This is a genomic window from Sphingopyxis sp. BE235, assembly GCF_031457175.1.
Classification (GTDB): Bacteria; Pseudomonadota; Alphaproteobacteria; order Sphingomonadales; family Sphingomonadaceae; genus Sphingopyxis.
On the sequence record NZ_JAVDWC010000001.1, the window covers coordinates 1092056 to 1148299 of the forward strand.

A 56244-nucleotide genomic window follows, 5' to 3' on the forward strand; every position below is an offset into this window, starting at 1 on the left:
GTTCGAGGCTTTTCGTCACCATTTTTCTCCCCAGGGACGGAGGTCGAGTTCGTGGGTCCACGCGCTTTTGGGTTGCTTGTGGAGCATCACATAGTTGGCGGCGATGGCGGCCGGATTGAGGATCAGATCCTGCGCTTTCGCATTGTCGAAATCGGGGTGGCGGCCCTTGATGAAGTCGGTGTCGATCGCGCCATCGATGATCGTGTGCGCGACATGTACGCCCTGCGGCCCGAGCTCGCGTGCCATCGACTGTGCGAGCATCCGGAGTGCGCCCTTCGCGCCCGAGAAGGCGGAAAAGCCCGATCCGCCGCGCAAGGATGCGGTCGCGCCGGTGAAGATGATCGTGCCGCGGCCGCGCGGGCTCATGTGTTTCGCGGCTTCGCGGCCCATCAGGAACCCGCCGAGGCACGCCATTTCCCAGACCTTGGTGTATACGCGCACCGTCGTCTCGCCGATCGGGAAATTGACGTTCGCGCCGATGTTGAACACCGCGACTTCGACGGGGCCGACCTCGGCCTCGACCCGATCGAACAGCGCGATCATCGCCTCCTCTTCGCGGGCGTCACCGGCGAAGGCGCGCGCCTGATGCCCTTCGTCGCGGATCGACTGCGCGAGCGCTTCGAGCGCGTCGGCATTACGTTCGCGGCGGTTGACGCAGGCGGTGAGCCCCTCGGCGGCAAAGGCACGGGCGATGGCGCCGCCGGTGGCGTCTCCGGCCCCGATGATGACGGCTGCGGGATTGGGCATGAGCGACTCTCCTCTTGCGCGACATAGTAACTATGATAATCATAGTGACAAGTAGATTCTCCCCTCGTCATCCCCGCGAAAGCGGGGACCCAGTTTGGGCAAGCGAGGGTGCCACTGGGTCCCCGCTTTCGCGGGGATGACGAGAAGGAGTGAGGCCGTTTATGCCCAAACGCGCTGACTTATCGGACACATTCTGCCCCGTCGGCCGTTCCGCCGAGCTTCTCGGCGACCGCGCGGTGTTATTGATTCTACGCGAGCTACTCTTCGGGCGGCGTCGGTTCGAACTCATCGCCGCGAACACCGGGCTCGGGCCGCAACTTGTATCGGCGCGACTCAAGATGCTTGTGGCGGAAGGGGTCGCCGAGCGTCGCGCATACAGCGAGCGACCGCTACGCCACGATTATTGGCTGACCGACAAGGGCAAGGCGCTGTTCGACGTGCTCTACGCGATGCGCAACTGGTCCGAGCGCTGGGCCTATGCCCCAGGCGAGACAGAGGACGGCCCCGCGATCCGCTATGTCCACCGCGCGTGCGGCGCCGATGTCGGGACCGCGAAAATCTGTCCGGGATGCGGCGCGGAACTGGGTTATGGCGATTTGAAAGGCGAGGCTTCCCCGGCGCTAAAGGCCGAACAGGTCGCCCGCGCGGGCTAGTTCAGGCTTTTTCCAGCGTGCATTGCAGCGGATGCTGATTCTGCCGCGCGGCATCCATCACCTGATTGACCTTGGTCTCGGCGACCTCATAGCTGAACACGCCGCACACGCCGACGCCCTGCTGGTGGACGTGCAGCATCACCTGCGTCGCCTGTTCGATATCCATGTTGAAGAAACGCTGGAGCACCATCACGACGAATTCCATCGGCGTGTAATCGTCGTTGAGCAGCAGCACCTTGTACATCGAGGGCTTTTTCGCCTTCGCGCGCGTACGCGTCGCGATGCCGACGCCGGGGGTGCCGGGCGAGCCATCGTCCTTGTCCGCCATGGCGCGGGGCGGCTGGTTTGTTGCAACAGGAAACATCATGGGCAGGAATATCGCAAGCCGCGGGCGAAGCGCAAGAGGCGCGGTCGCGGATTTTAACCTCTCGTTCGCCAGCCGGATCGGGTGGCCGCAAACAAGAACCGCCCGCTTCCCGGGGGAAGCGAGCGGCCTTGGGATGTCGGCGCAGGCGGGGAGGGGAGGGGGAGGGTGCCCGCGCCAACGGTGGAAGGTGAAGTCGCCTTAGGCGGCCTTCATCTTCGAAGTGATGACCGAAACGCGGTTCGAGATCGGCGCAAAGCTGTCGTTCGTCAGCTTGACGACGAGTTCGCTGGTCTTCGAGGTCTGCGCAACAGCGGCGTCGAACGCCTTCTTGCTGTTTTCGGCATAGAGCTTGAAGAAGTCGGCCGGGGTCTTGACGGCGGTGTAGCCCTTCAGCGCGGCGGTCGTGTCTTCAAAGCTCTTGCGAGCATAGGTCACGCCTTCCTGGCCGAGCGTTTCGATGCCCTTGGCAGCGATCTTGCCGGCTTCGACGAGCGCTTCGACGTTCGCCTTGTTGAATTCGACGGCATCTTCAGCCAGCTTGCTGGTCTTGCTCATCGCTTCCTTGGCCTTCTCGTTGAAGTCGGCGGTCAGGGCTTCGGCGCGGGTCTTCGCTTCGTCGGCGAACTTCTTGACGGTGTCGTTCATGGTCTTGAATCCTTTGGTGGCGGCTGCGACCGGCTTCGGCGCGGCGTTAAGGGGCTTGGATGCAATTTTCACGGTCGCCTTCTTGGGAGCGACCTTCTTGGCAACCGCCTTGGGGGCAGCGGCCTTCTTCGCGGCCGGCTTGGCTTTTGCCTTCACCGTCTTGATCTTTGCGGGGGCCGGTTCGGCCTTCGCTACGGCCGGAGCAGCAGCGGGGGCCGGCGCGGTGGGGGTTGCCACCGGCTTGGCCGGGGTTTCCAGCGTCGCGGCTTCGAAAGCCTTTTCGGCACTATCCATCTTGGTAGCCATCGGTGGTACTCCTCTATGTTGCAGTGCACAATATAGGAGCGGCGCGGCGATTTCAAGGATATTTTTTGTGCACTGCACAAAATTCTTGTCGCTGCGCCCCGAAGACAGGATATTCGCTAGATATTACCGCTGTTTGACATAGCGGCCGGGGGCGTCCTCGATGGCCTTTTTGGCGCCTTTTCCGGGGATGCGCGCGCCCTTCGCCGGGATTTTTGCGCTATCCCGCTGCGAAATCCACCCGATCCAGTGCGGCCACCAGCTGCCCTTGGTCTCGCTCGCGCTCGCAACAAAATCGTCGAGCGTCGCGGCGCTGCTGTCACCGGTCCAATATTGATATTTGCCCGCGGCGGGCGGGTTGACCACCCCCGCGATATGGCCTGAGCCCGCGAGCAGGAAGGTCTTCGGCCCCGACAGATGATCCATCAGCCGCCAGACGCTGGCGAGCGGCGCGATATGATCCTCGCGCCCTGCCTGAATATAGGCGGGGGTTTCGATCTTCCTGAGATCGATCGGCGTCCCCATCACCGACAGGCTGTTCGGGATCACCATGCGATTGTCGCGGTACAGGTCGACCAGATATTGCCGGTGCCACTTCGCGGGCAGGTTCGTCGTGTCGCCGTTCCAGTAAAGGAGGTCGAAGGGCGGATAGTCGTTGCCGAGCAGGTAATTACTGACGACATAATTCCAGATGAGGTCGCGCCCGCGCAAGCTGTTGAAGGTCGCGGCCATATAGCGCCCGTCGAGGAAGCCCGGCGCCGAGAGCTGTTGGAGCAGCGCCAGATAGCTGTCGTCGACGAACATCTTGAGGTCGCCGGCCTGTTCGAAATCGACCTGCGCGGTGAAGAAGGTCACCGACTGGACCTTGTCGACTTCGCCGCGCGCGGAGAGCATCGCGAGCGTCGCGGCGAGCGTGGTGCCCGCGACGCAATAGCCGATCGTGTGGACCGCCGGGACATCGAGAGCCGCGCGCACCGTGTCGATCGCATCGACCTGCGCCGCGACATAATCGTCCCAGACGATCTCGCTCATCGACGCGTCGGCCGACTTCCACGACACGACGAACACCGACAATCCCTGTTCGACCGCCCAGGCTACGAAGCTTTTCGCAGGGTTGAGGTCGAGGATATAGAAGCGGTTGATCCACGGCGGGAAGATGAGGAGCGGGACGGCGAGCACCTCCTTCGTCGTCGGCGTGTACTGGATCAGCTGGTAAAGGTCGGTCTCGTGGATCACCTTGCCCGGGGTCGTCGCGATATTGACCCCGACCTCGAACGCGTCGGGATCGACATGGGAGAGCTGCCCGCGCGACAGGTCATTGAGCATGTGGCGGAGCCCCTTGAGCAGGCTTTCGCCGCGCGTTTCGACCGCGCGCTTGATCACCTCGGGATTGGTGAGCGCCAGATTGGTCGGCGCCATCGCATCGGCCATCGCCTTCGCGGCGAACTCCATCTTCGCGCGCGCCGCGGGGTCGAGCCCCTCGAACTGGCGCGTCGTCGCGAGCATCTGTTCGGCGAGCAAGCCATAGGTCTGGCGGATCATCGCGAAGACCGGATTGGTCGTCCATTCGGCATCGGTGAAACGGCGGTCTTTTGCGCCCTCGACCGGCGCGTCGGGCGCGAGCGGCTGGCCGATGCTGGCGAGCGAGGTCCAGAAGGCGACGCCCTGGTCCCACATCTTCGACGATTGCTCGGTCCACAGCTTCGTCGCGGGATTGTCGAGCCATTTGGCGGGGTCGAACAGCGCCGCGGCACTCGCATTGCCGTCGTTCGCCTGACCCAGCGCATATTCGAGCATCATCTGCTGCGCCCGGCCGATCACGCTCGCCCAATGTTGCATGTCGTCGGGGGATGGCATGAAGGGATTCGGCGTTTCGATCGTATCGTCCTTGCCCGTGTCGTTCATGCTCGTTCCTGCTGGTCAGTGCGGATAATATGCCTATAACAAGCCGCGATGCGGCTGGCGAGGCTGCCGCTCGCGTCAATCACACCTAATGCAAAGGAGTTGTTCTAGTTTCCCATGTCCGAAGATGAATTCTATCGCATCAAGCGCCTGCCGCCCTATGTCATCGCTGAAGTCAATGCGATGCGTGCGGCCGCCCGCGCCGCGGGAGAAGACATCATCGACCTGGGGATGGGCAACCCCGACCTGCCGCCGCCCGCGCATGTGATCGAAAAGCTCTGCGAAGTCGCGATGAAGCCCGACGCGCACGGCTATTCGCAGTCGAAGGGCATTCCGGGCCTCCGCCGCGCGCAGGCCAATTATTACGGCCGCCGCTTCAACGTCGACCTCGATCCCGAAACCGAGGTCGTGGTCACGATGGGGTCGAAGGAAGGGCTCGCGAGCCTCGCGACCGCGATCACCGGCCCCGGCGATGTCGTGCTCGCGCCGAACCCGAGCTATCCGATCCACACCTTCGGCTTCATCATCGCCGGCGCGACGATCCGCAGCGTGCCGACGACGCCCGACGAAAATTACTGGCGCGCGCTCGACCGCGCGATGGCGTTCACTGTGCCGCGTCCGTCGATCCTCGTCGTCAACTATCCGTCGAACCCGACTGCCGAAGCCGTCGATCTTGCCTTCTACGAACGGCTTGTCGCCTGGGCGAAGGAGAACAAGGTTTGGGTCCTGTCGGATCTCGCCTATTCGGAGCTCTATTACGACGGCAACCCGACGCCCTCGATCCTGCAGGTGCCGGGCGCGAAAGATGTCGCGATCGAATTCACCTCGATGTCGAAAACCTATTCGATGGCGGGCTGGCGCATGGGCTTTGCGGTCGGCAACAAGCGGCTGATCGCGGCGATGACGCGCGTCAAATCCTACCTCGACTATGGCGCGTTCACGCCGATTCAGGCTGCGGCCTGCGCCGCGCTCAATGGCCCGCAGGATATCGTGCAGAAGAACCGCGACCTCTACCAGAAGCGCCGCGACGTGATGGTCGAAAGCTTCGGCCGCGCGGGCTGGGACATCCCGAGCCCGAAGGCGTCGATGTTCGCCTGGGCGCCGCTGCCCCCCGCGCTCAAGGAAATGGGCAGCCTCGAATTTTCGAAGCAATTGCTCACCCACGCCAAGGTCGCGGTCGCGCCGGGCGTCGGTTATGGCGAGGATGGCGAAGGCTATGTCCGCATCGCGATGGTCGAAAATGAACAGCGCATCCGTCAGGCCGCGCGCAACGTCCGCAAATTCCTCGCAATGCATGGCGTGAACACGCCCTCGGTTGCCGCCGGGGGATGACGGGACTCGACGCGGGCGCGATTGCGCAGACTATCCAGCTGTCGGTCACGCCGGTATTCCTGCTGGTGGCGACCGGCAGCCTGCTCAACGTCATCGCGGGCCGCCTCGCGCGCGTCGTTGACCGCTCGCGCAACCTGATGGAGCGCTGGTCCGAGACCGAGGGCGTCGAGCATGAGCGCATCGTCGCCGAACTGCGCATCGCCGACCGCAGGATGGGGATCATCAACAATTCGATCCTTTCCGCCGTGGCGTGCGGGATCGTCGTCTGCCTGCTCGTCGCGCTGCTCTTTGCGCAGGAGGTCGCGGGATTCAACCTCGGGCGCGCGTCGGCGTGGGCATTCACGGTCGCGATGCTGCTGCTGCTGATCTCGCTGATCCTGTTCCTCGTCGAGGTGCGGCTGGCCGTGCGCGCGATCCATGTGCCGATGGAGTTGCTCGAACTCGAGGAAATGGGCTGGAAGAAGCGAAGGGACCGAAAGTAAGCCACCGTCGCCCCCGCGAAGGCGGGGGCCGCTGGCGGCCTTTATGAATGCCAGCGATCCCCGCCTTCGCGGGGATGACGAAACTGAATTAGGGCGCCACGCTCGGCCGATAGGTCGGCGCGACGCGCTTCCCGCTCGCCTGTTCATAGGCATAGCCCGCAGCCAATATGTCGGCGTCGCTCCATTTGGCGCCGATGAACGAGAGGCCGATCGGCAGCCCTTCCACCGCGCCCATCGGCACCGTCAGATGCGGATAGCCGGCGACCGCGGGAAGCTGGCTGGTGCCGGGACTCGTGTAACTGTCACCGTTGACCAGGTCGCTGACCCACGCGGGGCCGTTGGTGACCCCGACGAGCAGATCGACGTCATGGGTTTTCAGCAACCGGTCGATACCCTCGGGCCCGGCAAGGCGAACCGCCTTTTCGCGCGCGGCGCGATAGGCGGGGCTGTCGAGACCGCCCTTGGTCTCGGCGAGTTCGAAAATTCCCTGGTCGAACCATTTTAGCTCGTCGGGGTTCGCCTTGTTGAACGCGATGACATCGGGGAGCGACCGCGGCGCATTCGCGTTCGGCAAGCTGCCCAGATAGGTCGCCATGTCGGCCTTGAGCTCGGTGAGCAATATCTCGAATTCGGCGGCGCCGAGCCCCTCATCGCCCTTCCGGCTGTCGGCGATCTCGACCAGCGTCGCGCCGATCCCTTCCATCTGCTTCAGCGCCGCGTCGAACAGCGCGGCGACGTCGGCGCGGTCGCCGACAAGGTCGCGCATCACCCCGATGCGCTTGCCCTTCAGCGCGTCGGGCGACAGCGCGGCGACATAGTCGGCTTTCCGCGCGTCGGCTTCGGCGGTTGCGGGGTCGGCGGGGTCGCTGCCCGCGATTACGCTCATCACCGCGGCGGCATCGCGCACCGTCAGCGTCATCGGTCCGGCGGTGTCCTGGCTGTGGCTGATCGGGACGATATGCGTGCGGCTGACGAGGCCGACGCTCGGTTTGAAGCCGACGATGCCGTTGACCCCGGCGGGGCAGGTGATCGATCCGTCGGTTTCGGTGCCGATCGCGAGCGGCGCGAGGCTGGCGGCGACCGCGGCGGCGCTGCCCGACGACGAGCCGCAGCTGTTGCGATCGAGCGCGTGCGGATTCTTCGTCAGGCCGCCGACCGCGCTCCACCCGCTCGTCGAATTGTCCGACCGGATGTTCGCCCATTCGCTGAGGTTCGTCTTGCCGAGGATGATCGCGCCCGCATCGCGCAGCCGCGCGACGAGCGGCGCATCGCGGTTCGTCACATTGTCCTTGAGTGCGAGCGAGCCCGCGGTTGTGGGCAGCGGCCCCGCCGTCTCGATATTGTCCTTGAGCAGCATGGGGATGCCGTGGAGCGGGCCGCGCGCCTTGCCCGCGATGCGCTCGTCATGGAGCCGCTTCCCCTCGGCATTGAGGTCGGCTTGCGGCATCGTCGCGATCACGGCATCGAGCTTGGGTCCATGATCGTCGATCCGTCCGATCCGGTCGAGATAGACGAGCGCGGTCAGCCCTTCGTAAATCCGCCCGCTCTCCATTTCGGCACGCAGCGTCGCGGCGTCCTTGCCTTCGACCTCGGGAAGCGGCGGCGGCATGGCGGAGACCGGTGAGGTGGCGGGAGCGATCGCGAGAAGGGCGGCGGCGCCGAGCAGCGAAATTTTTTGCATGGGCTGCAGGCTGGCAGCCGTAGCGGCAATTGCAAGCGGGCAATTTCGGTTCGCCCCAACGGCGTTGACACCACTCCCCCCGGTCTGCTCCCTTGGCGGCGGGAGATCATAATGACGGATAAAGCTGCCTCGTCGCAGGGCATCGCCTCACCGGCCACCGGCGTTTCCGCAGAGACGCGGACGATGCTGTGGATCCTGCTGATCGTCTATATCTTCAATTTCCTCGACCGGCAGATCGTCAACATCCTCGCCGAACCGATCAAGGCCGACCTCGGCTTGTCCGACACGCAGCTCGGCCTGCTTGCCGGCCCCGCCTTCGCGGTCTTTTACGCGCTGCTCGGCATCCCGATCGCGCGCTATGCCGACAAGGACGGCACGAACCGCGTCCGCCTGATCGCGCTCGCGCTCGCGATCTGGTCGGCGATGACCGCGGTGTGCGGACTCGCGCAGAATTTCGTGCAATTGCTCTTCGCACGAATCGGCGTCGGCGTCGGCGAGGCGGGGTGTACGCCCGCGGCGCACTCACTGATTTCGGACAGCGTCGCCCCCGAAAAACGCTCCTCCGCGATCGCTTTCTATGGCCTTGGCGTGCCGATCGGATCGCTCCTCGGGCTGATTATCGGCGGCATTGTCAACGATCTTTACGGCTGGCGCATCGCGCTGATGCTCGTCGGTGCGCCGGGCCTGCTGCTCGCGCTCGTCGTGCTGTTCGTGATGCGCGAGCCGCGGCACAGCCGCAGCGCCGAAGCCGCCGCGACCGCCGCCGCCGCGGTGCGGCTGTCGACGGGCGAGGCGATGCGCGAAATCTTCGCGTCGCGCGCCTTCATCTATATCCTGATTGCGTCGTCGGTCGTCGCCTTTCTCGGTTATGGCAAGGCACTGTGGACGATCAGCTTCTTCATCCGCAGCCATGGCCTGTCGACGACCGAAGCCGGGCTGTCGATGGCGGTCGTGCTGGGGCTGGCGGGTGTGTTCGGCACCTGGCTCGGCGGCAAGATGGCGGACAAGTTCGGCCCGCGCGACAAGAAGCATCTGTTGACCTTCCCTGCCTATGGTATGGCGGTTGCGGCGCCAATCCTGTTCCTCGGCTACTTCATGGAGGACTGGCGCATTGCCGTCGCGCTGCTCATCATTCCGACGATCCTGAACTCGGCCTATTACGGCCCCGCATACGGTTGTGTGCAGGGGCTGGTGCGCCCGCAGGCGCGCGCGGTCGCGGCATCGATCATGTTGTTCGGGCAGAACCTCATCGGGCTCGGGCTCGGGCCTTTCCTGTTCGGCGTGCTGTCCGACGCGCTGCAGCCGCTTGCGGGGCAGGAAAGCGTACGCTGGGTGCTCTACGGCGCAGCATGGCTGGGCCTGATCCCGGCCTTCTTCTTCTGGCGCGCAAGCCTGCGGCTGAAGGCCGAGCTGAAATCGGGTTAGTAAGGTGGATCCTGCCGCGCGCGCTGCGCCTTGGCGGCATCGATCCACCAATTGAGGTCGTCGGCAAAGCGCGGGAAGCCCTTGACCAGCCGCGCGCCGTCCTCGCCCGCGGGTTCGCCATTGGCGTCGAACGCGCCGCCGATCCGTCCGACGGGCAGGATCGAGGAGGTGACTGCCATTCCCATCTCGCCCAGCGTGTCGCGCCAGCCCATCATCGCGCGCACGCCCGACCAGGGGCCCGCCGAGTAACAGGCGATCGCCGCGGGCCGCCAGAACCATTCCTCGAGATAATGGTCGGTCAGGTTCTTGAGCCCCGGCTGCGGCCCCCAATTATATTCGCCGGTCACGAACAAGAAGCCGTCGGCGGCGCGGATCTTTTCCGCGAGCTCCTCCATCGCGGCTGGCGCCTCGCCCTTCGGATATTCCTTGTACATCCGGTCGAGCATCGGGAGGTCCACCGCCTTGGCGTCGATCAGTTCGGCACTGTCGCCGCGCGCCGCGATCGCATCGACGATCCACTGCGCGAGCTTGATGCCCTGCCGGTCGCGGCGATAGCTGCCATAAAGGACGAGGATTTGGCGGGGCATGGTGGGTTCCTAGGGTCGGATGGTGATCGGGATGCCGTCGGGCACGATATCCCACAGCTGTTTTATCTCGGCGTTCGACAGCGCGATACAGCCGTCGGTCCAGTCGCGCGCGATCAGTGGTCCCGGCCATGCGTTGGGCTGGCCGTGGATGAAGATATCGCCGCCGGGCGAGCGCCCCTTCGCCTTGGCAAAGGCGCGATCGGCGGCGTTCGGATAGGATATGCGCAGCGACAGATGGTAGGCGCTCGTCGGATTGCGGCCGCTGATCGTGTAGCGCCCCTCGGGCGTGCGCTCGTCGCCCTCGAACTGCTTGTGCCCCGTCGGCGCGTCGCCGAAGCGGATGTTCGTATAGCGGACGATCTCGCGATTTCCGGCATAGGCGATCAGCACGCGATCGCTCTTGTCGACGAGCAGCCGGTCGGCCTTGGCGCCTGCGGGCAACGACGGCTGCGAACTTGCGGCGCCGCAGCCGGCGAGGAACAGACAGGCGAGGGGCGAGGCGCGGCGCATCGGGCGACCCTACGCCTTTGGCGCGGCCCGGCAAGAGGTTGCCAGTGCGGCGCCGCGGGCTAAAGTGAGCATTGGGGGGATCGACAACATGACCATTTATCGTACGCCCGACGCGCGCTTCGAGGGGCTGCCCGACTGGCCCTATGCGCCGAAATATCTCGAGATCGAGGACGGCCTTCGCGTCCATTACGTCGATGAGGGCGCGGCCGATGCGCAGCCGGTGCTGATGCTGCATGGAGAGCCGACCTGGTCCTATCTCTACCGTCACATGATCGGTCCCGCGACGGCGTCGGGTTTCCGCGTCGTCGCGCCCGACCTCATCGGTTTCGGTCGCTCGGACAAGCCGGTGGGCCGCGGCGCCTATAGCTATGCCGCGCAGGTAGTGTGGATGCGGCAATGGATCGAGGCGCTCGACCTGCAAAATATCGTCCTCGCCTGTCAGGACTGGGGTTCGCTGATCGGCTTGCGACTGGTTGCCGAAATGCCCGAACGCTTCGCCGGGGTCGCCCTCTCGAACGGCGGCCTTCCCGAAGGCCAGCCGGCGCCGCGCGCCTTCGCGATCTGGCGCGCTTTTTCGCGCTACAGCCCGGTCTTCCCGATCGGCAAGATCGTCAAGGCGGGGGCGAAGCGCGAATTGAGCGCCGCCGAGATCGCCGCCTATGACGCGCCCTTTCCGACCCGCGCGTCGAAGGTTGCGGCGCGCGTCTATCCGTCGTTCGTCCCGCTCGGCGACAATGTCGCGGTCCCCGACCAGAAACGCGCGTGGGCGGCGCTCGAAGCGTTCGACAAGCCGTTCCTCTGCTGCTTTTCCGACGGCGACCCGATCACGCGCGGCGGCGATGCGTTGTTCACGGCGCGCGTTCCGGGAACCCACGGCATGACGCACCGCACGCTGAAGGGCGGCCACTTCATTCAGGAGGACGATCCCGCCGGCTTCGTCGCGGCGATCCGCGACGTCGCCGCCGCCAGCGTCAATCGCTGAACGGATCGCGGATCAGGATCGTGTCCTCGCGCTCGGGGCTGGTCGACACCAGTGCGATCGGGGTTTCGATCAATTCCTGCACGCGCTGGATATATTTGATCGCCTGCGCGGGCAGGTCGGCATAGCTGCGCGCGCCCGCGGTCGATTCGTGCCAGCCGTCCATTTCCTCGTAAATCGGCTCGACCTCGGCCTGGTCGGCCGAATGCGCGGGGAAATAGTCGAGGATCTTGCCGCGCAGCCGATAGCCGGTGCAGATGCGGATGGTGTCGAAGCCGTCGAGCACGTCGAGCTTGGTCAGCGCGATACCGGTGACGCCCGACACCGCGCAGCTCTGGCGCACAAGCACCGCGTCGAACCAGCCGCAGCGGCGCTTGCGCCCGGTGACGGTGCCGAATTCATGCCCGCGCTCGCCGAGCTTCTGGCCGATCTCGTCCTCGAGCTCGGTCGGGAAGGGGCCGCTACCGACGCGCGTCGTATAGGCCTTGGCGATCCCCAGCACGAAGCCGACCGCGCCGGGGCCGAGGCCCGAGCCGCTGGCTGCGGTGCCGCTGACGGTGTTCGAACTGGTAACGAAGGGATAGGTGCCGTGATCGACGTCGAGCAGCACGCCCTGCGCGCCTTCGAACAGGATCCGCGCGCCGGCCTTGCGGACCTTTTTCAGGCGCTTCCACACCGGCTGCGCATATTCGAGCACATAGTCGGCGATTTCGGTGAGGTCGGCGATCAGGCGTTCGCGGTCGATCGGCGGTTCGCCGAAGCCGGCGCGCAGCGCATCGTGATGCGCGGTGAGGCGGTCGAGCTGCGGATCGAGCTTGTCTAGGTGCGCGAGGTCGCAGACGCGGATAGCGCGGCGGCCGACCTTGTCCTCATAGGCGGGGCCGATGCCGCGCCCGGTGGTGCCGATCTTGCCCGCGCCCGCGGCGGTCTCGCGCAGTGCGTCGAGGTCGCGGTGGAAGGGCAGGATCAGCGCGCAATTGTCGGCGATCGCGAAATTCTCGGGGTTGATCGCAACGCCTTGTTTGCGCAGCTTGGTGATCTCGTCGCGCAGCGCCCAGGGGTCGAGCACGACGCCATTGCCGATGATCGACAACGTCCCGGTAACGATGCCCGAGGGAAGCAGTGACAGCTTGTAGACCTGTTCGCCGACGACGAGCGTATGGCCGGCATTATGACCGCCCTGGAAGCGGACCACGGCGTCGGCGCGGCTGGCGAGCCAGTCGACGATCTTGCCCTTGCCCTCGTCGCCCCATTGCGACCCGATGACGGTAACATTTGCCATGACAATGTCCTGCTGTGCGGGGCCATCCTGACCCGGCGCGGCCTTAGCGGATTTGGCCGCAGAGGCAAGGGCAGTGGCACGGTTGCGTCGCTCTTTTTGGCAGGGTAGCGAGGCGAAAAGAAGGATGCCCGCGATGATCGACCCCGACGCCCCTTATCACGCCCATATCTATTTCGACGATGCCGAGCGCGCCGCCGCCACCGAACTGCGCGACGGGTTCAGCCACGACGCAGCGATTCTATTCGTCGGCGATATGACTGACGGCGCCGCGGGGCCGCACCCGATTGCGCAATATGAGGTGCATTTTCTGGGTGCAGCGGTTCCGGCGGTGGTTGCGACGATCGAGGCGACAGGGCTGCGCGCGCTCGTGCACCCGCTGACCGACGACGACCTTGCCGATCATACGACGCTGGCGCACTGGATCGGCGAGCCCGTCGAGCTCGACGTCACCGTGCTCGATCCGCCGGGCGTGAATCAAGGCATTCCGCGCTTTGGGATTTCGGATTTTTAGGCCTCGACCGGCCCGTCGGGACCGAGAATAAACCCGCAGCCGAGCGCGCGCGCACTGTCGCTGTCGGACAGTGCCGCGACCGTCTGCCAATCGTCGGCGCGCAAGCTCGCAGCCAGCACAGGATCGTGGCCGAGCGGCAGGAAGATGCGGCGGTCGGCATCGTCCTCGGCGCCGAGCCCGGCATCGATCAGCGGATCGGGATAGAGCGAAAAGCCCACGGCGGATTCTTCCTGTTCGCCGACGGGAATCGAATAGCCGCCGCCGCGGCCGACCGCATCTCCTTGTCCGGGAACGAAGATCTGGAAGCCGAACCAGCTTTGATAGGCGAAACCATGACGCTCGGTCGGGTCGAGGGTCAGTGTCACGCGGTCGCGGATCGGCGCGGCGATCGCTTCGAGCGCGTCGATGCGCGCGGTGAGGACGCCCGTGGTATCGAACGCGCGCAGGTCGGGGATCGCCTGATCGAACGGGCCGGTCGCGCGCAGCAGCGGCAGATAGGCTTCGGCCCCGAGGCGGGTCAGCGCGCCCGCGTCCTTGGCGTCGAGTTCGTCGCGGAGCTGTTGGATGTCGGCGTCGACAGGCAACGGCCCGTTCGCGAGCAAATCGACGACGTCGGGCAGGGTGAAATCGATCGTAACCGGGCCGATCCCCGCGGCTTCGAGCGCATCGATCGCGACGGTGACGATCTCGCGCGCCGCGGCGACGCTGTCGCTGCCGATCAGCTCGGCGCCGACCTGCAGCATCTCGCGCGCCGGGCGTAGCTGGCTCGCACGCAATTTGACGACCTGCCCGGCGTAGCAAAGGCGCAGCGGGCGCGGTGCCTTGGCGAGCAGCGAGGTTGCGATACGGCCGACCTGCCGCGTGATATCGGGACGGAGCGCGAGCGTCCGCTGCGACACCGGATCGGTGAAGCGCAGCAAATCGCGGGTGGCGCGCTCGTCATCGCCGCCCAGCGTCTCGCGAAATTCCGCGAGCGGTGGCGCGACGCGTCCATAACCATGCGCGCGCATCGCATCGACGAGCGCGCGGGTGACGCGCGACGCGGCCTCCGCCTGCCGGGGGAGGCGGTCGCGCAAACCTTCGGGCAGCAGGGCAGGGGCCTTGGTCATGCGTGCGGCCTTAGAACGGCGGAGGCTGGAGTCAATAACTCCCCTCCCACTTGTGGGAGGGGTCGGGGGAGGGCCCGTTTGGTCAGGACTGTGCTGACATGCCCTCTCCTAACCCCTCCCGCAAGCGGGAGGGGGACTAAAGTCAGAACTTCAAACCCTTCACCGTCTTCACGCCGGGAAGCTGGCACAGCTGCCACAGCAAAGGCTCGGGCATCGGCGAGTCGAGGCTGAGCAGCAGCACCGCTTCGCCGCCCGCAGCGCGGCGGCCGAGGTGGAAGGTGCCGATGTTGAGCCCGGCTTCGCCGAGCGCGGTGCCGATGCGGCCGATGAAGCCCGGGGCATCCTCGTTGACGATGTAGAGCATATGGCCGTCGAGATCGGCCTCGACCTTGATCCCGAACATCTCGACAAGGCGCGGGTCGCCGTTGCTGAACAGCGTGCCCGCGACCGAGCGGTCGCCCTGCTCGGTCGCCACGGTGACGCGGACGAGCGTGTGGTAATCGCCGTCGCGGTCGTGGCGAACCTCACGAACGTCGAGCCCGCGCTCGCGTGCGAGGTGCGGGGCGTTGACCATGTTCACGCTGTCCGAATAGCGGCGCATCAGGCCGGTGAGAACCGCGGCGGTGATCGGCTTGAGGTTGAGCTCGGCGGCAGCGCCCTCGACTTCGACCGAAATCGTCGTGAGGTTGTCGTGCGCAAGCTGGCCGACGAGGCTGCCGAGCTTTTCGGCGAGGCTCATATAGGGGCGCAGCTTCGGCGCTTCCTCGGCCGACAGGCTGGGGACGTTGAGCGCGTTGGTGATCCCGCCGGTGAGGAGATAATCCGACAGCTGCTCGGCCACTTGAATGGCGACATTGACCTGCGCTTCGTCGGTCGAGGCGCCCAGATGCGGGGTGCAGATGAAGTTCGGCGCGCTGAACAGCGGGTGATCGGCGGCCGGCGGCTCGGTCTGGAACACGTCGAGCGCCGCACCCGCAACATGGCCCGATTCGAGCGCGTCCTTGAGCGCTGCTTCATCGATCAGCCCGCCGCGCGCGCAGTTGATGATCCGCACGCCCTTCTTCGCCTTCGCGATATTCTCGGCCGACAGGATGTTGCGCGTCTGGTCGGTCAGCGGCGTGTGCAGCGTGATGAAATCGGCCTTGGCAAGCAAGGTGTCGAGATCGGCCTTTTCGACGCCGAGCTCGATCGCGCGCTCAGGGGTCAGGAACGGATCGAAGGCGACGACCTTCATGCGGAGGCCCAGCGCGCGCTCGGCAACGATGCTGCCGATATTGCCGCAACCGATCAGGCCGAGCGTCTTCGAGGTCAGCTCGACGCCCATGAAGTCGTTCTTCGGCCATTTGCCCGCCTGCGTCCCGGCGTTGGCTTCGGGGATTTGGCGCGCGAGCGCGAACATCATCGCGATCGCATGTTCGGCGGTGGTGATGCTGTTGCCGAAGGGCGTGTTCATCACAATGACACCCTTTTTCGACGCCTCGGGAATGTCGACATTGTCGACGCCGATCCCGGCGCGGCCGACGACCTTCAGGTTCGTCGCGGCGGCGAGGACGTCGGCGGTGACTTTGGTCGCCGAACGGATCGCGAGGCCGTCATAGTCGCCGATCATCGCGATCAGCTCGTCCTTGGTCTTGCCGGTGATGACATCGACATCGATGCCGCGTTCTTCGAAGATCGCGGCGGCTTTGGGGTCCATTTTATCGGAAATGAGAACTTTGGGAGCGGTCATGTCATTTTTCTCCGTCATCCCAGCGAAAGCTGGGATCGTTGGGAATGGGAATGATCGATAGCGGCCCAGCTTTCGCTGGGACGACGTCAAGCGTTGAGCGAGGCGTAAGCCCAGTCGAGCCACGGGCCGAGCGCTTCGATATCGGCGGTGTCGACGGTCGCGCCGCACCAGATGCGAAGGCCCGGAGGCGCGTCGCGATAGCCCGCGATATCATAGGCCGCGCCTTCGGCTTCGAGCAGCCCCGCGAACTTCTTGATGAAGCCTTCGTCGGCACCCGCTACCGACAGGCAGACCGAGGTCTTCGAGCGGCTGGCGGGATCGGCGGCGAGATGGCTCAGCCACGCGCGTTCCTCGACGATCTTGTCGAGCGCCGCGGCATTCGCGTCGCTGCGCGCCTTCAGGCCGTCGAGACCGCCGAGCGATTTCGCCCATTCGAGCGCAAAGATTGCATCTTCGACCGCGAGCATCGACGGGGTGTTGATCGTCTCGCCCTTGAACACGCCTTCGGCGAGCGCGCCCTTCGAGACGAGGCGGAACACCTTCGGCAGCGGCCAGGCGGGGGTGTAATTTTGAAGCCGTTCGACCGCGCGCGGGCCGAGGATCAGCACGCCATGCCCGCCTTCACCGCCGAGTACTTTCTGCCAGCTGAAGGTCGCGACGTCGATCTTGTCCCACGGCAGGTCGTAAGCGAACACCGCGCTGGTCGCGTCGGCGAAGCTCAGGCCCCCGCGGTCGGCGGCGATCCAGTCGCCGTTCGGAACGCGGACGCCGCTCGTCGTGCCGTTCCAGGTGAAAAGCACATCGTTCGACCAGTCGACTTGGCCGAGGTCGGGAAGCTGGCCGTAATCGGCGCGGATGACCGTCGGATCGAGCTTGAGCTGCTTCGCGGCGTCGGTGACCCAGCCCTCACCGAAGCTCTCCCAAGCGAGCGTCGTGACGGGGCGGGCACCGAGCATCGTCCACATCGCCATCTCGAAGGCGCCGGTGTCGCTGCCCGGAACGATGCCGATGCGGTGCGTGTCGGGGAGCTGCAGCATCTCGCGCATCAGGTCGATGCAGTACTGCAGACGCGTCTTGCCGATCTTCGCACGATGCGAGCGGCCGAGCGATTCGGTGCTGAGTTTTTCGGGAGACCAGACCGGCGGCTTGGCGCAGGGTCCGGAAGAAAAATAGGGGCGCGCAGGGCGCAATACAGGCGTCGGCACTTCAGTCATTTTAGTCTCTCCTTGCAGAGAGCTCGCGCGGCGTTGGGACCGCGTGGCCCGGCGCCGCGTTTAGGGTGGAGCGCGCAACTGTCAAACAAATTGCACGGACCGGGCGAAATTTTCGACGAGTGGAGAAAAAGGTATACAGCTTGTTAACCATTTCAGCGGTATTTTGGCGTCATGGGGGTCCCTGCGTTCTTGAAGCTCCGGATATTGGTTGCCGCTAGTGCGGCGCTGGCACTGTCCGCCTGTTTCGGCGCCCCCGAGGCGATGAAGAACGGCGGCGGGAAACGCCCGACCGCGAGCAAGCCGAACCGCCCGCAAGCCGTCGGCGCCCCCTCCTTCACCAGCGCGGAGGCGCAGCAATGCGCGTTCGATCTCAAGCAGGCGGGCGTGCGCTTCACCCCGCTGCCGAACGAGGATCATGGCGGCGGCTGCACCTCGATCGATTCGGTGAAGCTGCTCGACATCGGCACCCCGGTGTCGGGGCTCGGCGCGATGACCTGTCCGCTTGCGAAGAATTTCGCCGCATGGGTGCAATATGCGGTGAAACCCGCGGCGCGGAAATATCTGGGGCAGGAGGTCGTTAAGATCGAGACCTTCGGAACCTACAGCTGCCGCAACATTTATGGCGGCCGGTCGGGGCGGATGTCGCAGCACGCCTTTTCGAATGCGATCGACGTCTCGGGCTTCCTGCTCGCCGACGGCCGCCGCGTCATGCTCGACGGCGGATGGACCGGCGACAAATCGTCGCAGGAATTCCTCCGCGCGCTCCACAAATCGGGCTGCCGCCGCTTCGGGACCGTGCTCGGCCCCGATTACAACGCGGCGCATTATAATCATTTCCACTTCGACATGAGCGGCAACGGCTACTGCCGCTAAGCTTGGCAAAGTCGCGCGGAACGGCTAGCCGTCCGCCAATGGCAGAAGACAAACAACCCCATCGCTCGCGTTTCCACAAAGCCAAGGACGACGCGCAATTCGCCAAACAGGCGGTATCGACCCCGCAGACGCAAAGCCCGGCCTATCGGCTGGCGTTCCAGGACACCGAGTTCCTGCTGCGCGAAGATCTGCGTCCGGTGCGCTTCCAGCTCGAACTGCTCAAACCCGAACTGATGCTCGACGAAGCGAAGATCGAGTCGATGCTCGTCATCTATGGCTCGGCGCGCATTCCGTCGCCCGACGGCGCGCAGGCCGTGCTCGACGCGGCGCGTACGCCCGAGGAGCAGCGGATCGCCGAGCGGCTCGCGGCTAAGGCCAAATATTATGAGGAGGCGCGGGGACTCGCGCGGATCGCGAGCCAGGTGCCGCCCGACGAAAATGGCTGCCGCAACTTCGTCGTCTGTTCGGGCGGCGGGCCGTCGATCATGGAAGCCGCGAATCGCGGCGCCGACGACGTGGGTAAAGAATCGGTCGGGCTCAACATCGTGCTGCCGCACGAGCAGGCGCCGAACCGCTATGTTACCCCCGACCTCAGTTTCCAGTTCCACTATTTCGCGCTGCGCAAGATGCACTTCCTGCTCCGCGCGCGCGCCGTCTGTGTGTTCCCGGGCGGGTTCGGGACGTTCGACGAGACGTTCGAACTGCTCACGCTGATCCAGACCGGCAAGATCAAACCGATCCCGATCGTGCTGTTCAGCGAGGAATTCTGGACCCGCGTCGTTAATTTCGACGCGCTGGTCGAGGAGGGCGTGATCAGCCAGCGCGACCTGTCGCTGTTCCACTTCGTCGAAACCGCCGAAGAGGCGTGGAAGATCATCCAGGATTTCTACGGCAACGTGCAGAACCCGAATTAAGCTGTTCCTCCCCCTTTATGGGGGAGGCAGCGAGGCTTACGAACTTGTTCGTTAGTCGTAGCGGTGGGGGTGCGATCTCGGCCTAAGGCGATGGTGCAAGGACGCACCGTCACCCTCATCCAACTGCGCCTAGCGCTTTGCGGCAAGGCTGCGTTTCCTTCTCCCATCAAGGGAGAAGGAAACCTATTTCGACTGTTCTTCGAGAAAGAGGATCAGCGCCTTGCGGTCCGCCGCGTCGATCACGCCGGCGAACGCCATGCGCGTGCCCGGAACATCCTTCATCGGGGCCGTGAGATAGGCGTCGAGCGCGGCCTCGTCCCAGACGCCGCCCTTTGCCTTCATCGCGCCCGAATAGGAAAAGCCGGGCTTCGACGCGACCGCGGCGCCGACGACGCCGTGCAGGTTGGGGCCAATGCCGTTGTTGCCGCCCTTGTCGACCGTATGGCACGCGACGCAGCGGCGGAAGACCTGTTCGCCCATGGCGGCGGTCGGGGCAACCGCGGGCGCCGGCGCTTCGACGCCGGGCTCGCCCGTCGCCGGCGCCTCGGACGGCGTCTCGCTCTTGCCGCAACCGGCGAGCGCCAGCGCGCCCGCCAGCAGGACGGGCGCGAGCCGCATTATTTCTTGGCTTCGGCCGGCGCGGGCGCAGCCGCGGCGTCAGCGGCCGGAGCGGCCGCGGCGCCTTCGGCTGCCGGTGCAGCGGCAGCGGTCTCGGCCGGATCGGCGCCTTCCGCGGCTGCGGGCGCCGCTTCGGCGGCGGGCAGCGGCAGGTTCGAACCCTGGCTGTTCAGATAGACGATCAGGTTCGCGCGATCTTCGGCGCTGCCGAGGCCGGCGAACGACATCTTCGTGCCGGGGGCATATTTACGCGGGCTGGTCAGCCATGCGTTCATGCCCTCGAAATCCCAATTGCCCGCAACGCCCTTCAGCGCCGCCGAATAGGCGAAGCCCGGGACATGGCCGTGCGCCTTGCCAAGCGCACCAAACAGATTCGGGCCGATGCCGTTGGCGCCGCCCGAGTTGATCGTGTGGCATGCGGCGCATTTCGCGAACACCGCTTCGCCCTTCGCCGGATCGGCGGCGGCGAGCAGGTTGGCGAGCGGCACGGCCGATTCGCCGCCACCCGCGCCGGCTTCGGCGTCTTCGATCGGATAACCGGGCTTTTCGGGATTGTGGCTGGCGAACAACATGCTCGACCCGATGGTCAGGCCCAGCGCGCAAATGCCGGCAAACAGCACCCAGCCGGCAATAGTATTGTTGCGATTGTCCATGCGTAGCAGCCCCGTTAGCTGACGCCCGCTTGCCGGGCGCATATTTGATTTGGACGCTCCCTTACTGGTGCGGCGACGGCGGCGCAAGGGGATGAAATCGGGGAATGGCAACGGCGTGCGCGCCGGTTGCGCGGTCGCGGCGGGGCGGCTATGCGCCGCGGCTCCGGAGCACTTCCCGAAAAGTGGGAACCGGTTTTCGGACGAGAAGTGCTCCCCGACAAGGAATCGAGTAGCTTTCTCGCCGAGAAAGGTGCGAGCTTGGGAAGGCAATCATGGGCAGTTATTCGGCTTCGGCACAGCATCTGGTCGACGAAATGCGCAACGCGGCGCTCGCCGAACCCGCGCGCGGGCTGGCATTCCAGGGCGCGCCGGGCGCGAACAGTGATCTTGCCGCGCGCGAATATGACCCGAACTCGCTGCCGATGCCCTGCTATGCGTTTCAGGACGCGATCGACGCGGTGCGCGACGGCCGCGTCGACCGCGCGATCATCCCGATCGAAAACAGCCTGCACGGCCGCGTCGCCGACATCCACTTCCTGCTCCCCGAATCCGGCTTGTCGATCGTCGGCGAGCATTTCCTGCCCATCCGCTATGGCCTGATGAGCCGCGACCTCGGCCCCGTGACGCGCGCGATGAGCCATGAGCAGGCGCTCGGCCAGTGCCGCCACTGGCTGCGCGCCAACAATATCGCGCCGGTCGCGCACAGCGATACCGCGGGCGCCGCGGCGTGGGTTGCCGACAGCGACGAGGTCGGGCTTGCCGCCCTCGCGCCGCCGCACGCCGCCGAACTTTACGGGCTGACGCTCCACGGCACGGGGATGGAGGACGCCGATCACAACACGACGCGCTTCGTCATCCTTGCGCGCGAACCGCTGGCCGACGTTGCCGCGATCACCGGCCCGGTGATGACGACCTTCATGTTCGAGGTGAAGAATATTCCCGCCGCGCTCTACAAGGCGCTCGGCGGCTTTGCGACCAATGGTGTCAACATGACAAAGCTCGAAAGCTATCAGACCGGCGACAGCTTCGCGGCGACGCAATTCTACTGCGATATCGTTGGCGCGCCGGGCGACGAGCGGATCGACCGCGCGCTCGAGGAACTCGATTTCCAGACCAAGTCGCTGCGGTTGCTCGGCACCTACCCGCAGGCGCGGGCGCGCCGCTGATTCTGGCTATCCGCCGCGGCGGCGCAGCATCCGGGCGGTGGCCGACGTCTGGACGATGAACAGCGTCACAAGGATGCTCGAGACGACCAGCGCGAACAGGTCGAAGGCCGAGAAATTGGTGCCGTGGATGTCGCCGCCGCCGATGATCGGCATCGAAATCGTCATCGCCATCAGCATCAGGCGCAGCTCGGTCGGGCCGCCGGCCATATAGGACAGGCGGAATTCGCCGACGACCTTGGCGGCGATGAAGGTGTGGATCGACAGCAGGAAATAGCCGATCACCGCCATCAGCGCGACGTCGAGCCGCATATATGGGCTCATCCCGATCGCGCTGATCATCAGCAATGTCGCGAGCGCATCGACGCTATGGTCGACGAAATAACCGTAATTGGGGCGTTCGATGCCGCGCCAGCGCGCAAGGCTGCCGTCGAGCGAATCGCCGAACCAGTTGACGATATAGCCGACGAGCGACAGGCCGAGCCATTCGCTGTCGAACCAGCTGAGCACATAGCCCGCGGCAACCAGCACCGCGCCGGCGAAACCGAGCGTGGTGAGCTGGTCGGGGGTCACCCAGCCCGGAAGGCGCGCGCATAACCAGTTGAGAAGACGGCGTTCGCTGCGCGCGAGGATATTCTGCTGGATGCGGACCGGCGCCTTGGCGACGGGTTCGAACTTGCTCATGAGAACCCTTTGTTGCCGGCTGTCACAAAAGTGCCGGCCGGATGTCATCGCGGCGTCATAGAGGCAAAGTCGGGTTTGCGAAAGGGCAGGGCGGTCAGTGCGCCGCGTGCGTGCGACGATCAGTCCCGCCAGGGACCGATTTCGCCGACATCGCCGACTGCGCGATAGCGTACCGCGTCGTCGACCCACGCAACCTCCCACATCGGCGCTGGGCGCGCCCATTCGCCGATCACGAACAGCGGCAGCTTGTTTGCGGCGACGAAAGCAAGATCATCGGGAGTGGGGCCTGGGATGGTCGTTTCGTACCGCTGGTGAATGCGGATGACCGCGAGCGTCGTCGCGGGCGGCCCCGGAAGCGACTGGCGCACGGGAAAGCCCATGCTCGCGGCGACGACCGGATAGCCCTTGTCGTCGCGGGCAATCAGCAACACCTTGTCGGCGTTCGCATAGGGCCCGCCGACCGCGCGGCCGACGACCTTGCGCCCCGCAATCGCGGCAAATTCGCGCAAGTCGGTGTCGGCGACCGGCGATGGGCGCGCGGGCGCCGAAACGGCGGCGGCTTCGGGAGGCGCGGGGGCGGGATCGGCGGCGAGCGCCGCGACGAACAGCAACGCGGCGATCAATGCGCTTCGCCCCAGCTCTTGCCGATGCCGACCTCGACCTCGAGCGGAACCGAGAGCTGGAGCGCCGGTTCGGCGGCGCCCGACATCACCGCGCGGATCACCGCGCCTGCGGCTTCGGCCTTGTCCTCGGGCGCTTCGAACACGAGTTCGTCGTGCACCTGGAGCAGCATGCGGACGTCGGAGAGTCCGGCATCCGCCAGCGCTTTCGGCATCCGCGCCATCGCGCGCTTGATCAGGTCGGCGCTGGTGCCCTGGATCGGCGCGTTGATCGCGGCGCGCTCGCTGCCCGCGCGCTCATTCTGGTTCGCCGCCTTGATGCGCGGGAACCAGGTTTTGCGGCCGAACAAAGTCTCAGTGTAACCCTTGGCGCGCACGCCTTCGAGCGTGTCGGTGATATAGTCCGAGATACCCGGGAAGCGCTCGAAATAGCGCGCGATCAGCGCCTGCGCCTCGTCGGGCGTGACTTCGAGCCGCCCCGCAAGGCCCCAGCGCGAGATGCCATAGAGGATCGAGAAGTTGACCGTCTTCGCCTTGCCGCGCGTGTCGCGGTTGACCTCGCCGAACAATTCGATCGCGGTCGCGCTGTGGATGTCGTCGCCGCGCGCAAAGGCTTCCTTGAGTTCGGGGACGTCGGCCATATGCGCCGCGAGCCTGAGTTCGATCTGGCTATAGTCGGCGGCGATCAGCACATGGCCGGGCGCGGCGATAAATGCGTCGCGGATCTGGCGGCCGGTCTCGGTGCGGATCGGGATGTTCTGCAAGTTCGGGTCGGTCGACGACAAGCGCCCGGTCTGCGCGCCGACGAGACTGTAGCTCGTGTGGACGCGCCCGGTCGTGGTGTTGATCTGCTGCTGCAGCGCGTCGGTATAGGTCGACTTCAGCTTCGCAAGCTGGCGCCATTCCAAAATCTTGCGCGCGATCGGCACCCCGTCGCGTTCCAATCGTTCGAGTTCGCTCTGGTCGGTCGACCAGTCGCCCGACTTGCCCTTGCGCCCGCCTTTGAGGCCGAGCTTGTCGAACAGGATTTCGCCGAGCTGCTTGGGGCTGCCGATCGCGAAGGGCTGGCCGGCGAGCCCGTGGATCTCGCCCTCGATGCGCAGCATCTCGTTGGCGAACTCGCCCGACAGGCGCGCGAGATATTCGCGGTCGACCCTGATCCCCGCGCGCTCCATCCCCTCGACGATCGAGGCGAGCGGGCGGTCGACCATCTCGTAGACGCGCGTCCCGCCCTCGATGGGCAGGCGCAGCTTGAGCAGCTTCCAGAGGCGAAGTGCGACGTCGGCATCCTCGGCGGCATATTCGGTTGCGCGGTCGAGTTGCACTTCGGCAAAGCTGATCTGCGATTTGCCCGTCCCGCACATTTCCTTGAAGGTCAGGCAGGTGTGATCGAGGTGGAGCTTGGCCAGCTCGTCGAGCCCATGCTGATGCTTGCCCGCGTCGAGCGCGAAGCTCATCACCAGCGTGTCGTCGTACGGCGCGACGGTGATGCCGTGCTGCGCGAGCACGCCGATGTCATATTTCAGATTATGCCCGACCTTCAGCACCGCATCGTCGGCGAACAGCGCGTGCAGGCGCCCGATCGCGACGTCCATCGCGATCTGCTCGGGCTTTTCGGCGAACATGTCGGTGCCGCCATGGCCGAGCGGGATATAGCAGGCACGGCCGGGGGCGGTCGCCATGCTGACCCCGACGAGGCGGCCGGTGACGCTGTCGAGGCTCGCGGTTTCGGTATCGACCCCGACGACATGCGCGGCGCGCGCTTCGGCTATCCAGCGGTCGAGCGCCTCGACGGTGGTGACACATTCATAAACCGACCGGTCGATGGGCGGCATCGCGGGTAGCGTCGGCGTCGACGGACCGGCGGGCGCGGCGACCGGCGTGGCGCTCGCGCGCGGGAAGGTCGGTGGGCCGCCCGGCGTGGCGCCGAGGTCGAGCTTCGCCGACAGCGAGCGGAAGCCATGCTCATCGAGGAAGGTCTTGAGCGGCAGCGGCGGGATCGCGCCGAGCTTCAGCGTGTCGAGCGCGTCGGGCAGCGCGACATCGCGCTTGAGGTCGACGAGGATGCGCGACAGTTCGGCCATGCCGCGATGCTCGATCAGATTGTCGCGCAGCTTCGACGCCTTCATGCCCGCGGCGCCGTCGAGCGCAGCGGTGAGGTTGCCATATTCCTGGATCAGCTTGGTCGCGGTCTTCGGCCCAACGCCGCGTACGCCGGGCACATTGTCGACGCTGTCGCCCATCAGCGCGAGCACGTCGCCGACGAGATCGGGTGTGACACCGAACTTCTCGTTCACGGCTTCGAGTCCGAGGCGCACATTCTTCATCGTGTCGAGCATGTCGACCTGCGGGCCTTCGCTGGGCTCGCGGATCAGCTGCATCAGATCCTTGTCCGACGACACGATCGTGACGTCCCAGCCTTCGCGCACCGCGGCCTCGGCATAGGAGGCGATCAGATCGTCGGCCTCGAAGCCCTCCATTTCGATGCACGGCAGCGAGAAGGCGCGCGTCGCGTCGCGGATCAGCGGGAATTGCGGACGCAGATCCTCGGGCGGCTCGGGCCGGTTCGCCTTATATTGATCGTAAATCGCGTTGCGGAACGACTGACTCGAATGATCGAGGATCACCGCGAGGTGCGTCGGCCCGTCGGCGTCGTGCAGATCCTTCGCGAGCTTCCACAGCATCGTCGTGTAGCCATAGACCGCGCCGACGGGGACCCCCCTGGGGTTCGTCAGCGGCGGCAGGCGGTGATAGGCGCGGAAGATGTAGCTGGAGCCATCGACCAGATAGAGGTGATTCTTCTCGGACATGGCGGGGATGTAGCAGCCGAGTTGCGAGCGGCCTAGGGCGCTGTTCTCGCTTTCGTCCTCTTCGCGTTGCGCCACCGCTCGACGCCCTGCCAGCCGAGCCAAGCGGCAAGCGGCAGTCCCACCGCGCCGAGCATCAGCAGCTCGGACGACGCCTGCTCGACCGCCGCCGCCCCGATCGCGGCGAACAGCATCGCGACACCCAGATTGGCAATCGCCATGACGAGCGCAAAGCGTCCGAATGCCATCGCCGCGATCCCTCCGGCCATCGCGGTCAGTTCGCAAAGGAACGGCACGGGGCGCGAAAGGATGAGTGCGACCGGGCCGATGCGTTCGGCGAGTTCGTGCGCGCGGTCCAGATCGCCGGCGCTGAGGAATCGCTTGGCGAGCGGCCGCGCTGCCCAGCGCCCGACCGCATAGCCCGCAAGGCTGCCACCCATCAGCCCGAGCCAGATGACGAGCGTGCCGACCGCGAATCCGAAAGCCGCCCCCGCCAGCGTATTGGTCACGCCATTGGGCACCGGCAGGAACACATCGAGCGTCAGCGCGCCAACGATCAACGTCGCGGCGGCGAGGGGACGCTCATCGGCCGCAGCGAGGACGCGGTCGCTCACCGCGACAAATTCTTCTTGAAAGATCAGAGGCACGCCGACGATCGACGCCAGCAAAAAAGCTATCGCAAACCAGCGAAGGAACGGGGCAGGGCGCCGGGCCATGCCGCAGCTTAGCGCTTCAGTCGCGGTAGTCGATGGCCAGTTTACCCGCCACCGCAACCGCCGCTGTGCGGGCATCGTCGGTGGTTCCGTCCGCGACACGCGCCAGCGCAACACCCATGCGGCGATATGGGCGCGTAACCGGCTTGCCGAAGATGCGCGCGTCAACCGACGTCGCGGCATTCGGTGGCGTCAGCGCGTCGGCAAGCCCGGTGATCGCGAAATCCTGTGCATCGCGGTCGGCGAGCAGCACGGCGCTTGCGCTTGCGTCAGGCACCGCGATCGCGGGGATCGGCAGGCCGAGGATTGCGCGCGCATGCAGGTCGAATTCGGACAGCGACTGCGAGATCAGTGTGACCATGCCGGTGTCATGCGGGCGCGGCGAGAGTTCGGAGAAGATAACTTCGTCGCCCTTCACGAAATATTCGACCCCGAAAATGCCGTGGCCGCCGAGCGAATCGACGACCTTCGTCGCCATCTCCTGTGCCGCCGCTAACGCGGCATCGGACATCGCGGCGGGCTGCCAGCTTTCGCGATAGTCGCCGCGTTCCTGCCGGTGACCGATTGGCGGGCAGAAGGCGACGCCATCCTTGTGGCGGACGGTGAGCAGGGTGATCTCGTAATCGAAATCGATGAAGGCCTCGGCGATCACGCGTAGCCGGTCGCCGCGCATCCCCGCGGCGGCATAGTCCCACGCCGCGTCGATGCCGCTCGCGTCCTTGACCGTGCTCTGGCCCTTGCCCGACGAGGACATGACGGGTTTGACGACAAGCGGAAAGCCGATGCGCTCCGCCGCCGCAACCAGTTCCTCGCGGCTCGTCGCATATTCGAAGGTCGAGGTTTTCAGGCCCAGCTCGCTCGCGGCGAGGTCGCGGATCGCGTCGCGGTTCATCGTCAGCTGCGCGGCGCGCGCCGACGGAACGACGTGGAAACCCTCGGCCTCGACCTCGGCGAGGATTTCGGTGCGGATCGCCTCGACCTCGGGCACGATATGGTCGGGCCGATGCTTTTCGATCGTCGCGCGCAGCGCGTCGCCGTCGAGCATCGAAAACACTTCATAGCCGTCGGCGACCTGCATCGCGGGCGCACCTTCATAGCTGTCGCACGCGATGACGCGGCACCCGAGCCGCTTCGCCGAAATCACGAACTCGCGCCCGAGTTCGCCCGAGCCGAGGAGAAGGATGGTGGCGGTGGGGGTCATGCAAAAACTTTCCATCGACGTTGGGCGCAAGATTCGGGACGCATCGCTGCGCGGCCTCCGCCATAGGAATTTCAGCATCAAAGTGCGACAGCGAATGACATCCAAAGGAACAGCCCGTGACCCATTATTCCAAAACCATCTGGTCGCCGGTCGGCGAATTGACCCTCGTCGCCGACGACCGGGGACTCGCCGCCATATTGTGGGAGAATGACAAGCCCGACCGCGTCCGGCTCGGCACACCCACCGAAAAGGCCGACCATCCGGTCTTGCTCGAAACCGAGCGGCAGCTCGCGCAATATTTCGCCGGGACACGCCGCACCTTCGACGTGCCGCTATCGTTCGCCGGCACCGATTTCCAGAAGCGCGTCTGGGCCGCGCTGCTCGCTATCCCGTTCGGCGAGACGCGCAGCTATGGCGAGATCGCGGACCAGCTCGGCGCCCCCGGCGCATCGCGCGCGGTTGGCGCCGCCAATGGCCGCAACCCCATCTCGATCATCGCGCCATGCCACCGCGTCGTCGGATCGACCGGCAAGCTGACCGGTTTCGCCGGCGGGCTTGAGGCAAAGGCGTTTCTGCTCGATCTCGAACGAGCGGCCTAAAGATCGAGCGTGCGGATTTCGGGGATGAGCTTCCACCACAGCAATGCCCCCAGCAGCGACAGCGCGGCGGCGGCCGCAAAGGCATAGCCATAGCCGCCAAGATAATCGACGATCAGCCCGGTGACGATCGGGCCGACGATGCCCGAAATATTGCCGAGCGCATTCTGCACCCCCATCCAGCTGCCAGCGGCACGCGGCCCCGCGAAAATCTGGCCGACGGCGAAGATGTTCGTCGCGATCAGCCCGGCGCCGAAGCCCGCGACCGCCAGCCATACGGCGAGCATCGCATAGCCATCCGCGACTGCGATGCCCGCGGTTGCCGTGCCGATGGCGAGTTGTCCCGCGATCATCAGCCAGCGGCGCACCTCACCCTCATTGGCTCCCTTCGCGACCATGCGGTCGGACAGCCAGCCGCCCGCGAGCGCGACGACACCTTGCGTCGTGAAACTCAGCGTCGTCAGCGCGGTCATCTCGCCGATCGAATAACCGCGCGTGTTGACGAGGTAGAGCGGCAGCCACGCGAGCAGGAAATAAAAGCCGTAGTTCGACAGGAAATGGACGGCGCTCATCTTCCACAGCGCCGGCACGCGAAGGAGGCGGCGGATCGATACGCGCTCGCTCGCGGGCACTGTGCCCGCGCGTGCCCGCATCGACGCCGCGGCGAATTGCCAGGGGATGAGCCACAGCAAAGTCACTGCGCCGAAAATCCAGAAGACCGGCCGCCAGCCCCATTCGCCAAGGATCGCGCCGCCTGCGAGCACGCCGATGGCAGGGCCGAATGCGATCGCGGCGGCCACCGCGGCATTGGCGATCCCGCGCCGCTCGGCGGGGACTTCGGCGGCGAAAATCTTGGTGCTGCCGGGAAAGGCAATGCTCTCGCCCAGCCCGAGGAACAGCCGGAGGATGATCAGCGATACCAGCCCGCCCGCGAAACCGGTGAGTGCGGTGCTGATCGCCCAGATCGCGACGCCGAGCGCAAAGACGCGGTAGACGCAGAAGCGGTCGCAAAGCCAGCCGACGAACAGGCAGGCGGGGGCATAGACCCAGAAAAAGGCCGAGACCGCGAGGCCGAACCCCGTCGCCGATAGCCCCAGCTCTTCCTTCATCAGCGGCGCGGCGACGCCGATCGCGCCGCGATCGACATAGTTGAGCAGGACCGAAAGCGCGATGAGGACGACGATCCACGTCACCCGTTTTCCGTCCGCCCGGTCTCCGATCGATTGTGTCGCCATAGTCAAACGCTCCCCTGCCCGGGGCAGGGCTATCAGATGGGCGGTAGCGCGCCAGCGAAAATTCGTCGCACGTTTGTTCAACGCGTTCGCCGGCCGGGCCGCTATTCTTTCCGCAACATCATGGGAGAAAGCAGATGGCCGCCACCGCACAAATCGAACGCCCCCTTTCCGTCGCCGCCCTGTTCGACCGCTATCATGTCGGCTGGGAAACGAAGGATCCCGACCTGATCGCCTCGCTCCATTCGGACGACACGGTCTTCGCGCTTCACGACGGCACCGAGCCTGTGACGGGACGCGAGCGGCTGCGCGAGCATTGCCGGCAATTGTTCGCGACCTTCGATTTCACGCAGGAAATGGGGCGGCGGCTCTACGGCGACGACCATTGGGTGTTCGAATGGACGATGCTGCTTGCGCTGACCGAACCGGGCGGCGCGCCTTTTGTTGCGCGCGTCGGGATGCTCGACGTCGTCACGCTGAACGACGCCGGCGAGGTGGTGCGCAAGGATGTCTATCCGAACGGGCGCGAGATGCACGGCGCCTTCGTGCGGGCCGGGATCGATCGTTAGCGGCGCCGCTTGCGCCCGGCGCCCGACCGGCAGATAGTTACCGCGATGTCCGACCCGCTCTCCTCTTTCCGGAATTCCCTGCTGCCGGTCGACGCGCCGCTTGCGCCGCATGCCAATCCCGTCGCCGGGATATTGATGGGACGCGGCGGTCCGCTGCGGCTGACGCTGGACGGTGAGACGGTCGAGGGCGACATGCTACTGATCCGCCCCGGCGTCGTGCATGGCATCGCCTTGCCCGCGCGCGGCGCCGACATCCTCTATCTCGATGGTCTCGCCTTTCCGTTCGACGTTCCGCTGGCGCGCGCGCTCGACGGGAAGCTGGCTGAATTAGCGGGCACAGTGCTCGATGGCGCGAGCGATGCCGCCGACGAGCTGCGCGCGCGGTTGACCGTCGCTGCCGCTCCGCCGTTGCCGCGCGTCGCCGATGCCGTGCGCGCGATCTACGCCGACCCGATGCGGCGGATGCCGCAGGACGAGCTGGCGCGGCGGCTCGGCATGGAACGCACGCGGGCCTTGCGCCTTTTCAGGGCGGCGACCGGGCAGGGCTTTCGCGAATTCAAGCGCTGGTCGGCGATGCAATATGCCGCGCAGCAGATGAAGCAGGGCGCGCTCGTTCGCACCGCGGCGATGGACGCGGGCTTTGCCGACACCGCGCATCTGTCGCGCGCCTTTCGCGAAACCTTTGGCCTGACGCCCAGCGCGGCGATAAATGCGCTCCCCTCATAGGAGGGTCAGGCGGGCCAGCGGTCGGTGTCGTGGTCCGGATGCTGGTGGTTGCTCGCCTTGATCGCGCCGACAAGGTCGCTCATCACTTCCTCGGTGGTGCCCTCGGCCTTGATCGGCAGGTCCTCGAACAGCGACAGCTGGCCTTCGGTCCCGAACTGGACTTGCGGCGGGAACGCCGACGGATCGTCGAACGACCCGGTCGTCAGATTGATATGCTTGCTCCCGGCATAATCATAGGTCAGCGGCGTCCCGCAATCGCGGCAGAAACCGCGCGCCGCCTTGTCCGAACTGTTGAAGGTCGCGGGCGCGCCGCGCGTCCAGGTGATCGCGTCGCGCGGCACGCCGATCAGCGCGATGAAGAAATTGCCCGCCGCCTTCTGACACATGCGGCAATGACAGATGTGCGACGTGTCGAGCACCGCGGTGACATGATAGCGCACCGCGCCGCACTGGCAGCCGCCCGACGCTTCGGTTTCGATCCTGTCCATGGGGCCTTGCTATCAAAGCTGGCGGGCACTCACAATCGCGCAGGCGGGGAAGCGGTGCGCGGCGACGACGCGCCGTGCACCGCTCCATCAGGCACCGTAGCGCTCGATCACCTCGGCGAGCGGGACGTGGCCGAGGCAGAGGCCGCTGTCGGGCGCCGTCTCACCGCTTTCGAGCGCGGTGGCGTAGGTAACGGCCGGATCGGCCTCCAGCCTTGCGCGCAGCGCCGCGAGCTTTGGCCAGCGAACGGGCTCGGCGACCTCGTGAAACTCCAGCCAGCGCGCGACCCCGATGAACAGCGCGTCGGCCAGCGTCGGCCGGTCGCCGACCAGATAGGCGCCGTCGCCGACCATTTCCTCCAGCCGGTCGTGGCGCCCGATCACCGCTTCTTTGCCCCATTCGCGGAGCGACGCTTGCAAGGCGGGGCGCGGCGGGTCCATTTCGAGTGCGACCCACAGCGGGGTGAAAGACCCCGTGAAACCGGTGTTGATGAACGCCATGACCTGCCGCATCCGGTCGCCCTCGGGCGACAGCAGATCGGGGCTGATCCGCCGTTCGTCGTCGCGCGCTGTGAGCCAGTGGGCGATCGCCATCGTTTCGGTCAGCACATTGCCCTGGTCGGTGATCAGCGCCGGGGTCTCGTGCCGCGCGTTGATGCGGGCATAGGCAGGCTCGCGCATTTCGCCGAGCATGTCGACGCGGCACAGGCGATAGGGCTTGCCCAGCCATTCGAGAGCCGCGACGAGGCCCATGGAACTTCCCAGTGGGAAGCCATAGATAAGGATCGGTTCCAATGTATTGCTCCATCTTCTTGAGGGGGAGCTGCGCAGCGAAACCAGATATAGGGCGCGCTATCGCCACGTAAATTACGCACCTTTTTGTAACCATGAGGCCCCGATGAAAGATCTGGTTTCGCGCTGTCCGATCGAGGAAGTGATGCAGGTGCTGAGCGGCCGCTGGCCGACCTTGCTCATCTATTATCTCAGCGACGGGACGAAGCGCTTCGGCGACCTGCGCCGCGACAATCCGACGATTTCGCACAAGATGCTGACGCTCGAACTGCGCAAGCTCGAGGATGCGGGGATCGTCCAGCGCACTGAATTCGAAGGCTATCCCCGGCGGGTCGAATATGACCTGACCCCCGACGGCGAACGGCTCGTGCCGCTGATCGACGCGCTCGGCGATTGGTGGGATGCCGTGGCCGGCGGTGCTGATGCCGACGCAGCTGTCGTTGCTGCGACCAACGGTTGACACCGCTCCGCAGCGGGGTCACTTCGCTTTTTGCGGGTGAAAAGTCTCGCCGCGCTTCAGCATCGCGACCATGTCGGCGATCTTCTTTTTCCGCCCGGTCTCGGTCTTGATTGTACCGAGGCGAAAGATCAGCGCGAAGCGGTTCTGCGCGGTCAGCTTTTCCAACATGGCCTTGGCCCGGGGTTCGGCGTCGATCGCCGCCTGCAAATCGTCCGGAATTTCCGATCCCTTGACGCGGTAGGCGCGATCCCAGCGGCCATCGGCCTTCGCGGCCTCGACCTGTTTCAGCCCATGCCCGGTCATCCGACCCTCGGCGGTCAGGCGCGCGACATTGTCGATATTGATCTGGCTCCAGACGCTCTTCGGCCCACGCGGCGTATAGCGTTGCAGGAAGCTTTTTTCGTCGAAGGATTTGCGGATCGCGTCGATCCATCCCCAGCACAGCGCCGCGTGGATCGCCTGTTCGGGCGTGATCGACGCGAGGCCCGATTTGACCTTGTGGACCTTGATCCACACCTCGCGCTCGGTGGTGTGATGCGCGGCCAGCCAGTCATAGAAACCGTCCATGTCGACGAATTCGTGAACCTTGTTGGGATCTACATCGACGGCGGGCATGACCCTGTCCCATTCATAAATTCACTCCGCCATAAAATATTGAAAACTAAAGATAGTCGAAGATATTCGATTGCGTTCGAGCCTCGCGCTTTCATGATCGGGACTCTAGCCCCAGACCGCTCGCCGATAAATACCGCCGGTCGATTAAAGCGCGCGCCCACTATTACCTTGCTCCGTCCGCTTCGCGCCCGGTCTCAGACACTCACCGCGACGACGGCTTCGATCTCCACCAGCGCATTGAAGTGCAGCGGACCGGAGGGAACGATCGATCGGGCGGGGCGGTGCGCGCCAAAAAACGCCGCATAGGCCCGGTTGACTTCGCCCCAATGCGCGACGTCGGTCACATAGACGGTGCAGCGGACAATGTCGTCCGGCGAAGCGCCAACCACACCGACAATCGCCGCGATGTTCCCGAGCGCAAAGTTGACCTGCTCGCCGACCGAACGGCTTTCGGGATCGGGTGTTTCGCCGGTCACGCCGAGCTGGCCCGAAACATAAAGCGTGTCGCGGTGCAACATGGCCTGGGCATAATGTCCGCCCGGGGGCGGCGCCGCCGCGCAGCGTATCTCTGTCATTTTCTGAACCTTCATCTCTATCTCCGAAAGTCCCTCACCATCCGCCGGTCCGCGGCCATTCTTCGGTCAGCACCCCTTCGCGCATCACGTCGTAGGAGGTGTAGGCGGCACAGGTCAGACAGGCGTGATTGGGCAGGATACGGACGACGCTGCCGATCGGCAGGCGTTCGAACCAGCTTTCGTCGGGCACGGGCACGCCGCCATGTTCCTGATGCACGGTCACGACCGTCAGCGATTCCAGCGGCTCGAGCGTGGCGGCGTCGCAGACCAGCCCATATCCGGCGTTCGGCATGAAGCGGTTGGCCCCGACATCCTTCGACAGCGCGAGCGCGCCGGCATCGAGGATCAGGCTGGGGCCGGCGCCGCGGCGCTGGTGGCCGATCACCGTCGCCAGCACAGAGACGGCAATATCCTCTTGCGCGCAGACGCCCCGCGACAATTGGGCAAGGTCGCAGAACAGGTAGATGCCCGCCCGCACTTCGGTCACGCCGCGCAATTGTTCGGCGAAAACCACCGTCGGGGTCGAGCCGACGCTGACGATGGGGCAGGTGTAACCGCGCGCGCGGAGCAATTCCGCCGATGCGACCGCCGCATGCCGCTCGACTTCGGCGAGCGCCCGGATCGGCGCGGGATCGTCGAACGCGTAGCTATGCCCCGCGTGCGTCATCACGCCCATCAATTCGAGTTGTGGCGAACAGGCCGCAATTACCCCCGCGATCGCGACAAGCTCTTCCGACGCCGGTTCGGTTCCGCTGCGGTGTTCGCCGCAATCGACCTCGATGAGGACGCCAAAGCGCGCGCCGAGCACCGCCGCGGCTTCGCCCATCGCAGCGGCGGCCTCCCCGTCGTCGACGACAAGCAACAGTCGCGCGCCATGCTCGCGCTGGATATGATGGACGCGCTCCAGTTTCGCGGGCGCGATCGCGGTCGTGTAGAGGATGTCGCGCCAGCCCGCCGCGGCGAAATATTCGGCTTCAGCCAGCGTCGAGACCGTGATCGGCCCTTGCTCGCCCTTCGCCGCTATCCGCGCGACGTCGGCCGACTTGGCCGTCTTCAGATGCGGGCGCAGCGTGACGCCCAGCGCGTCGCAGCGGGCGCGCATGCGCGCGGCGTTGCGCTCCAGCCGGTCGGCGTCGAGAATCAGGCGCGGGGTGTTCAATCCCGCGAAGATGGTGCCCGCGCTCATCGGACCAACTCGCGCAGCGGATCGAGCGTATCGGCAATCAGGAACGGCCGCGCCGCGTCGGCGACAAAGGGCAGGCGGGCGCGGTTGTGCCAGAAAACCGGCATGCCGACGCCCGCCGCGCCGGGAATGTCCGCGGGCGAGCCCGCCACGAAAAGCGTCCGCGCCGGATCGGTGCCGAGCCGGTCCAGCACGGCGCGGTAGGATTCGGGTCGCGGTTTGTAATAGCCCGTTTCTTCGGATGTCAGGACAACGGAAAAAGGCACGCCGACCCGTTCCGCAGCCTGCCGCCCCAAAACCGCCGAACAGTTCGTGATGACGCCGAGCGCGATGCCGCGCGCGCTGAGATCGGCAAGCAGCGGCGCCGCCTCCGGCCAGGGCTGGAGCGTGTTCCAGCCCGCGGTCAGCGCATCGGGTGCCGAGACCGCCACGCCCGCCTTGGCGGCCGCCTCGCGGACGAGATCCTCATAGGGGCGGTAAGCGCCGCAACCATAGGTCAGCTCGAGATAGGCGCGGCGCCAGCGCAGCCCGTCGCTCGCCGACCCGGCCGCCCGGTTCCAGACCGACCAGGAATCGAGAAGCGCGGTGAGAAGGTCGAAGACCACCGCTTCGACGGGAGCGAGCTGTTTCATTGATCGGGGTCCAAATTCAATAATGATGCCCGGAGCCTGCGGCTCCATAGGCTTCGGGTCGGGAATGCCGCCGGATGGCCCCGAGCGATTAGCAACGCGGCCGCCCGGCCGGCAAATGCCCGTTGCTGATGGTTTCATGCCGCCGCGTATGGACGTCGTTCGCATGCGCCATTCCCGTCTATGCCGTGGCCAGCTTCCAGAATGCTTCGGCCGACGGCGATTGCCGGCCGCGCGGCCGATACAGACGGACGTCGACCGGAATATCCCAGCGCGCATCGCCGGCCCGCACCAACGCACCGCGCTTCAGATCATCCGCGACGATGCTCAGCGGCAGCCAGGCGAGTCCCTTTCCATCCCTTGCCATCCGCGCGAGGATCAGCGTGTGCGACGTGAACACGGTCGTGAAATTCGCGCGCGTCGCACTGGCATCGAGCGTCGCCGACACGATACGATCCATCCCTGAATCCGCGCCATAGGCCAGAAGATGGACCGGATGATCGGCGTCATCGGCGAGCGCGTGCAGCGGCGCTCCATCACTTTCGCGCGGGGCGCTGACCGACACGAGCGCATCGGATTCGAGCGATATCGACTGGAAACCCGCCCCATCGAGAACCGACGGCGCGCCGGGATGGAAATAGCACAGACAAAAATGCGCCTTTCCGCTGAGCATCATCTGTTCGGACGTGCCCATATTGTCGGCGGTCAGCTGGATCGGGATCGCGGTATCGGTCATCGCCTGCAGCGTCGCGAGCCATTGCGGGAAGAAGTTCAGCGCCAGGGCGTGCGTGACCAGAATCTTGACCATCGACGCCGATGTGCCGGCAATCTCCTGCACCTCGCGCCGGCCATGTTCGATATCGCGCAGAACGGTCTCAGCGATGACGGCGAAGCGCTTGCCGGCGGGGGTCAGCACCATCTGGTGCGTGCTGCGGTCGACAAGCTCCACGCCGAGCCATTCTTCGAGCGCGCGAATGCGGCGGCTGAAAGCCGGCTGCGTCACGCAGCGCGTCGATGCCGCGCGCGAGAAGTTGCCCGCGTGTATCAAGGCACCGAAATCCTCAAGCCATGCCAGTTCCATCACTCATGCCCCTTCGGCCTCTTGGGAAGTTGTAGTGCGGGGAGGGCGCCTGGCTACCCCTCCTGATGTGCATGGATTGATCCATTTTGCGCATTGGAGCTTGCGCCCGCCGGTCGGCAGATTGTGTGCGCAGACAGGCTTGATTCAGGGGGCTTTGGGGATGGGTTTCGACATGTTGCGGCGCGAACCGCGCCTTCGGGGCGGTCGCGCAACGCTGTGGACCGCCGCGATGCTGGGCGCAGCGATCATGGTCGGTGCCCTGCCGGCGGTCGGCGCGGAGCCGGCGCCACGGGCATCGCTGGTGCCACGCGACGCGCTTTTTGCTTCGCCCACTTACTCCGAATTGCAGATCAGCCCCGACGGCAAGCAGCTGGCCTTTCTCCACCCGCTGAACGGCGTCCTCAACGTCTGGGTCGCGCCGCTCGACGATCCGAAGGCCGCGACGCCGGTCACCCGTTTCGATACACGGCCGCCCGACAGTTTCCAGTGGAGCCCCGACGGGCAGTATATATTGGTGCTGAAGGATGTCGGCGGCGAGGAGCATGGCCAGCTCTGGGTCGCGAACCTCGAAAAGCGCACGGTCGCCAATGTGACCGCCGATCCCGCGGTGCAGACAAAGATCGTGAAGCTTTCGAAGCGCCGTCCCGGCGAAATCCTGGTCGGCATGAACATTCGCGACCGCCGCTATCGCGACATTTTTCGGATCGACCTCGCGACGGGGCAGCGTACCGAGGTGCTCCGCAACGAGCGAAATTACATCGATGTCGTTGCCGATCCCGACTTCAACGTCCGGCTGGGCGTTCGCGGCAATGTCGACGGCTCGTCGACTTATTTTCGCCTCGACCCCGCCGGGCCGAGCGAGTTCATGACGATCCCGCTGGCCTCGCTGCGCAATTCGAAAATCCTCGGGCTCGACGGTGCGGGCATGCTGTTGATGTTCGACAGCCGGACCAGCGACAAGGCGAACCTCGTCGCGGTCGATCTCGCCACGGGCAAGCAGACCCCGCTCGCCGCGTCGGGGCGCGCCGATATTGTCGATACGCTGTTCGACGAAGCCAGCGGCGCGCTGCTCGCGACGCGTGAGGACCCGCTCGTCAGCGAATGGACGGTGCGATCGGACGAGGTGCGCGGCGAGTTCGCGGCGCTTCAAGCGGCCACCGCCGGGCCGTTCAAGATTGTCGATCAGACCCCTGACAATGCCCGCTGGCTGCTCCTCGAAACCGTCCCGAACCGCCCCGACCGCTATAGCTGGTGGAACCGCAAGGACCGGACGCTGGTGCCGCTGCTCTCGACGCGGCCCGACCTTGAGAAACAGGTGCTCGCGCGCCGGACTCCCGTGAAGATTGCGTCGCGCGACGGCCTGACCTTGCCAAGCTATCTGACGCTTCCGACCAACGCCAAGCTCGGCGCCGATGGGATGCCCGTCACCCCTGTTCCGATGGTGCTCCTCGTCCATGGCGGCCCCTGGCTCCGCGACGATCTGGCTTTCGATCCGCAACACGCCTGGCTCGCCGATCGCGGCTATGCGGTGCTGTCGGTGAATTTTCGCGCGTCGGGGGGCTTCGGCAGCGATTTCATGGCGAAGGGCGACCGGAAATGGTCGGAGACGATGCACGACGACCTGCTCGACGGGGTGCAGTGGGCGATCGACAAGCGCGTGACCGCGAAGGACCGCGTCGCGGTAATGGGGCTGTCCTATGGCGGCTATTCGACGCTCGTGTCGCTGAGTTTTACGCCCGACACCTTCCAGTGCGGCGTCGACCTTGCGGGGCCCAGCAATCTGGTAAAGCAAGTCGCCTTGATGCCCGACTGGTGGACCTGGCAACGCCCGCAGTTCGTCAATCGCGTCGGCGATCCCGCGACAATGGAGGGCGCGGCGGACCTGATGCGGCGCTCGCCGATCGCGCGCGTCGATGCGATCGTAAAGCCGCTGCTCGTCACCAACGGCGCCAACGACCCGCGCATTTTTCCCAGCCAGTCCGAAGAGATTGTCGATGCGTTGAAGGCGCGCGGCAAGCCCGTGACCTATGCCTTTTACCCCGATGAGGGTCATGTCTACGCGAAGGACGCGACGAACATCTCCTTCGCGGCAATCGCCGAGCATTTCCTGTCGAAATGCCTCGGCGGGCCCGCGGAGCCCTATGGCGACGACCTTGCCGGGTCGCAGGTAGATCTGAAGACCGGCGCCGGGTTTGTCCCCGGCCTCGAACGGGCGCTTGCGGATGGGACGAAATAAGGGGCGCTAGGGCTCGCCCAGATGTTTCGCCAAGCCTGCGTCGGGCGGCGGCCGCCGCCCGGCCGCTTCCGCCACGTCCATCCGCAGGAAGGCGTTCTGGACATAGCGGATGCCCGCCCAGCGTAGCGGCTCGACCTCCCAGTTCGGGGCTTGCTCGCGGACATAGGGCGCGTGGAGATCGGCCGCGGCGCCGGTGACCAGCCCGGCGAGTGCGCGCGCGCAGATCGCGCTGGTGATTACGCCATGCCCCGTATAGCCATAGCTGCACCCGATCCGGCGCACGGCATCGAAATGCACCGTGGGCAGCCAGTCGCGCGGAATGCCGAGATAGCCCGCCCATTGATGCGTGAATTCGATGCCCTCCAGCGATGGCCACCATTCGGTCAGCCGATCGCGGATCCAGCCGAAATTGGCATTCTCGCGCAGCGCGGCCTCGCTCATGTCCGAGCCATAGCGATAGGGCGCGCCGCGGCTGCCGAACAGGATGCGCCCGTCGGCGGTGCGGGTGAGGTAATTGGTCGTGTGAACATAGGAACTGAGGCATTCGCCTCCGGCCCAGCCGACCTTGTCCCACTGCTCGGCGCTGAGCGGCGCGGTGAGCATGATCGTCGAGGCCATCGGGATCAGCCGGCGGCGATAGGCGGGCTGCGCGGTCAAATATGCTTCGCCTGCGAGCAGAGCCGCGCGGCGAGCGCGCAGCGTGCCGCCTGAGGTAACGAGCGCCGGTCGCATGCCCGCCGTGGTTTGCAGCACCTCGGTCCCCTCATAGATCCGCACACCGCGCCGTTCGAGCGCCCGCGCGAGCCCGCGCACGAGGCGGCCGGGGTGGATCGTGCCGCCGGCGCGCAGGCGCAGGGCGCCATGGACCTCGGTCGCATGCACCGCCGCCCGCGCCGCATCGGCGTCGAGCAATTCGCAGCCATCCTCCATGCCGAGCTTTGCATAAGCGTCGAAGGACTGGCGCAGCGACGGCAATTGCTCCGCACTGCGTGCGAGGGTGAGGACGCCTGCCTGATTGAAATGCGCGTCGATGCCTTCCTCTTCGCAGATGCGGCCGACTTCACCCACCATCGCCTGCTGCGCGAGCAGCATCGCCCGAGCCGTCGCCGCGCCGAAACGGCGGGTGAGAGCTGAGGGATTGATCGGAAAGCGCGGCGAGCACCAGCCGCCATTGCGCCCCGACGCGCCGAAACCGCAAAATTGCCGCTCGACGATTGCTATCGACAGGTCCGGATCATTTTGCAGCAGATACCAGGCGGTCCACAGACCCGTGAAGCCGCCCCCCATGATCGCGATATCGACCGTCGCGTCGCCCGGCAGAGCAGGGCGCGGCGTGAAATCATCTCCGCAACTCGCCAGCCAATAGCTGCCGATGTCGGCGGCTGAGACGACGGCTGTCAATCGAGGCTCCGCCGCGCGCTAACGGGCCGGCGGCCGATATTCGAGCGTCATCGTCAACGCGGCGGTCTTGCTTATCCTGTCGGGCGAAAGCTCGATCTTCTTGAGCTCATTGGTCTCGTGCATCATCGTCTGGTCGGCGAGGTGCGGGTTCCCCTTGCCGTCGGGACCGATGAACAGATTCTGGCCGCCCGCATCGATCACCGAATAGAGCGCGCGCCGGTCGGCGCCGATTTCCATCAGCCCGACCCAGCTCTCGCCACCATTATGCGGCGCCATCGTCGGGCCGAGGCGCAGGACCGCCGACAGGCGATGTTCGGGATAATCCTCCGCCATTTGCGGGCGGTCAGGCGTCTCGAGCGACGCGTCGAAATATTTCCAGAAGACCGGCTGCTTCCATTCGGCCATGTCCTTGCCGGGGAAGCGCGGTTTGACCTCGGCGATCGTCGCCCTGATCGTGTCGATCATCATCGCGGTGCGGTCGCGCCCGTTGAAATAATCGACGCCCAGCGGCGCGCCCGCTTTATCGCCCTGAAAAGCGCGCAGCAGCAGGCTCGATTGATAGGTCAGGTAGCGGTCGGTATCGATCGTCTTCCACCAGTCGCCCATATCGTCGCCGAACAGCGTTTTCGGCGCCGTCTGGAGCCAGGTCCGGTAGAGGGTCAGTCCCGGATTGTCGTAGCGCTGATCGCCGTCGCGGTCCTGGTACAGGCCGTTGAAGCTCAGCATCAGTTCGCCCGCGCGCTTCACCTCGGGGTCGTCGCTCGCCGCGATCGCGGCCTGAATATAGGGCGCGAAAAAGTCGGGCGCCGCCTGATTGCGGTCGACCGCGCCGAGCGCGTTGAAGATCTTGCCGTTGAACTCGCGCATGTCGAGCAAGGTCAGCGACTGGCCCGCCTTGGCGAGCCGGTCGCCGAGCCAGGTGCGGAAGGTCGCGCCGATCCGCGCATTGTCGCCCTCCTGCGACCAGCCCGTCGCCTTGCTGTTCCACGAAAAGAGATAACCCTGCTTCGGATTGATGGTGTGCGGCTTTTCCGCAGGGGTCAGGAAGCCCGTCCATTCATATTCGCCAGTGCCCGGCGTCGGCAGCCGCGGATCGACGCCCGCGGCCTTTTTGGGCAGCGCACCGGCTTCGAAATAGGCGATCGTGCCATCTTCGCCGCCGTAGCAGGCACCGATATTCCAGCCGACGCGATCGACGCCCTTGGTCCTGAATTCGGCGAGGCTCTTCGCGCGGCCCATTTCGGCAAAGGCGACCCATGTGTCGAGTTCGCGTCCGTGGACGCCCATCTGCTGCGAATAGGCGGTGCCGTTTTCGACATCCCATGCGATCACCGGGCCGTGGATCGTCCACGCGACCTCATGCGTGAAGGGCGCGCCGTCCTTGACCTTGAAGGCTTCGGTGCGGTGCTCCATCGTCTTCCACGCGCCCTTGTACCAATATTCGTATGGGTTCTTGGGATTGAGCTTCTCGGCGAAGGTGGTGCCGGCCTCGCTGCTGCCCGACACCAGCAGCCAGCCATGCTGCGCGCCGCGCCCCATCGTCGGGACGCCCCAGCCGGTCGAGCCAAAGCCCGTGTTGTCGAAGCCGCCGCCCTTCAGATGGATTTCGGGGCCGTCGGCGGTGGCCTCCAGCATCAGCACCTTGCCGCTCGCCGATTTTTCGGGGCCGATGACCAGGCAGCGGCTTGCGCCTTTCACCGGTTCGGTGGGCTTCGTCTGTTCCGCCGCCGCCGCCACATTGCGATCGGGGCCCAGTTGCGCCGGAGCGAGGACGGGGGTGGGCATCGGCCGGGCCGGGGCGAGATCGTCGCCCGCGGGGATGGTGGTCGGGGAGTCGGGGTCGGAAATCGGCACGACGTCGTTGAAAATCGCCCACGCCTTCTCCTGACCGTAGCGCGCCGTCATTGCCTTCAGAAATTCGAGGTTGCGGATTTCATACGTGTCGCGTCCCAGCGGCGCGGCGCTGATCAGCGCCAGATATTCGGTGAGGCTCCAGCGCGTCGGCTTGATCCCCCAGCGGATGAATTCGAGCGGGGTCAGCCGCGCGGGGTCGGCATTCACTTCGTCGATGCGCTTGTTGATGCCGTCGACCATCGCCTGGATCATCTTGCGATGTTCGGGCGCCAGCGCCTTGTAGCGCTGCATCAGCACCGCGTCGGAAAGCCTCCGGCCGCGCATCATCTTGTCGCTTTCGATCGCCGATTTCCCGACCAGCTCGGCGCGGCGGCCCTGTGTGTTGTGCCGCGCGAGTTCCATCGCGGCGAGACGGTCGTGCGCGATCGCATAACCCGCGCCGAACATCACCGCGTCCGACGTCTCCGCCTGCACATGCGGCACGCCGAAATCGTCGCGGGTGATGGCCACCTTTTCCTGTGCCTGTGTCGGTGCCGTCGCCGCAAGCAACAGCGCGGCGGAACCATGGAGCAGGGTGGCAGTCGAACGGCGCATCAAAAAATCTCCCCGGATTATCTATTTTGGCAGGAATGTCTCGGCCAGGGCGACCCACAGCGCGGCGCCGGTCGGCGAAATGCTGTCGTCATAGGCATAGTGCGAATTGTGCAGCATCACCGACCCCGGCCCGTCGTCGCCGTTGCCGAGGAGCAGGAAACAGCCGGGTACGACGTCGAGATAGCGCGCGAAATCCTCGCCCCCCATGCCCGGCGCGTCGAGATCGACGAAGCGGTCGGCGCCGACGATGCCGATCGCGATCTCGCGGACCTTCGCATAGAGGTCGGCCGGATTGTGGAGCGCAGGATAGCCGCGTTCGTAATGCAGCTCGGCCTTCGCGCCGAATGACGCGGCAACGCCGGTCACGATCTCGCGCAGCCGCCGTTCGGTCGCATCCTGGCTTGCGCGCGACAGCGTGCGCACCGTGCCGCCCATGCGCGCCTCGTCGGCGATGATGTTGAACGCGGTGCCCGCCTCGACCTTGCAGATCGAGACGACCGCTGCGTCCATCGGGTCGGTGCTGCGCGCGACGATGCTCTGCACCGCGACGATGATCTGCGCCGCGACGAGCACGGGGTCGATGGTCAGGTGCGGGCGCGCGGCGTGGCCGCCCTTGCCCGTGACGACGATCTCGAACTTGTCGGCGGCGGCGTAGAGCGCGCCCGCGCGCCCCGCGAGCTTGCCCGCGGCGATGCCCGGGCGGTTGTGGATGCCGAAGATCGCGTCCATCGGGAAACGGTCGAACAATCCGTCGCGGATCATCGCGCTCGCGCCGCCGTCGGGGTCACCGCCCGGCCCTTGATAGCCGAGCGATTCCTCGGCGGGCTGGAAGATCAGGTGGACCGCGCCGTCGAAATTGCGCGTCGCGGCGAGATGCTTCGCCGCGCCGAGCAGCATCGTCGTGTGCCCGTCGTGGCCGCAGGCGTGCATCACGCCCGGGGTGCAGGACTTGTGATCGGACTCGGTCAGTTCGGTCATCGGCAACGCGTCGATGTCGGCGCGGATGCCGATCGCGCGGTCCGACCCGCCAGCGCGGATCGTCGCGACGATGCCGGTGCCGCCGATGCCGGTGTGGACCTCATCGACCCCGAAGCTTTCGAGCAGGTCGAGGATGAAGCGGACCGTGCCCTGTTCATGAAAGCCGAGTTCGGGATGCTGGTGGATATGCCGGCGCCAGGCGGTCATGTCGGTTTCGAGCGATTTGAGGTCAACGGACATGGGGACGGACCTCCTGGCGCAGCGGCGAAGGCAGGCTAGGGGCGGTGCGCGGCCGACCCCAATGCTGATTGGGCATGGTTGCATGTTCGGCGGCGGATTTCATCATGGACTCCATCATGGAACGGCATGCGCCGCGACCTGATAAAAGACCTGCGCGTGCGGGCCGAGGGGCAGGTCGAAGACCACCCACGCGACGACCATCGTGATCCCCGTCGCCATAAAGCAGAGCGCATAGGGCAGCATCAGCGCGAGCAGCGATCCGACCCCCATCGACTTGTCCCAGCGCTGGCAGAAGACGAGGACGAGCGGGAAATAGCTCATCAGCGGGGTCATGATATTGGTGTAACTGTCGCCCATGCGATAGGCGGCCGTCGTCATTTCGGGACTGATGCCGAGCAGCATGAACATCGGCACGACGACCGACGACAGGACGCTCCACTTGGCGGTCGATGATCCGATGAACAGGTCCATCAAGGACGACAGCAACAGCACGCAGACGAGCAGCAGTGCCGGGGGCAGGTTCATGCCCTGCAATTTCTCCGCCCCGCCGATCGCGAGGATCGGGCCGATGCCCGACCAGTTGAACATCGCCACGAAATGCGCCGCGAAGAAAACGAAGACCAGATAGGGCGCAATCGTCTTCACGCCCTCGCGCATCATCGCGATCACGTCATTCGAATTCTTGACCGTGCCGACCGCCCGCCCGAAAACGACGCCGGTGAGCAGGAACAGCAGGAACAGCGCCGCGATCATCGAGGCGTAGAGCGGCTGCAGGCGGATCGGGCCCTCGGCGTCCTGATCGATGAAGGGCGTATAGCCAGGCCACAGACAAAGCGCGGCGAACAGCGCGCTGACCAGCAGCGCAGCGATGCCGGCGTGGCGAAGCCCGCGCCGCTCATCGCCGCTAAGCTCGCCTTTTTCGAGATCGGCGCGAAGCTCTTCGTCGACCTCCTCGTTCCAGGTTCCGAGCCGCGGTTCGACCACCTTGTCGGTGATGAACCAGATGATCGGCGTGAAAAAGACGACGATGCCGAGGATGAAATACCAGTTGCCGAGCGGGTTCATCGTCCAGCCGGGCTCGACGATACGCGCGGCTTCCTGCGTGAAGCCGAACAGCAGGACGTCGAGCTGGCCGGGCATGATGTTGCCGGCATAGCCCCCCGACACCGCGGCGAGCGCAGCGGCAATTCCCGCGAGCGGGTGACGCCCGACCGACGCGAAGAGCACCGCCGCCATCGGGATGAGCACGACATAAGCGGCATCGGCGGCGTGGTGCGATACCATGCCCACCACCGCGATGATCGGGGTCATATAGCGGCGCGGCGTGCCCCGCAGCGAACCGCGGATCAGCGCGAAGAACAGCCCCGACCGCTCGGCGACCGCGGCGCCCATCATGATCGTCAGGATGATCCCGAGCGGGGTGAAGCTGGCATAGGTGCGCGGCATCTCGGTAAACAGCCGCGCGATATTCTCGGCCGAGAACAGGCTCGACGCGCGATAGGTCAGGACGCCGCCCGCGAGCTCGGCGCCCGCCGGCGCCTCCTTGCCCGAATAGGGCAGCGATGCGCTCCACCCCAGCGCAGCGCCGATCGCCGATACGATCATCAATATGATGATCAGGTAGAGGAAGATGATCGTCGGGTCGGGCAGCAGATTGCCGACGCGCTCGACGACGCCGAGAAACCCCCTCTGACGGGCAGGGCGGATGGTTTCAGCACTCATAATTGCGCCTCCTGCCAGGCTGGATTCATATTGCTGTACTAAGACAATATGAGGCCCGCGCACGCGGCGCGAGCCCCACCTTGTCGGCCCGGGATTCAGAAGTTCACTTCGAGCCCGAGACGGATAACCGGTCCGAACTGATCGAAGCCGCCCCCTGACGGATCGATGACCTGGACCGATTCCATCACCGGCAGCTTCTCGTTGAGAAGATTTGTAACACCGAATGAGAATTTGGCTTCCTGCTTCCCGTTCATCGGCAGCGTATAGGAGGCCGAAATATCGTTGTAGAAACGCGAACCCGTCCGGTCGGGCGACAGCAGCTCGCGGCTGATCCCCGGCGAGATGTCGGTCAGCGCCTGGCTCGACTGATAGCGGCCCTGCCAGCCGACCGTCAGGCCGCCGACCGAATAGTTCAGCCCGACGACGCCCTTATATTTGGGGTAACCGTAAAAACCCTCGAGCACGGTGTAGAGGTCGGGCCGCGCCTGGAAGGTGAAGGTCCGCAGGCGGTGCAGATAGGTAAAGGCGAGGTTGGCCGAGATGCGACCCTCGCCCAGCGGGCGGGCGTAAAATACCTGCGTGTCGAGGCCCGAGGTCTGCAGCTTCGACGTGTTGACATAGGTGCTTCTACCGCCGGTGATGCTGAAGAAGTTTGCGCCGGGGGTCGTGTCGCGGGTGATCAGCGCACAGAGGTCGGGATCGGGGCCACCGGCGCGGTCGACGCAATTTTCGGCGATCGCTTGCGGGCTGAGGAAGCTGATCGCGTCCTCGATCTTGATGTCGAACCAGTCGGCCGAAATCTGGAGGCCGGGCAGGAAATTCGGTGTCAGCACGAAGCCGGCCGTCCAGCTGTCCGAAACTTCGGGGCGAAGATCCTGATTGCCCGACACGATGAAGGGAACGCCGATCCCGCCGCTGATCGGGACGAAACCTGCCGGACGGCCCAGCGCGGCGCAGTTGGCGGCACGATTGGGGTTTTGACCGAGGTTGTTTTGCGAACAGGGGTCGTTGACGTTGGTCGTCTGACCCTCGCTCGGCCGGAAGGCTTCGAAGATGTTCGGCGCGCGAATGGCGCGGCTCAACGTCGCGCGCAGACGGAACCCGTCGACCGGCTCCCAGATCGCACCGGCTTTCCACGAGGTCGCCTGTCCCGCGTGGCTATAATCGGCGTGGCGCACCGCGCCTTCGACCGACAGCAGCTTGGCAAAGGGCATGTCGGTCAAGAGGGGTATGCTGAGTTCGCCGAACAGTTCGGTGACGTGATAGCCGCCCTCATAATCCTGCGACGACGCCTGGTTGGTCACGCCGGCCTTGATCAGCGGATCGGTGGTCCGGCCGTTGCGTTCCTTCCGATATTCCGCGCCGAGTGCGATGCCGATCGACCCGCCGCCCGGCATGGTCAGGAACTTGCTCGAATCCCCGGAGAGCGAGAAGCCCGCCGTGGTCTGGCGAACGAAGGCGTTGGACACCGTCGTGGTGCTGACGAAGTCGCGTGCTTCCGCCGAGCTGGCGGTCGAACCGAACGGATTGAAGGGCACGCAGGGGCCGCTGCCAACGATAGCGGGGCGGACATAGCCGACGGGTTGAAGCGAGGGGACATCCATGCGGCAGCGGATCTGCCCCGAACCGGGATCGACCACGGCGTCGAGCGCCGCGCGCAGATTGGGCAGGAGCATGCGGTTATAGCCGGTGAACTTCGCCTTGGTGCGGCCGTAGGTGCCATAGATGTCGTAGCGGAGATCGGAGAAGCCGGTCTCGAACTCGCCCTTGAGGCCGCCGACGAACGACAGGCTGTTGCGATCGACCTGACTAAAGCGCAGCCCGACATCGGTGTAGAGGCGATCGAGAGCCAGCGTCGTCGCGCCGGCCGCCAGCAATTGCTGGCGGAAGGGCTCGTTGAGGAATGCATTCTGCGCGATGTTGATTGGCTGTGCCGCGCGGAGCACGGGCTGCCCGCGTCCATAGCTCGACGTGTTGTTATAGTCGGCGCCGAAATAGGCCCGCACATTGTCGCTGAAGTCGAAATGGGTGCTGAGGTTGAAGTTGTAGCGCTCGATGTCGGGAACGATCGAAATCGAATCGTCGAAGCGGAAGCAGGCCGGTCCGCAATTGTCGAATTTCCCGAACAGGCTGCCGTCGGTGAAAAGCGGCGTCGGCGCACGGCGCGGGGTGCCGTCATCGTTGAAGACGAACGCACCGAGGCCGCCCGTGTCGCCGCGCAGGCCCACGGCGCCATAGCCCGAATATTGAAAGGCTTCGCCGCCGGGAACGATGATCAGATCGGGAATGCCGTCGTTCGGGCCGGTATCGTCGGGATTGATCATCGCGACATTGTTTCGCATGTCGGCCTGACGCGGGGTGATTTCCTTCACCTTCGTATAGTCGGCTGCGACGGTGATGTTGCCGCGACCCTGGGCGAAATTCTTCCCCGCTACGATGCTTCCGCCATAGGTGAAGCCTTCGGGGCCGCGCGCCGGCTGCGATCCGCTGAACGACAGGCGAACGCCGTCGAAATCGTCCTTGGTGATGATGTTCACGACGCCCGAGACCGCGTCCGAACCATAGATGGCCGACGCGCCGCCGGTGATGATTTCGACGCGTTCGATCAGATTGGGATTGATCGAATTGAGGTCGAGCGCCGCGCTGTCGGTGGCGCCGGCGACGCGGCGCTTGCCGTTGAGGAGGACGAGCGTGCGGTTTGACCCGAGGCTGCGCAGATCGACGACGGCGAGGCCGCCGCTATTCTCGCCGCGCGAGCCCGAGGCACCGCTCTGCTGGCTCTGCTGCATGCTGCCCGAAAAGCCGATCGCGGGTTGCTGGGCAAGGGCGCGGCCGATGTCGAACTGTGCGTTGTTCGCGCCGAGCGTTTCGGAACTCACCACGCCGACCGGGGTCGGCAAGTCGAGGACCGGGCGACCGATGCGCGACCCGGTCACGACGATGTCGCTGGCGCCCTCCGTCGCCGCACTGTCGTCCGGCGCGGGTGCCGGTGTGTCCTGTGCGCGCGCGGTGCCCGCCACGCCTGTCAGCCCCGCAAAAAGAGAAATCGCGAGAAGCGATGTGGAAATCTTGAACTTGCTGCTCTCCGCCGTTGCCGGTCCCTGGATCATTTTTTTTCTCCGCCCTGAACCCTGCCAAAGCCGTCCGTTCGTCGGTTAGTGCATGGGCCCATTCTGTCTATGGACATGCGGCCATCGATCCCAATGCCGGTTCGACATAGAATCATTCGTGCGGTGCGAGGGGCGTCTGCGCAGTTTTATTACGCCGTCGGAGATCTAGCTGGCCTCGGCCTTCAACCGGTTCTTCAGCATCGTCCAGAAAGCCTCGACGCTCGGGCTGCGCCGCGCGATCGGTTTATAGATGCGGATCTCGATCGGAACGTGCCAGCGCGCATCGCCCGCGGCGACAAGGCGGCCGCTCTCAAGGTCGGCGGCGGCGACGCTGAGCGGCGCCCAGCACACGCCGCGCCCGTCGCGCGCCATCGACAGCAGCGCGGTCGCCATATGCGAACGAAACACGGTGCGGAGCGATGCCGAACCCGCCGAAATCACCTGCGCGGCCTGCAGAATGCGGCCCATGCCCGATTTTTCCTCGAACTCCAGATAGGGGAGCGGCTGGTCGCCGCTGCCCGGCAGGACGTGCGTGGGTGCCCCGTTGCCGAGCGGCGCGGTGACCGGCATCAGCACATCCTCGCCGAGCGCGAGCGAGGTGAAGCCCGCCGGGTCGAGGCGATGCTGCGCCGCCGTATGATGGTGGCACAGGAGGAAATCGGCCTTGCCTTCGAGCATGAAGCGTTCGCACGCGGCCATATTGTCGGCGATCAGCGTGATCGTCCCGGCCTCCTGTCCGCCGTGGAGGCTGCGGAGCCACGCGGGGAAAAAGGTTGTCGACAGCGCGTGCGTCGAGGCGAAACGGATTTCATTGCTCAGCGTGCCGCCGATTTCGCGGACATGGTCGCGGCCCAGCGTCAGCCGCCGCATGATCTCTTCGGCGAGGACGCGGAACGCCTGTCCCGCTTCGGTCAGCGCGATGCGGTGCGTGTCGCGATCGACCAGCGTCGCGCCGACCCAGTCCTCGAGCGCACGGATGCGGCGGCTGAACGCCGGCTGGGTCAGGTTGCGCGCTTCGGCTGCGCGGGAAAAATTGCCTTCATCAGCGAGCTTGATGAAGTCCTCGAGCCACATGATATCCATTTGAATCCACTCGTCGCATCAATTGATACTGTCCCGGCATTGGCTTCGTCCGAACCGCCGACGGTAATCCCGGCCCGCGAAACCGCAGGAAGGGTAGAAGAATGTCGGCGCCAAAAACGCTTTATGACAAGATCGTCGACGAACACCGCATATTATCTTTCGACGAATCCGGCGAAGCTGGCGAACGATTATTGCTCTATATCGATAGAACGGTGCTCAATGAATATACAAGCCCCCAGGCATTCAGCGGCCTTCGCGCCGCGGGGCGGGCGCCTTGGCGGCCCGCTGCATCGCTGGGGGTGGTCGATCATGTCAATTCGACCAACCCCGACCGCGAGGCGGGCGAACTCGACGACGGCGCGCGGCGACAGATCGAATATCTGGGCGAGAATGGCCGCGATTTCGGCATCGAAATCTTCGATCTCTTCGATCCGCGGCAGGGGATCGAGCATGTCGTGATGCCCGAGCTCGGTCTGGTGCTGCCGGGCATGGTCATCGCCGCCGGCGACAGCCATTCGACCACCTATGGCGCGTTTGGCGTCGTCGGTTTCGGTATCGGTACGTCGGACATCGAACATCTGCTGGCGACGCAGACGCTCGTCTATCGCCGCCTCCGGACGATGCGCATCACGATCGACGGGACGCTGGCGCCCGGCGTCACCGCGAAGGACCTGATCATGGAGGTGATCCGCCGGATCGGCGCCGATGGCGCGGCGGGGCATGCCGTCGAATTTGCGGGCGAAGCGATCGGTGCGCTCGGGGTCGAGGCGCGCATGACGATCTGCAACATGGCGGTCGAATGCGGCGCGCGCGTCGCGCTGATGGCGCCCGACGACAAGGTCGTGGACTATATCGCAGGGTGCCCGCGCGCGCCGGCGGCGGGCCTGCTCGCCCAGGCGCGCGCCGAATGGCAGACGCTGCGCAGCGACCCCGGCGCGCGGTTCGACAGGGAGATCGCACTCGATGCCGGCGACATTCCGCCGATGGTGAGTTGGGGGACCAGCCCCGACCAGTCGCTCGCGATCACCGGCATCGTCCCCGATCCTGATGACCTCCCCGCCGAACGCCGCGCCGATGCGATCCGCGCGATGGCCTATATGGGCCTCGCGCCGCACACCCCGCTGCAGGATATCGTGATCGATCGTGCCTTCATCGGTTCGTGCACCAACGCGCGCCTGACCGATCTGCGCGATGCGGCGCGGATACTGAAGGGACGCAAGGTCGCGCCGGGCGTTCGCGCGATGATTTCGCCGGGGAGCAGCGGCGTCCGCCGCGCCGCCGAGGCGGAGGGGATCGACCGCATCTTTATCGAAGCCGGATTCGAATGGCGCCGCTCGGGCTGCTCGCTCTGCCTTGCGATGAACGACGACAGCCTCGCGCCGGGCGAACGCTGTGCGTCGAGCACCAACCGGAATTTCGAAGGCAGGCAGGGGATCGGCGGCCGCACGCATCTGATGAGTCCGGCGATGGTGGCGGCGGCGGCCGTTACGGGAAGGCTCGCCGATGTGCGAGACCTCGCGGCGGAGGAGCTTGACTGATGGAGCGCTTTATCCGCCTGTCGGGCCGCGCCGCCGCGATGCCCGCCGCCAATATCGACACCGACGTCATCATGCCCAAGGCGTTTCTGAAAGGCATCGACCGCTCGGGGCTCGCCGCGGGTCTTTTTCACGACCTCCGCTTCGAGGAAAACGGCGCGGTGCGGGACGATTTCATCCTCAACCGCGCGGACATGGCGGAGACGCGCTTCCTGCTCGTCGGGCCCAATTTCGGCTGTGGTTCGTCGCGCGAACATGCGGTGTGGGGGATGCTCCAATATGGCATCCGCGGCATCATCGGCTCCTCCTATGGCGCGATCTTCGCCGACAATGCCGCGAACAACGGTCTGCTGCTTCTGTCGCTGCCGACGGCGGAGATCGCGGCGCTGATGGCGGAACTGGGCGACGGGGCAGGCGAGATGACGGTCGACCTCAATGCGCAGCGCATCGCGATGGGCGCCTATGCGGCCGGCTTCGACATCGATCCCGCCACGCGGCGCGCGCTGATGCTCGGGCTCGACCGGATCGGCGAGACGCTGACGCACGCCGACCGCATCCGCGCGTTCGAGAAAGCCTATCTCGGCCGCAAGCCCTGGCTTATGGGTGCCGAGCGATGAGCAATAGTCCCGAATATCCCGAACTCATGCCGGGGTTCCATTGGCAGGACGTCGATGCGGACGGCGTGCGCATCCGCGCCGCGGTCGGCGGTTCGGGGCCGCCGCTGCTGCTGCTCCACGGCCACCCGCAGACGCATCTGACCTGGCACAAGGTCGTGCCCGCGCTGGCGAAGCGCTTCACTGTCGTCGCGACCGACCTGCGCGGTTATGGCGACAGCGAAAAACTGCCGGGCGATCCGGCGCATGCGAATTATTCCAAACGCGCGATGGCGGCCGATCAGGTCGCGGTGATGGCCATGTTGGGTTTCGACCGTTTCGATGTCGTCGCGCACGATCGCGGCGCGCGCGTCGCGCACCGCATGGCGCTCGACCACCCCGACCGCGTCGCGCGGCTCGTGCTGCTCGACATCGCGCCGACCGCGACGATGTATGCGCAGACGAACCGCGAATTTGCGACGCGCTATTTCTGGTGGTTCTTCCTGATCCAGCCGTTCGACCTGCCCGAACGGATGATCGCGGCCGACCCCGACCATTTCCTCGACCGTCACCTTGCCGGGCAGATCAAGGTCGCAGGCTCGCTCGATCCGCGCGTCGTCGCCGAATATCGCCGCTGCTATCGCGACCCCGCGACGCGCCATGCGATCTGCGAAGATTATCGCGCCGCGGCGAGCATCGATCTCGACCATGATGCCGCCGACGATGACCGCCGGATCGACGCGCCCTTGCTGCTGCTCTGGGGCGAATATGGCACGGTGGGCACGCTCTTCGACGTCATGGAAAGCTGGCGTTCGAAGGCACGCGATATGCGCGGGCACGCGCTGCCGTGCGGGCACAGCCCGCAGGAAGAAACCCCCGAATTATTGCTTGCCGAACTGGGCGCGTTTCTGACCTGAACGCGGGACGGCGATCAGCGTGCGGGAAGGATGACCGCGCGGCATTCGCCGAAACCGATCGGTACGAAACCGTCCGCTGCGGCGCTCGCGCGCATGATGATCTCGTCGCCGTCCTCGAGGAAACCGCGTCGTTCGCCGTCGGGCATCTGGATGGGCTCCGACCCGCCGGTCGTCAGTTCGAGCAGGCTGCCGAACCCCTCGCGGCCCTGGGCCGAGATCGTCCCCGTGCCGAGCAGGTCGCCGGGGTTCAGATTGCAGCCGTTCGACGCGTGATGCGCGACGATCTGTGCGATCGTCCAGTACATGCTCGTCGCCGGGCCGCGGCTCAGGCGAAAGGGCTCGGCGCCCGCCGCACGCATGCCGGCGGTGAGGAGAAAAACCTCGAGCGTGACGCCCAGCGCGCCATGCGCCTGATCGTCGGCATCCCAAAGATAGGGCAGCGGCGCGGGGTCGCCCTCGGGACGCGGTGGCTGCGTGATACGAAAGGGCGCCAGCGCCTCGGTCGTGATCACCCAGGGCGCAATGGTCGAATGGAAATTCTTGGCGAGGAAAGGCCCGAGCGGCTGATATTCCCATGCCTGGAAATCGCGCGCCGACCAGTCGTTGAACAGCGACAGCCCCGCGATATGGCGCGCCGCTTCGCCGATCGGGATCGGTGCGCCCAGCGCATTGCCTTGGCCGATCCACACGCCGAGTTCGAGCTCATAGTCGAGCCGCTCGGTCGGTTCGAAAAGCGGCGCGTCGGCCCCGGGCGGCCTCTGCTGGCCGCGCGGGCGGACGACGGGCTCGCCCGAGGGCCGTACCGACGAAGCGCGCCCGTGATAGCCGATCGGCACATATTTATAGTTGGGGAGCAGCGGATTGTCGGGCCGGAACTGCCGCCCGACGTTGTTCGCGTGATGGATGCCGACATAAAAGTCGGTGTAGTCGCCGATCCGCGCGGGAAGGTGCATGGTACAGCTTGCTGCCTCATGCAGCATCGGCGCCAGCTCGGCCTCCCGCATCGGATCCGACAGCATCGCGCTCAGCCGTTCGCGCAGCGCGCGGCGATCGGGCGGCGCGAGTGCCATCAGCGCGTTGAGCGTGTCGTCGTTGCACGCGAACGCGGCGCGCGCGGGCAGCAGGCCAGCGGCCGCGGCGGCGCGAAGGTCCAGTATCGCGTCGCCGATCGCGACGCCGGGGCGCGGGTCGCCATCCTCGGGCGCAAAAATCCCGTAGGGCAGGTTCTGGACCGGAAAGTCAGGGTGGCCGTTCGCCGATTCGACCCAGCTCGTCCGCGCCGGATCGTGCGTCGCGTCGATGTGCGGGCGGGTCACGCGTGGCCGTTCAGGGCTTCGAGGTGTGGCCGGAGCGCCTGCGCAAAAACCGGCACCGTGTCGGCGCGCAGGCCCGCGATGTTGATGCGCCCGTTCCCGGCCATGTAGATGCCATGCTCTTCGCGCAGCGCCGCGACGGCTTCGGGCGATAGTGGCAGCATCGCGAACATGCCGCGCTGGTCCGCAATCGCCGACAGACGCGGATGCGTTGCAGCGAGTGCCGCGCGGAGGCCGTTGAGGCGTGCGCGCATTGTGTCGAGCTCGTTCCGCCAGTCGGCGCGCAGCGTGTCATTCTCGAGGATCGTCCGGACGATCGCCGCGCCATGATCGGGCGGCATCGACCAGAGGCTGCGCGCGAGCGAGAGCATATTGGTGCGGACGCGCTCGGCGATCGCGCCGTTCGCCGACAGCGCCCACAGCGCGCCGACGCGTTCGCGATAGAGGCCGAAATTCTTGTCGCAGCTATAGGCGACGAGCGCGGTGGGCAGCGCTTCGAAGATCATCCGCGTCGCCGCCGCATCCTCGTCCAGCCCGTCGCCCAGCCCCTGATAGGCGAGGTCGACGAAGGGAATCAGCCCGCGCGCCGCGCACAGATCGACTACGGCGCGCCATTGCTCTGAGGTAAAGGCGCTTCCGGTCGGGTTGTGACAACAGCCATGCAGCAACAGGATGTCGCCGGGATGCGCATCGGCTAGGTCGTCCAGCATCGCGTCGAAATCGATGCAGCCCGACGCCGCATCCTGGAAACGGTGGCTCCGCGTCGGCAGTCCCGCTTCGGCAAAGATGGGGGCATGGTTGGGCCATGTCGGCGTGCCGATCCAGACCTGCGCTTCGCGGCCCGCACGCGCGAGAAGCTCGGCGCCCAGGCGAAGCGCGCCGGTGCCGCCGGGCGTCTGAACGCCGTTCAATCGTTCGCCCGCCGTCCGGTCGCCGAAGACGATCTCCGCGAGCAGCGCGGTATAGGCGGCGTCGCCTTCGGCCCCGAGATAGGATTTGGTGACCTGCGTCTCCAGCAGCACCGCCTCGGCCGCCTTCACCGCGCGCATCACGGGTGTGTCCCCCGCATCGTCACGAAACACGCCGACACCGAGGTCGATTTTCTGCGGCCGATCATCCGCGCGGTACAGCGCGATGAGGCTCAGCAACGCGTCGGCGGGCTGCGCAGCCAGCGTATCGAACGGCAGGCTGGTCGAGATGGCGCGGGCGGGCAGGGTGTCGAGTTTCATGCGCGAGATATCGCAATAAATCGGCGAAAAATCTTCTCAAACTGGAGGAAACAGCATGTTTGAAAGTGAATCTATTTCAGATAATGTCAGATTTGTGAAAGAAATTGTCAAACTAGACTCGCTCGACCGTCGCATCCTCGGCGAATTGCAGCGCGATGGCGCGCAGAGCAACGGCGAGCTTGCCGAGCGGGTGGGAAGCACGGGCCCGTCGTGCTGGCGCCGCGTCAGAGCGCTCGAGGCGGCCGGCGTGCTGACGAAAAATGTGTGGCTTGTCGACGCGGCACGGGTCGGACAGAGCGTCAACGTCCTCTGCAATATCCGGCTCAAGAGCCATTCGGCCGAACATACCGCGATGTTCGAAAATTTTGTCCGGGACCAGGATCGCATCATGGAATGCCTGTCGATGTCGGGCGAGTGGGATTATCAGGTGCGCGTCGTCGCAACCGATGTCGCCGACTACGAAGCGTTTTTGATGCAAAGGCTGCTCAGAAATGAAGCGGTCGCCGGGGCTGCGTCGCACTTCGCACTCAGGGCGGTCAAATATCAGACAGCCGTTCCGCTTCCGGGCGAATGATTATCTGTCCATACCCAACCATCCTCGGGAAATGGCTATTTCTATGGGCTCCGACGGTCATCTGCGGCGCTCTCGTTCCCGGCTTCGATTGGTATGAGCTTCATTCGACGAGAGGAGCGGCTGCACCGCTGATCGCTCTGGCGGTCAACCATGGTTCGATGCGCCGGATCGCTTCTTCGACGAGGTCGGTCGAGACGGCGAAGCTGAGGCGTATGAAA

General features: G+C 65.6%; 54 protein-coding genes (2 of these 54 only partly in view). 18 read left to right on the forward strand and 36 right to left on the reverse strand.

Translation table 11 applies throughout. The features are described 5' to 3' along the window. A protein-coding gene (locus J2X38_RS05135; RefSeq protein WP_310251920.1) for a 2-hydroxychromene-2-carboxylate isomerase crosses the window boundary here: on the reverse strand, positions 1 to 22 show its start. It extends 581 nt beyond the left edge of the window; only the first 22 of its 603 coding nucleotides appear in the window; it begins with the start codon at positions 20 to 22; the stop codon falls past the left edge of the window. Further along, positions 16 to 747, reverse strand: coding sequence for an SDR family oxidoreductase (locus J2X38_RS05140; protein WP_310251922.1), 732 nt, complete (start codon positions 745 to 747; stop codon positions 16 to 18). Before J2X38_RS05140 ends, J2X38_RS05135 begins: the two co-directional genes overlap by 7 nt. A 161-nt stretch (positions 748 to 908) precedes the next feature. Between J2X38_RS05140 and J2X38_RS05145 the strand changes: the two genes are divergently transcribed. After that, positions 909 to 1400, forward strand: coding sequence for a helix-turn-helix domain-containing protein (locus J2X38_RS05145; protein ID WP_310251924.1), 492 nt, complete (start codon positions 909 to 911; stop codon positions 1398 to 1400). A gap of 1 nt (position 1401) precedes the next feature. Here J2X38_RS05145 and clpS read toward each other — a convergent pair whose 3' ends face one another. From clpS to J2X38_RS05160, 3 genes are all read right to left on the reverse strand, one after another. After that, positions 1402 to 1764, reverse strand: coding sequence for an ATP-dependent Clp protease adapter ClpS (gene clpS / locus J2X38_RS05150; protein ID WP_405053443.1), 363 nt, complete (start codon positions 1762 to 1764; stop codon positions 1402 to 1404). A gap of 201 nt (positions 1765 to 1965) precedes the next feature. Continuing rightward, positions 1966 to 2718 carry a phasin family protein gene (locus J2X38_RS05155; RefSeq protein WP_310251927.1) on the reverse strand — a complete coding sequence of 251 codons (753 nt, stop codon included), beginning with the start codon at positions 2716 to 2718 and terminating at the stop codon, positions 1966 to 1968. Between the two features lie 123 nt (positions 2719 to 2841). Further along, positions 2842 to 4620, reverse strand: coding sequence for a class I poly(R)-hydroxyalkanoic acid synthase (locus J2X38_RS05160; protein WP_310251929.1), 1779 nt, complete (start codon positions 4618 to 4620; stop codon positions 2842 to 2844). Positions 4621 to 4734: 114 nt separating this feature from the next. On the opposite strand from J2X38_RS05160, the gene J2X38_RS05165 reads away from it, so the two are divergent. Both J2X38_RS05165 and J2X38_RS05170 read left to right on the forward strand, forming a co-directional pair. Continuing rightward, on the forward strand, positions 4735 to 5949 hold the full coding sequence (locus J2X38_RS05165) for an LL-diaminopimelate aminotransferase (RefSeq protein WP_058536696.1): 1215 nt from the start codon (positions 4735 to 4737) through the stop codon (positions 5947 to 5949). After that, complete coding sequence (locus J2X38_RS05170; protein WP_310251932.1) at positions 5946 to 6431, forward strand: DUF2721 domain-containing protein; 486 nt, start codon at positions 5946 to 5948, stop codon at positions 6429 to 6431. Before J2X38_RS05165 ends, J2X38_RS05170 begins: the two co-directional genes overlap by 4 nt. A gap of 88 nt (positions 6432 to 6519) precedes the next feature. On the opposite strand, the gene J2X38_RS05175 is transcribed toward J2X38_RS05170, so the two are convergent. Then, complete coding sequence (locus J2X38_RS05175; protein ID WP_310251934.1) at positions 6520 to 8112, reverse strand: amidase; 1593 nt, start codon at positions 8110 to 8112, stop codon at positions 6520 to 6522. Positions 8113 to 8223: 111 nt separating this feature from the next. Between J2X38_RS05175 and J2X38_RS05180 the strand changes: the two genes are divergently transcribed. After that, entirely contained in the window at positions 8224 to 9537 is a 1314-nt protein-coding gene (locus tag J2X38_RS05180; protein ID WP_310251937.1) for an MFS transporter, read from the forward strand. Here J2X38_RS05180 and J2X38_RS05185 read toward each other — a convergent pair. Both J2X38_RS05185 and J2X38_RS05190 read right to left on the reverse strand, forming a co-directional pair. Continuing rightward, entirely contained in the window at positions 9534 to 10124 is a 591-nt protein-coding gene (locus tag J2X38_RS05185) for an NADPH-dependent FMN reductase (protein WP_310251939.1), read from the reverse strand. The two genes, J2X38_RS05180 and J2X38_RS05185, sit on opposite strands and share 4 nt — an antisense overlap. A 9-nt stretch (positions 10125 to 10133) precedes the next feature. Beyond that, on the reverse strand, positions 10134 to 10634 hold the full coding sequence (locus J2X38_RS05190) for a L,D-transpeptidase family protein (RefSeq protein ID WP_310251941.1): 501 nt from the start codon (positions 10632 to 10634) through the stop codon (positions 10134 to 10136). 88 nt (positions 10635 to 10722) lie between these two features. Between J2X38_RS05190 and J2X38_RS05195 the strand changes: the two genes are divergently transcribed. Then, positions 10723 to 11616 carry a haloalkane dehalogenase gene (locus tag J2X38_RS05195; protein ID WP_310251943.1) on the forward strand — a complete coding sequence of 298 codons (894 nt, stop codon included), beginning with the start codon at positions 10723 to 10725 and terminating at the stop codon, positions 11614 to 11616. Here J2X38_RS05195 and J2X38_RS05200 read toward each other — a convergent pair. Continuing rightward, positions 11606 to 12895 carry an adenylosuccinate synthase gene (locus J2X38_RS05200; protein WP_058536690.1) on the reverse strand — a complete coding sequence of 430 codons (1290 nt, stop codon included), beginning with the start codon at positions 12893 to 12895 and terminating at the stop codon, positions 11606 to 11608. The two genes, J2X38_RS05195 and J2X38_RS05200, sit on opposite strands and share 11 nt — an antisense overlap. A 133-nt stretch (positions 12896 to 13028) precedes the next feature. Here J2X38_RS05200 and J2X38_RS05205 point away from each other — a divergent pair, with 133 nt between their 5' ends. Then, positions 13029 to 13406 (forward strand): DOPA 4,5-dioxygenase family protein, encoded by a 378-nt coding sequence (locus J2X38_RS05205; protein ID WP_058536985.1) that lies wholly within the window; start codon positions 13029 to 13031, stop codon positions 13404 to 13406. Here the strand turns inward: J2X38_RS05205 and J2X38_RS05210 are convergent. From J2X38_RS05210 to J2X38_RS05220, 3 genes are all read right to left on the reverse strand, one after another. Next, positions 13403 to 14515, reverse strand: a complete 1113-nt coding sequence (locus J2X38_RS05210) for an ATP phosphoribosyltransferase regulatory subunit (protein ID WP_310251947.1) — start codon at positions 14513 to 14515, stop codon at positions 13403 to 13405. The genes J2X38_RS05205 and J2X38_RS05210 overlap by 4 nt on opposite strands. A 142-nt stretch (positions 14516 to 14657) precedes the next feature. Beyond that, positions 14658 to 16244 carry a phosphoglycerate dehydrogenase gene (gene serA / locus J2X38_RS05215; RefSeq protein WP_310251949.1) on the reverse strand — a complete coding sequence of 529 codons (1587 nt, stop codon included), beginning with the start codon at positions 16242 to 16244 and terminating at the stop codon, positions 14658 to 14660. Between the two features lie 86 nt (positions 16245 to 16330). Further along, the gene (locus tag J2X38_RS05220; RefSeq protein ID WP_310251951.1) at positions 16331 to 17458 is read right to left on the reverse strand and encodes a phosphoserine transaminase; all 1128 of its coding nucleotides are present in this window, start codon (positions 17456 to 17458) and stop codon (positions 16331 to 16333) included. Positions 17459 to 17629: 171 nt separating this feature from the next. Between J2X38_RS05220 and J2X38_RS05225 the strand changes: the two genes are divergently transcribed. Beyond that, positions 17630 to 18331, forward strand: a complete 702-nt coding sequence (locus tag J2X38_RS05225) for an extensin family protein (RefSeq protein WP_310251953.1) — start codon at positions 17630 to 17632, stop codon at positions 18329 to 18331. A gap of 38 nt (positions 18332 to 18369) precedes the next feature. Further along, positions 18370 to 19245: an LOG family protein gene (locus J2X38_RS05230; protein ID WP_058536685.1), complete on the forward strand. Its 876-nt coding sequence runs from the start codon at positions 18370 to 18372 to the stop codon at positions 19243 to 19245. 183 nt (positions 19246 to 19428) lie between these two features. Here J2X38_RS05230 and J2X38_RS05235 read toward each other — a convergent pair whose 3' ends face one another. Beyond that, a complete protein-coding gene (locus tag J2X38_RS05235) occupies positions 19429 to 19863 on the reverse strand; it encodes a cytochrome c family protein (protein ID WP_310251959.1) in 435 nt (144 codons plus the stop codon). Then, positions 19863 to 20516, reverse strand: coding sequence for a cytochrome c family protein (locus tag J2X38_RS05240; protein ID WP_310251961.1), 654 nt, complete (start codon positions 20514 to 20516; stop codon positions 19863 to 19865). The genes J2X38_RS05235 and J2X38_RS05240 overlap by 1 nt, the downstream gene beginning before the upstream one ends. A gap of 272 nt (positions 20517 to 20788) precedes the next feature. On the opposite strand from J2X38_RS05240, the gene J2X38_RS05245 reads away from it, so the two are divergent. Further along, entirely contained in the window at positions 20789 to 21682 is an 894-nt protein-coding gene (locus J2X38_RS05245; RefSeq protein ID WP_058536682.1) for a prephenate dehydratase, read from the forward strand. Positions 21683 to 21688: 6 nt separating this feature from the next. Here J2X38_RS05245 and J2X38_RS05250 read toward each other — a convergent pair whose 3' ends face one another. The 5 genes from J2X38_RS05250 to purT form a co-directional block, all read right to left on the reverse strand. Continuing rightward, the gene (locus J2X38_RS05250; RefSeq protein WP_056371728.1) at positions 21689 to 22363 is read right to left on the reverse strand and encodes a CDP-alcohol phosphatidyltransferase family protein; all 675 of its coding nucleotides are present in this window, start codon (positions 22361 to 22363) and stop codon (positions 21689 to 21691) included. A gap of 119 nt (positions 22364 to 22482) precedes the next feature. After that, on the reverse strand, positions 22483 to 22986 hold the full coding sequence (locus J2X38_RS05255) for a hypothetical protein (RefSeq protein ID WP_310251964.1): 504 nt from the start codon (positions 22984 to 22986) through the stop codon (positions 22483 to 22485). Beyond that, complete coding sequence (gene polA, locus J2X38_RS05260; RefSeq protein ID WP_310252707.1) at positions 22983 to 25793, reverse strand: DNA polymerase I; 2811 nt, start codon at positions 25791 to 25793, stop codon at positions 22983 to 22985. Before polA ends, J2X38_RS05255 begins: the two co-directional genes overlap by 4 nt. A gap of 32 nt (positions 25794 to 25825) precedes the next feature. Further along, the gene (locus tag J2X38_RS05265) at positions 25826 to 26404 is read right to left on the reverse strand and encodes a VTT domain-containing protein (RefSeq protein WP_310251966.1); all 579 of its coding nucleotides are present in this window, start codon (positions 26402 to 26404) and stop codon (positions 25826 to 25828) included. Between the two features lie 118 nt (positions 26405 to 26522). Continuing rightward, complete coding sequence (gene purT, locus J2X38_RS05270) at positions 26523 to 27704, reverse strand: formate-dependent phosphoribosylglycinamide formyltransferase (RefSeq protein WP_310251968.1); 1182 nt, start codon at positions 27702 to 27704, stop codon at positions 26523 to 26525. Positions 27705 to 27820: 116 nt separating this feature from the next. On the opposite strand from purT, the gene J2X38_RS05275 reads away from it, so the two are divergent. After that, entirely contained in the window at positions 27821 to 28303 is a 483-nt protein-coding gene (locus J2X38_RS05275; protein ID WP_310251970.1) for a methylated-DNA--[protein]-cysteine S-methyltransferase, read from the forward strand. On the opposite strand, the gene J2X38_RS05280 is transcribed toward J2X38_RS05275, so the two are convergent. Beyond that, a complete protein-coding gene (locus tag J2X38_RS05280) occupies positions 28300 to 29535 on the reverse strand; it encodes an MFS transporter (RefSeq protein ID WP_310251972.1) in 1236 nt (411 codons plus the stop codon). The genes J2X38_RS05275 and J2X38_RS05280 overlap by 4 nt on opposite strands. 134 nt (positions 29536 to 29669) lie before the next feature. On the opposite strand from J2X38_RS05280, the gene J2X38_RS05285 reads away from it, so the two are divergent. Continuing rightward, entirely contained in the window at positions 29670 to 30101 is a 432-nt protein-coding gene (locus tag J2X38_RS05285; protein ID WP_058536675.1) for a nuclear transport factor 2 family protein, read from the forward strand. Between the two features lie 45 nt (positions 30102 to 30146). Further along, entirely contained in the window at positions 30147 to 30827 is a 681-nt protein-coding gene (locus J2X38_RS05290; protein WP_310251975.1) for an AraC family transcriptional regulator, read from the forward strand. A gap of 5 nt (positions 30828 to 30832) precedes the next feature. Here the strand turns inward: J2X38_RS05290 and J2X38_RS05295 are convergent, their stop codons facing one another. Then, on the reverse strand, positions 30833 to 31315 hold the full coding sequence (locus tag J2X38_RS05295) for a GFA family protein (protein ID WP_310251978.1): 483 nt from the start codon (positions 31313 to 31315) through the stop codon (positions 30833 to 30835). Between the two features lie 87 nt (positions 31316 to 31402). Further along, positions 31403 to 32107, reverse strand: coding sequence for a glutathione S-transferase family protein (locus J2X38_RS05300; protein WP_310251980.1), 705 nt, complete (start codon positions 32105 to 32107; stop codon positions 31403 to 31405). Between the two features lie 103 nt (positions 32108 to 32210). On the opposite strand from J2X38_RS05300, the gene J2X38_RS05305 reads away from it, so the two are divergent. Beyond that, positions 32211 to 32564, forward strand: a complete 354-nt coding sequence (locus J2X38_RS05305; protein WP_310251982.1) for a helix-turn-helix domain-containing protein — start codon at positions 32211 to 32213, stop codon at positions 32562 to 32564. A gap of 18 nt (positions 32565 to 32582) precedes the next feature. On the opposite strand, the gene J2X38_RS05310 is transcribed toward J2X38_RS05305, so the two are convergent. From J2X38_RS05310 to J2X38_RS05330, 5 genes are all read right to left on the reverse strand, one after another. Next, the gene (locus J2X38_RS05310; RefSeq protein WP_310251984.1) at positions 32583 to 33179 is read right to left on the reverse strand and encodes a YdeI/OmpD-associated family protein; all 597 of its coding nucleotides are present in this window, start codon (positions 33177 to 33179) and stop codon (positions 32583 to 32585) included. Positions 33180 to 33373: 194 nt separating this feature from the next. Further along, complete coding sequence (locus tag J2X38_RS05315; protein ID WP_058536984.1) at positions 33374 to 33754, reverse strand: RidA family protein; 381 nt, start codon at positions 33752 to 33754, stop codon at positions 33374 to 33376. 34 nt (positions 33755 to 33788) lie between these two features. Then, complete coding sequence (locus J2X38_RS05320; protein WP_310251986.1) at positions 33789 to 34940, reverse strand: alanine racemase; 1152 nt, start codon at positions 34938 to 34940, stop codon at positions 33789 to 33791. Further along, positions 34937 to 35569: an HAD-IA family hydrolase gene (locus J2X38_RS05325; RefSeq protein ID WP_310251988.1), complete on the reverse strand. Its 633-nt coding sequence runs from the start codon at positions 35567 to 35569 to the stop codon at positions 34937 to 34939. Before J2X38_RS05325 ends, J2X38_RS05320 begins: the two co-directional genes overlap by 4 nt. 178 nt (positions 35570 to 35747) lie before the next feature. Next, positions 35748 to 36647, reverse strand: a complete 900-nt coding sequence (locus J2X38_RS05330; protein ID WP_310251990.1) for a LysR substrate-binding domain-containing protein — start codon at positions 36645 to 36647, stop codon at positions 35748 to 35750. A 160-nt stretch (positions 36648 to 36807) separates the two neighbouring features. On the opposite strand from J2X38_RS05330, the gene J2X38_RS05335 reads away from it, so the two are divergent. Next, positions 36808 to 38883: an alpha/beta fold hydrolase gene (locus tag J2X38_RS05335; RefSeq protein ID WP_310251991.1), complete on the forward strand. Its 2076-nt coding sequence runs from the start codon at positions 36808 to 36810 to the stop codon at positions 38881 to 38883. 6 nt (positions 38884 to 38889) lie between these two features. On the opposite strand, the gene J2X38_RS05340 is transcribed toward J2X38_RS05335, so the two are convergent. The 6 genes from J2X38_RS05340 to J2X38_RS05365 form a co-directional block, all read right to left on the reverse strand. After that, positions 38890 to 40284, reverse strand: coding sequence for an FAD-dependent oxidoreductase (locus J2X38_RS05340; RefSeq protein WP_310251993.1), 1395 nt, complete (start codon positions 40282 to 40284; stop codon positions 38890 to 38892). A gap of 18 nt (positions 40285 to 40302) precedes the next feature. Then, on the reverse strand, positions 40303 to 42732 hold the full coding sequence (locus J2X38_RS05345; protein ID WP_310251995.1) for a penicillin acylase family protein: 2430 nt from the start codon (positions 42730 to 42732) through the stop codon (positions 40303 to 40305). Between the two features lie 21 nt (positions 42733 to 42753). Beyond that, positions 42754 to 43950 (reverse strand): M20 aminoacylase family protein, encoded by a 1197-nt coding sequence (locus tag J2X38_RS05350; protein ID WP_310251997.1) that lies wholly within the window; start codon positions 43948 to 43950, stop codon positions 42754 to 42756. Positions 43951 to 44064: 114 nt separating this feature from the next. Continuing rightward, positions 44065 to 45672: an AbgT family transporter gene (locus J2X38_RS05355; protein ID WP_310251999.1), complete on the reverse strand. Its 1608-nt coding sequence runs from the start codon at positions 45670 to 45672 to the stop codon at positions 44065 to 44067. Between the two features lie 95 nt (positions 45673 to 45767). Continuing rightward, positions 45768 to 48782 (reverse strand): TonB-dependent receptor domain-containing protein, encoded by a 3015-nt coding sequence (locus J2X38_RS05360; protein ID WP_310252001.1) that lies wholly within the window; start codon positions 48780 to 48782, stop codon positions 45768 to 45770. Positions 48783 to 48947: 165 nt separating this feature from the next. Next, the gene (locus J2X38_RS05365) at positions 48948 to 49865 is read right to left on the reverse strand and encodes a LysR family transcriptional regulator (RefSeq protein ID WP_310252003.1); all 918 of its coding nucleotides are present in this window, start codon (positions 49863 to 49865) and stop codon (positions 48948 to 48950) included. A 101-nt stretch (positions 49866 to 49966) separates the two neighbouring features. Here J2X38_RS05365 and leuC point away from each other — a divergent pair, with 101 nt between their 5' ends. The 3 genes from leuC to J2X38_RS05380 are packed head-to-tail and all read left to right on the forward strand — an operon-like array spanning position 49967 to position 52910. Continuing rightward, complete coding sequence (gene leuC / locus J2X38_RS05370) at positions 49967 to 51403, forward strand: 3-isopropylmalate dehydratase large subunit (RefSeq protein ID WP_310252005.1); 1437 nt, start codon at positions 49967 to 49969, stop codon at positions 51401 to 51403. Then, on the forward strand, positions 51403 to 52017 hold the full coding sequence (gene leuD, locus J2X38_RS05375; RefSeq protein WP_310252007.1) for a 3-isopropylmalate dehydratase small subunit: 615 nt from the start codon (positions 51403 to 51405) through the stop codon (positions 52015 to 52017). The genes leuC and leuD overlap by 1 nt, the downstream gene beginning before the upstream one ends. Continuing rightward, positions 52014 to 52910 carry an alpha/beta hydrolase gene (locus tag J2X38_RS05380; RefSeq protein ID WP_310252009.1) on the forward strand — a complete coding sequence of 299 codons (897 nt, stop codon included), beginning with the start codon at positions 52014 to 52016 and terminating at the stop codon, positions 52908 to 52910. The genes leuD and J2X38_RS05380 overlap by 4 nt, the downstream gene beginning before the upstream one ends. A gap of 14 nt (positions 52911 to 52924) precedes the next feature. On the opposite strand, the gene fahA is transcribed toward J2X38_RS05380, so the two are convergent. Beyond that, positions 52925 to 54226, reverse strand: coding sequence for a fumarylacetoacetase (fahA, locus tag J2X38_RS05385; RefSeq protein ID WP_310252012.1), 1302 nt, complete (start codon positions 54224 to 54226; stop codon positions 52925 to 52927). After that, positions 54223 to 55452 carry an amino acid aminotransferase gene (locus J2X38_RS05390; RefSeq protein ID WP_310252016.1) on the reverse strand — a complete coding sequence of 410 codons (1230 nt, stop codon included), beginning with the start codon at positions 55450 to 55452 and terminating at the stop codon, positions 54223 to 54225. Before J2X38_RS05390 ends, fahA begins: the two co-directional genes overlap by 4 nt. A gap of 94 nt (positions 55453 to 55546) precedes the next feature. Between J2X38_RS05390 and J2X38_RS05395 the strand changes: the two genes are divergently transcribed. After that, positions 55547 to 56026 (forward strand): Lrp/AsnC family transcriptional regulator, encoded by a 480-nt coding sequence (locus J2X38_RS05395; RefSeq protein WP_058536654.1) that lies wholly within the window; start codon positions 55547 to 55549, stop codon positions 56024 to 56026. A 100-nt stretch (positions 56027 to 56126) separates the two neighbouring features. Here J2X38_RS05395 and J2X38_RS05400 read toward each other — a convergent pair whose 3' ends face one another. Further along, positions 56127 to 56244 carry the end of an aminotransferase class I/II-fold pyridoxal phosphate-dependent enzyme gene (locus J2X38_RS05400; protein ID WP_310252020.1) on the reverse strand. It continues 1043 nt past the right edge of the window, so 118 of the gene's 1161 nt are visible here — the last part of the coding sequence; the start codon falls outside the window, past its right edge; its stop codon occupies positions 56127 to 56129.

Bases quoted from the DNA above. Each gene is read 5' to 3' on its own strand.
- J2X38_RS05210 (WP_310251947.1), bottom strand. From the start codon at position 14,515: ATGACCAAGGCCCCTGCCCTGCTGCCCGAAGGTTTGCGCGACCGCCTC.
- J2X38_RS05200 (WP_058536690.1), bottom strand. From the start codon at position 12,895: ATGGCAAATGTTACCGTCATCGGGTCGCAATGGGGCGACGAGGGCAAG.
- J2X38_RS05350 (WP_310251997.1), bottom strand. From the start codon at position 43,950: ATGTCCGTTGACCTCAAATCGCTCGAAACCGACATGACCGCCTGGCGC.
- J2X38_RS05165 (WP_058536696.1), top strand. From the start codon at position 4,735: ATGTCCGAAGATGAATTCTATCGCATCAAGCGCCTGCCGCCCTATGTC.
- J2X38_RS05335 (WP_310251991.1), top strand. From the start codon at position 36,808: ATGGGTTTCGACATGTTGCGGCGCGAACCGCGCCTTCGGGGCGGTCGC.
- J2X38_RS05310 (WP_310251984.1), bottom strand. From the start codon at position 33,179: ATGCCCGCCGTCGATGTAGATCCCAACAAGGTTCACGAATTCGTCGAC.
- J2X38_RS05145 (WP_310251924.1), top strand. From the start codon at position 909: ATGCCCAAACGCGCTGACTTATCGGACACATTCTGCCCCGTCGGCCGT.
- J2X38_RS05380 (WP_310252009.1), top strand. From the start codon at position 52,014: ATGAGCAATAGTCCCGAATATCCCGAACTCATGCCGGGGTTCCATTGG.
- J2X38_RS05280 (WP_310251972.1), bottom strand. From the start codon at position 29,535: ATGGCGACACAATCGATCGGAGACCGGGCGGACGGAAAACGGGTGACG.
- J2X38_RS05185 (WP_310251939.1), bottom strand. From the start codon at position 10,124: ATGCCCCGCCAAATCCTCGTCCTTTATGGCAGCTATCGCCGCGACCGG.
- J2X38_RS05365 (WP_310252003.1), bottom strand. From the start codon at position 49,865: ATGGATATCATGTGGCTCGAGGACTTCATCAAGCTCGCTGATGAAGGC.
- J2X38_RS05170 (WP_310251932.1), top strand. From the start codon at position 5,946: ATGACGGGACTCGACGCGGGCGCGATTGCGCAGACTATCCAGCTGTCG.
- J2X38_RS05195 (WP_310251943.1), top strand. From the start codon at position 10,723: ATGACCATTTATCGTACGCCCGACGCGCGCTTCGAGGGGCTGCCCGAC.
- J2X38_RS05175 (WP_310251934.1), bottom strand. From the start codon at position 8,112: ATGCAAAAAATTTCGCTGCTCGGCGCCGCCGCCCTTCTCGCGATCGCT.
- J2X38_RS05160 (WP_310251929.1), bottom strand. From the start codon at position 4,620: ATGAACGACACGGGCAAGGACGATACGATCGAAACGCCGAATCCCTTC.
- J2X38_RS05290 (WP_310251975.1), top strand. From the start codon at position 30,147: ATGTCCGACCCGCTCTCCTCTTTCCGGAATTCCCTGCTGCCGGTCGAC.
- leuD (WP_310252007.1), top strand. From the start codon at position 51,403: ATGGAGCGCTTTATCCGCCTGTCGGGCCGCGCCGCCGCGATGCCCGCC.
- J2X38_RS05250 (WP_056371728.1), bottom strand. From the start codon at position 22,363: ATGAGCAAGTTCGAACCCGTCGCCAAGGCGCCGGTCCGCATCCAGCAG.
- J2X38_RS05180 (WP_310251937.1), top strand. From the start codon at position 8,224: ATGACGGATAAAGCTGCCTCGTCGCAGGGCATCGCCTCACCGGCCACC.
- J2X38_RS05230 (WP_058536685.1), top strand. From the start codon at position 18,370: ATGGCAGAAGACAAACAACCCCATCGCTCGCGTTTCCACAAAGCCAAG.
- J2X38_RS05355 (WP_310251999.1), bottom strand. From the start codon at position 45,672: ATGAGTGCTGAAACCATCCGCCCTGCCCGTCAGAGGGGGTTTCTCGGC.
- J2X38_RS05155 (WP_310251927.1), bottom strand. From the start codon at position 2,718: ATGGCTACCAAGATGGATAGTGCCGAAAAGGCTTTCGAAGCCGCGACG.
- J2X38_RS05285 (WP_058536675.1), top strand. From the start codon at position 29,670: ATGGCCGCCACCGCACAAATCGAACGCCCCCTTTCCGTCGCCGCCCTG.
- leuC (WP_310252005.1), top strand. From the start codon at position 49,967: ATGTCGGCGCCAAAAACGCTTTATGACAAGATCGTCGACGAACACCGC.
- purT (WP_310251968.1), bottom strand. From the start codon at position 27,704: ATGACCCCCACCGCCACCATCCTTCTCCTCGGCTCGGGCGAACTCGGG.
- J2X38_RS05245 (WP_058536682.1), top strand. From the start codon at position 20,789: ATGGGCAGTTATTCGGCTTCGGCACAGCATCTGGTCGACGAAATGCGC.
- J2X38_RS05295 (WP_310251978.1), bottom strand. From the start codon at position 31,315: ATGGACAGGATCGAAACCGAAGCGTCGGGCGGCTGCCAGTGCGGCGCG.
- J2X38_RS05360 (WP_310252001.1), bottom strand. From the start codon at position 48,782: ATGATCCAGGGACCGGCAACGGCGGAGAGCAGCAAGTTCAAGATTTCC.
- J2X38_RS05220 (WP_310251951.1), bottom strand. From the start codon at position 17,458: ATGACTGAAGTGCCGACGCCTGTATTGCGCCCTGCGCGCCCCTATTTT.
- J2X38_RS05235 (WP_310251959.1), bottom strand. From the start codon at position 19,863: ATGCGGCTCGCGCCCGTCCTGCTGGCGGGCGCGCTGGCGCTCGCCGGT.
- J2X38_RS05205 (WP_058536985.1), top strand. From the start codon at position 13,029: ATGATCGACCCCGACGCCCCTTATCACGCCCATATCTATTTCGACGAT.
- J2X38_RS05315 (WP_058536984.1), bottom strand. From the start codon at position 33,754: ATGACAGAGATACGCTGCGCGGCGGCGCCGCCCCCGGGCGGACATTAT.
- J2X38_RS05225 (WP_310251953.1), top strand. From the start codon at position 17,630: ATGGGGGTCCCTGCGTTCTTGAAGCTCCGGATATTGGTTGCCGCTAGT.
- clpS (WP_405053443.1), bottom strand. From the start codon at position 1,764: ATGTTTCCTGTTGCAACAAACCAGCCGCCCCGCGCCATGGCGGACAAG.
- J2X38_RS05140 (WP_310251922.1), bottom strand. From the start codon at position 747: ATGCCCAATCCCGCAGCCGTCATCATCGGGGCCGGAGACGCCACCGGC.
- J2X38_RS05190 (WP_310251941.1), bottom strand. From the start codon at position 10,634: ATGCGCCGCGCCTCGCCCCTCGCCTGTCTGTTCCTCGCCGGCTGCGGC.
- J2X38_RS05320 (WP_310251986.1), bottom strand. From the start codon at position 34,940: ATGAGCGCGGGCACCATCTTCGCGGGATTGAACACCCCGCGCCTGATT.
- J2X38_RS05330 (WP_310251990.1), bottom strand. From the start codon at position 36,647: ATGGAACTGGCATGGCTTGAGGATTTCGGTGCCTTGATACACGCGGGC.
- polA (WP_310252707.1), bottom strand. From the start codon at position 25,793: ATGTCCGAGAAGAATCACCTCTATCTGGTCGATGGCTCCAGCTACATC.
- J2X38_RS05345 (WP_310251995.1), bottom strand. From the start codon at position 42,732: ATGCGCCGTTCGACTGCCACCCTGCTCCATGGTTCCGCCGCGCTGTTG.
- J2X38_RS05325 (WP_310251988.1), bottom strand. From the start codon at position 35,569: ATGAAACAGCTCGCTCCCGTCGAAGCGGTGGTCTTCGACCTTCTCACC.
- J2X38_RS05240 (WP_310251961.1), bottom strand. From the start codon at position 20,516: ATGGACAATCGCAACAATACTATTGCCGGCTGGGTGCTGTTTGCCGGC.
- serA (WP_310251949.1), bottom strand. From the start codon at position 16,244: ATGACCGCTCCCAAAGTTCTCATTTCCGATAAAATGGACCCCAAAGCC.
- J2X38_RS05390 (WP_310252016.1), bottom strand. From the start codon at position 55,452: ATGAAACTCGACACCCTGCCCGCCCGCGCCATCTCGACCAGCCTGCCG.
- J2X38_RS05305 (WP_310251982.1), top strand. From the start codon at position 32,211: ATGAAAGATCTGGTTTCGCGCTGTCCGATCGAGGAAGTGATGCAGGTG.